Source organism: Achromobacter sp. RW408 (genome assembly GCF_003184165.1).
GTDB classification, from domain to species: domain Bacteria; phylum Pseudomonadota; class Gammaproteobacteria; order Burkholderiales; family Burkholderiaceae_B; genus Achromobacter; species Achromobacter xylosoxidans.
In genome coordinates this window covers 102,010-158,899 of record NZ_QHHO01000047.1, presented here as the reverse complement: position 1 = coordinate 158,899, position 56,890 = coordinate 102,010, and the positions used below count along the sequence as shown (strand labels likewise).

Below are 56,890 nucleotides of genomic sequence, written 5' to 3'. Positions count from 1 at the left end.
CGCCCCTCGGGTTCCACGAAACCGGTGGCCGGTTCAGCCTTTACGCCCGCGCCGATGCCGGGCAGATCGTGGACGCGCTCAAGCGCTGGCTGACGACGGAAGCGCAGTCCGACGCATCCTGACCGCCGGCGCGGGCGCCGCGTCGGATCGATCCGGGATTTGTCTTCGCCGCGAGACGTCCGGCGGACGATCGGCTTAGCATTTTCAAAATGATCTATTCCAGATTGGATAAGCCAACCCGCGTCTTGGCGGCCCGTGGCGGGTCACCGCAAGCTGGCCGCGTGCCATCATCAACCCCGTCTCGGCCATCGCGTTGATCCGTCGCACATGTCGCCGTCCACGGCGACACGACAACGGCGCGAATCGCCCCCCGCCATTCCGTCCGCAACAACATGCACGCCGTGCCCGCTGCAGCCGCGGCATGGCCCTGTCGCAACCTTGCATTGGAGAACCTCATGCCCTCGATCCGAAACCAGGCCCTGTCACTACGGGCGCGTACCAACCTGGGCAAATCGGAATCCGCGCAGGGTGTCGCCATGGAACGCCTGTCGTCCGGCCTGCGCATCAACCACGCCGCGGATGACGCCGCCGGCGAATCGATCGCCGGCCATTTCACCGCCCAACTCCGTGGGCAGCACCAGGCGGCGCGCAACGCCAACGACGGCATTTCGCTGGCGCAGACCATCGAAGGCGCGTTGGGTGAAATGGGCCGCAGCCTGCAACGCATCCGCGAATTGGCGGTCCAGTCGCAGAACGGCACCCTCTCGCTCGACGACCTTCAGGCCATCCAGGCCGAGATCGACCAGCACCTGGCTGAAATCGAGCGCATTTCCCACCAGACACGCTTCAACAACCTCGATGTGCTGGCGCAGGATGTCGACATCCCGCTCCAGATCGGCGTCAACGACGGCGACACCATCGACATCAATACCAGGCGGGTCGATACGAAGACCCTGGAACTGGACCGGATCGACGTGGTGCACGATCCGCGCCTGGGCGGCGCGGTGGACAGGACGGTGATCGACACCGAACCCGATCCCGCGCCCACCGCCCCGCCGCCGGCCGTCGCGCCGCCACCCGCGATCGTGCCACCGACCACCACCACCGCCACCTTGAACATGCGGTCAGGCTCCACGACACTCACGATGTTCCAGGCCTTCATGGTTCGGTATGACTTCAATGGGGCGACCTACTACAACGCGCAGGTTCATGATTTCCCCACCCCCGGCGTCATCGTCAATTACCAGGTAACGCCCCTGCCCACCGCCACAGGGGGGGTTCTCGATATCGACGTCACGACCTTGCCCGTGCTGGACGTGACGACACTGAGCGCGGCAGAGGTTGCGGCCATCGCGGTGGGCACTGTCTCCCTGCCAGGCGGCACGATCACTGTCCCCGCCGATGGTGTCAAGAAAGACACGCCCATCAGGCTGTTCGACTTTCTCCAGAGCCTCGCGCCGGTGCCCACGGCCCGCGATGGCCGGCCCCTGTTCGACCAGGACAGCAAGGTGCATTACCTGACCGACGCCAGCGGCAACGCCAACGGCGAATACGTCGTCAGCGGCAGCGACGGCAATTTCTACGACATCAGCATTTCGTCCACCGGCGAGGTGTCATTCAAGCCGAAAGACGCGCCGCCCACCGTCAACCTCAAGGTCGCGCCCATGAAGCGGGTGAACAACGCCCTGGGCCAGGTGGACAGCCTGCGCGGCGAACTGGGCGCGATGCAGAACCGCCTGGGTTCGGTCATCACCAACCTCAACCACACTGCCGGCATCCTCAGCCAGGCCCGCAGCCGCATCGAGGACGCGGACTACGCGGTGGAGACCTCCAACCTGACCCGCCAGCAGATCCTGCAGCAGGCCAGCAAGGTGGCGCTGACGCAGGCCAACCAGCTGGCGCAGAACGTGTTGGCGTTGTTGAAGGAAGATTGACGCGTCGTCGGCAACGACCAGCGCGCGTGCAGCACTAGGGTGAGGGACTTCGGCGCCTCACAACCAGTTCTTGCGCTTTGAAAGCTGTCCGACCCCCGGATTGAATTGATTGCACGGATCCAGGGCCCGATAGAAATTTCGGAGCTCCGGGCCGGCGCGATACAGATGTCCAACGTTGTGTTCGGCGGGATATTGCGCGCCACGGGCGTCCAGCAGCTTCCACATACGGTGTTCCAGTTCCAGGCAGTCCACGCCCTTTTTCACGATGTAGTCCTGGTGGAAGACATGGCAGAGAAAGTGCCCGTAATAGAGCTTGGCCACCATGGCGGTCTCCATTTCCGCGGGCAGCACTTCCAGCCAGTCCCGGTCATTGCGCTTCAAGGCAATATCGAGCGCGACGATGTCCTGCACCGCGTCCGGATGCATGGCGCGGTAGCGGACGGCGGCCCCCGCCGCCGCGAATCGCAGCAGGAAAGCCGACGCGCCCTCTTGCGGGGTACACAGGAAATACGCGCCGCTGGCCTTCTTGAAATAGGAATCCAGGAAAACCTGAAGCGGCTCCTTCAACTTTCTCGACACCTTGATCATCAGATAGTGCTCATACCGGGCGCGAAAGTCGCGCAGGCGGGCGGGCAGGTGATCGCCACAGCGTCCGCTGAAGAACTGCAATAGCCGGTCGCTCATGTTCCTGGGAAGGAACGAGAATCTCGCGCAGAAATTGTCCACGCGTGCCTTCAATGCGAAAAAGGTCGGAAGCCTTGCGGTGCCCAGCCTGCGGATGGCCAGGAAGGTGTCCTTGCCGTAGACGTCGGCGATATCGAACGCGTCCCTGTGCATGTATTCCCCTGCAATGGGCAATGCCGGCAGGGCCGTCAAAAGGTATCGTCGAATATCCGTCAGTTCCGAGGGATCGTTCGTCCCGATATAGAAAACGTCGGTCTGTGTCTCCGCCGGAAACGTGTCCAGGCGCACGGCAAAGAGAATCAGTTTTCCGGCGCTCCCTGAAGCCTCGTACAACCGTTTCGGGTCCGCGTTGAATCGCGCCGGCGAGTCCGCGTCGACGTCGCGCACGTGCCGTGCATAATCCTGGTCGGACCCTCGCCCACCGTCGCGGATGTCATCGGGACGATAGGTCCCGTCGTCCAGACGCCGCAGGATCTCCTCCGGGGTTTCGCCCAACGAGATGCCCAAGTGGTTGACCAGGGATAGCTTGCCGTCCTGCCCCAATTGCGCGAACACGGCCATTTCGGTAAAGGCGGGACCTCGCTGAACCAACGATCCACCGGAATTATTGCAAATCCCGCCGAACACCGAAGCGCCAATGCATGAGGACCCGATGACCGAGTGTGGTTCGCGTCCCAGCGGCTTGAGCGCCTTCTCCAGCTGATCCAAGGTTGCGCCGGGAAAGCAGATCACCTGGCGCCCATCGCGGATCAGCTGTATTTTCTTCATGCGCAACGTGCTGATGATCACGATCTCCCGATCGTAGTCATTGCCGTCCGGGGTGGAACCCCCGGTCAACCCGGTATTGGCCGCCTGCATGATCACGATCTTGTCATGCGCCACGCAAGCCTGGACCAGGCGCCATTGCTCCAGCAGGCTGCCCGGGCGCGCGACCGCGATCGCCGATCCGAAGCCGAAGCGGAACCCTGTCCGAAACCGTTGCGTATGCTGCGGGTCGGTCAAGACATGGGCGGTGCCTACAATGCCACGCAATTCGTCAAGCAGGCGCTGGTTATCGGGATTCATTCAGGTCCTTGGTAAGAAACTGTGGGAACGGGAAATCATGCCCATCACGCCATCGGTGACGACGCAAGGGGCAAGCGCGGTCATTCACTGATCATCCCGGCCTTGTCGCGCACCGTTTGGTAGCGAGAGCGCTCTTGCGCCAGGAACTGAACAAATGCGTCCTGCTCCAGCACGACGGCACGCCAGCCGGCTTCCTGCAATCGTTGACGGACCGCTTCGTCCTGGACCGCGCTTTCGAATGCGGCGCTCATTTTTCTTCCGATCCCGGGAGGCAATTGAGCGGGGCCGAAGAGCCCGAGCCAGTTGGTGAATTGGTAGCCAGCCATCGACGGCAGCTCCGAGATGGCGGGCACGTCAGCGAACAGCGGCGAACGATTCGCGGATGTAACCGCCAGCAGGGTCAGTTTGCCGGTCTTGATGTGCGCTACCAGCGGGGGTAAGCCCGTGATGACGAAGTCGATCTGGCCTCCGAGAACGTCGTTGACCGCTGGCGCGGCGCCCTTGTACGGCACGTGTTGCCAATTCACGCCGGCAATCGATTGCATCGCGGCGCCGGCGAAATGCATCGTACTGCCACTGCCCGGCGTGCCATAGTTGAATTTGACACCTTGCTTTTGTGAACTGGCAACCAATTCACCTAGCGACTTCGGACCGCGCTCGGGATGCGCCACGATTCCCAAAGGCGTGTCGCCCACGAACGCGATTGGCGTCAGGTCCTTTTCCGGATCATAGGGCAAGGGCTTTCCGGCGATGGGGGTAACCAGGACTTCCGCCGGCGACGACAGCAGAAACGTGTAGCCGTCTGGCTCGGCACGCACAACGGCCTGGGCGCCGATCGCGCCCGAAGCGCCCGCGCGGTTTTCCACGACGACCTGCCGTCCCAGGATCCTGGAAATGGCGGCACCATAGATGCGGGCGGCGGTATCGACCCCTCCGCCGGCGGGATACGGCACGATCAAAGCGACGGGACGTTGCGGCCAGGGATTGGCCTGGGCGCCCGCGCCGAAAAGCGCAAAACAGGAAACGAGAATGGCAGTTCGAAGCATGATGTCTCCAAGTCAGGCCGTCACCGGCCTGCGTCACAGGAAGGCGCGGGCTGACGAGACCAGCAAGGCCGCGCCGGATAGCGTCAACAACATCAGGACGACGCGGCGGAACGTTTCGTCGCACAGGCGGGCGTACAGGCGCGCGCCCAGCCAGGTCGACACCATGACGACGGGCAGCAACGCCCCGAACCAGGGCAGCATGGCCGCCGACACGGTCGACGACACGACATAGCACGTCATCGTGAACGACAGGATCAGCAGGTTGAATCCCTGGATCAGATTGCGCTGCACATCGCGGGGATAGTGGCGCAGGGTGCACCACAAAGCGGGCGCGAGTCCCGTGAGGCCCGCCAGGCTGCCCAATATCCCGCCGCACAGGCCGGCGATGCCCTCTCCCAGGCGGCCACGGCTGTCCAGTTCGATCTTGCGGCGCGACAGCAGCATGAACGAACACCAGGCGACCAGCACGATTCCCAGCAGCAGCTTGAAAACGGCGGGATCCAGCAGGGGCAGCAAGGCAAGGCCGATCGGCACGCCCAGCGCCCCGCCCGCCAGGAACGGCAACAATAGTTTCCAAGGGAACGCCTCGCGCACCGATAAGGCGCCGGTCACCTGGCCGACGAGCGCGCCGAACACCGTCAACACCGCGGCCAGGCTGGGCTCCAGCACCCAGGCCCAGATCGCCATCGACACCATGCTGAAAGCGAAACCCGACAAGCCCTGTACGAAGCCCGCGACGGCCGCGCCGCCCAGGGTGAACCACAACATCGGCCCGAAGAGCATATGCTGTCCCAAATGGAATCGAAGGAAGATAAGGCCAGGACCTGTTCAGGCTGAAAGAAGCCTCGCACAAGCCCTGATGCCCGCCGTGGTGCCCGCGCGAGGCGCGGCCGCCGTGCCGCCTCAGTCGAACGCCAAGGCCGAACCGGGCACCGGCGTGAAGCCGAGATCGCCACGGGCGATCACCGCTTCGCGGCCGCCGTTCTCGCGCAGCAGCGCCTGCTGGCGCGCCTTGGCCTGACGGTCGACGGCCTGCGGATCGCAGATCAGGTACAACTGCTGGCGGCAGGCTTGCAGGGCATCGGCGTGGCGCGGGTCGGCGGCCAGGTCCTGGAGCTCTTCGGGGTCGGCTTCCAGGTCGAACAACTGCGCGGGATAGCCGGCGTATTCGATGTACTTGTACTTGCCGTGGCGGATCATGAAGGCGCCGGTGGTCGAGCCCATGCCGTGGTATTCCACCAGCACGTTGCGCTGCGGCGTCTCGCCACGGGCGATGTCGAACAGCGAATGGCCGGGATAGCCTTCGCGCAAGGCCGGTTCGGTGTTGCCGACGGCGTCCAGCACCGTGGGATAGGCGTCGATATGCGTGACGGGCACGTCGACCACCCGCCCGCGCGGAATGTCGTCGCCGACCATGATCAGCGGCACGCCCGCGGTTTCCTCGAACATGGTCGACTTGCCCCACAGGCCGCGCGCGCCCAGGTTGTCGCCATGGTCGGAGGTGTACATCACGCGGGTGTCATCGGCCAGGCCGGCGTCTTCCAGCGCGTTGAGGATCTTGCCGATGTTCTCGTCCAGGAACGAGCACAGGCCGTAGTAGCCGGCGACGGCGCGCTTGACCGCGTCGCCCTCGAAATAGTCGTCGTAGTTGAAGCTGTTGCGGTAGTCCACCAGATAGGGGTGGTCCGGCCGCTCGCGCCTGTCGTACAGCTTGGGCAGCGGCAGGTTCTGGTTGAAGTAGCGGTAGTAGTGTTCCGGCGGCGCGGTCAGGGGGAAATGCGGCGCCACCAGCGAGACGAACAGCACCCAGGGCTTGTCCGATTCGCGCCGGGCCGCCTCGCGCAGCCAGACCTGGGCGCGGGCCGTGATCTCACGGTCGTAGAAGGTGTATGAGCTTTCGCCGGGCCCCGCGAAATGGGCCATCTTGTAGGCGCCCTTGCGCACCGGCAGTTCGCTGCGGACCAGCCCCATCAGGTCGCCCTTGCCCTCGATGATGTGCATGGGAATGATCTCTTCCGAGAACCCGTGGTCCTCGCCGGGCTGGCGGAAATGGAGCTTGCCAATGGAAACCACGTCGTGATCGCGTTCGCGCAAGCGATGATGCCAGCTGGGCACCGCGCCATCGTAGGCGTCGGCGTTGTCCCAGTAGCCGATCTGATGAATGTACTTGCCCACCGCGAACGAGGCCCGGGCGGGAATGCACACCGGGCTGGCGCAATAGGCCGAGCGGAACAGCGTGCCGCGCGCGGCCAGGGCATCGAGGTTCGGGGTCTGGACGATCTCGCTGCCATAGCAGCCCAGGGCCTTGGGCGAGTGTTCGTCGGACATGATGATCAACAGGTTCTTCGGTTTCACGGTCATGGCTCTACTAGGTTGAATGGCTGATGTCAGCCGCTTGATAAATTCGAATGCGGGAACGCCAGATCCCGCGTGGTCGGGCCCAGGAAGAATTCCTGGTAGTACACGCATTGCCCGCGCCCGGAACGCGCCACGGCCTGCATGTAGATGCCGCGGTAGGGATGCGTCACGCCGATGCGCTCGCACGATTCGGCATCGAAATCGGCCAGCCTCGTCAGATGGGTGATGTTGGTGATCGGCAGCTTGAATTGCTGCATGATCACCTTCTTGAAGTTGGCGCCGTTGAGCTTGTCCATGGGCATGTCCCACAGGCGCTTGAGCAATTGCCGGTCGGCATAGAACCGGCTGGAGACGCGGAACTCGTCGTTGATGATGATGATGCGGTCCAGCCGCATGACATTGGCGTCGCCTCCCAGATACTGGTTCCAGGGGCCCGCGCCGGTCACGGGGGTGCGCAGGATGGCCTGCGAGAAGATCGGCAGCACCGATCCGTCGTCGTCCAGGAAGCGGCAATGCCAGGGATCTTCGAGCCGGCGCGGCGCCTCGGCGATGAAGCTGCCCAGGCCGTGCATGCGCACCACCAGGCCCTGCTCGACCAGGTCGCGCAGCGCGCGTTGCACCGTGCCCAGGCTGAACGGCGTGAGCTGCGCCAGTTCCTCCTCGGCCGGCAACTGGTCGCCCGGCTGCCAGATGCCGCGCCGGATCGCGTCGATCAGCACCTCGACCAGCCGCTGGTACTTGGGCCGGCGGGTCGGATCGGGTGCGTGCAACGTCTCGAAAACTTCCAGACGACGTTCCAAGGTACTCATGAGATTTTCTCCCTGTCTTCCATAATCATGTCGGCGCCTTTCTCGCCGATCACGATGCTACCAGCGTTGGTATTGCCGGAAAGCAGCAGGGGCATGATCGAGGCATCGACCACGCGCAGGCGGTCGACGCCGCGGACCCGCAGCCGGTTGTCGACCACCGAAGCGGTGTCGGGGCCCATGCGGCAGGTGCCCACCGGGTGGAAGATGGTGGTGGCGTAGCCCCGGATGAAACGCAGCACTTCATCGTCGGACTCGACGTTGAACCCCGGCCGGTATTCATCGGCGACGTACGGCGCCAGCGACCGGGTGCGAACCAGCTGGCGCGCCATTCTCACTCCCTCGATCATGGTGCGGCGGTCGAACTCGGTGTCCAGGTAGTTGAACCGCGCGCGTGGCGCGGCCAGCGGGTCCGGCGAGGCCAGGTCGAGCCGGCCCCGGCTGGTCGGACGCAACTGGCAGACCGACAAGGTGAAACCGGGGAAATCATGCGGCTTGCCTGCAGTCATGTCGGCGCTGATGGTGCCGAAATGAAATTGCACGTTGGGCGTCTGCTCGCTGTCGTTGGTGCGCGCGAACATGCCGCCCAGCTGGATGCCGGCCGCCACCGGCCCGGCGCGGCGCAGGATCCACTGCAGGCCGATGCGGGCCGTCCCCCACCAGGTGCGCAGGGCGTCGTTGGTGGTGATCGGCCGGGTGCAGCGGTACATGAGCCGCGATTGCAGGTGATCCTGCAGGTTGTGGCCAACCTCGGGCAGATGGTGCGCCGGCGCGATGCCCAGCGCCCGCAGCGCATCGGCATCGCCGATGCCCGACAGCATCAGCAGCTGCGGTGACTGGATCGCGCCGGCGCTCAGCACCACCTCGCAACGCGCCCGGGCCTGGCAGGCGCGGCCGCCGCGCAGGTAGGACACGCCCACGGCGCGGCGCCCCTCCAGGATCACGCCGGTGGCGTGCGCGTCGGACTCGACGCACAGATTGGCGCCGGCGATGCCCGACCTCAGGTAGGCCTTGGCGGCCGAACAGCGCAGGCCATTGCGCGTCGTCAGCTGGAAGTAGCCGGCGCCCTCCTGGCGCGCGCCGTTGAAATCATCGGTGCGCGGCACGCCCAGCTCGTTGGCGCCACCGATAATGGCCTCTATCAGCGGATGACGGCCACGGATATCCGAGACCGCCAGCGGGCCGTCGCCGCCGTGGCATGCGTCCGCGCCGCGTTCGTTGGCCTCGGAGCGCTTGAAATAGGGCAGGACATCGTCCCAGCCCCAGCCGACATTGCCAGCCGCCCGCCAGCGCTCGAAGTCCTCCTTCTGGCCTCGGATATAGACCAGGCCATTGATCGAACTGGAGCCGCCCAAGGTACGGCCTCGCGGAATATAGATCTTGCGATTGTCCAGATTGGGCTCGGGCTCGGATTCGAACTGCCAGTTCAGCTGCGGGTTGAACATCGTCTTGCCATAACCGATGGGGATGTGGATCCACATGTTCCGGTCCCGCGGGCCGGCCTCCAGCAGCAGCACGGTCGTCCTGCGATCCTGCGCCAACCTGGCGGCCACGGCGCATCCGGCCGATCCGGCGCCCACGACGATGTAGTCAAACTCCCTGGTCTCCACGTTCCCTTCCCCTCAGATGTCCAGCACCACGGCGCCCTCGCGGACGCGCGCGCAACAGATCAGTACGCTGTCGGCGCGTTCTTCGTCGCTCAACAGGTAGTCGTTGTGTTCGATCAGGCCCGACAGGTAGTTCAGCCGGCATTCGCCGCACAGCCCCGCCTCGCAGGATGAATTGCAGGCCACGCCGGCGCCGCGCAGGGCCTGCAGGATGGTCTGCCCCGGCGCCACCGGCACCGACCGGTCGCTGCGGCGCAGCGTCAGGCTGGCCGGCAGGCCGTCCGCCGGCGGCGTTGGCGGCGGCGCCAGGTCGGCGCCGAAATGCTCCGAATGCACCGCCTCGGCCGGCCAATGGGCGCAGGCGGCCTGCACCGCCCGCATGAAGCCGGGCGGGCCGCAGAAATACAGTTGGCCATCTTCTGGCCGCTGCGCCAGCAACTGGCCGAGATCCAGCCCGTTGGCGGGGTTGCCGCCATCGTGGTGCAGGAAGACGCGGCTGCGCCACTTGTCACCGGCCAGATAGCGGGCGAAGGCGGTGCGCTCGGGCGACTGCGTGCAGTAGTGCAGCGTGTACGGCCGGCCCAGCGCGTGCAGCCGTTCGGCCATCGCCAGCAGCGGCGTGATGCCGATGCCGCCGGCCAGCAGCAGGCAATGGCCGGCGTCCTCCCGCAGCGGGAAGTAGTTGTGCACGCCCGCCACCTCCAACAGGTCGCCGGGCCGCACCTGTTCGTGCATGGCGCGCGAACCGCCGCGGCTGTCCGGCACGCGCAGCACGGCGATGCAATAGCGATCAGTGCTGCCCGGCACATTGCACAGGGAATAGCGGCGGCTGGCGCCGCCTGGAGTACGGATATCCAGGTGCGCGCCGGCCTCGAAGGCGGGCAGCGGCGCGCCGTCCGGATCGACCAGGTCGAAGGCGTAGATGCCTTGCGCCTCGTACCGGATCGCACTGACTCGCAACTTCAGCATGGCTCTCTCCGCATCCCTCAGCCGGCGGTGGCCGCCTGGTTCGCGCGGTCGAGGCCGTCGAGCCGGGCGCGCACGTGCGCATCGCGCTGGTCCGCCGGCAGCGCGTCGGCCGACCGCATGATCTCCAGCACCTGCTTGCCGGCGGCGGCCAGCTGCTTGCGATCGGCCTGCTTGTCGGCCAGTTCGGGAATGTCCAGCACCGAATCCTGGGCATAGATCGGCAGCGTCCGGCCCTGCTCCTGCAATTGCTGGTAGAGCGCGTAGGGCGCGGTCTTGTCCTGCACGGCATTGCGCAACAGCTTGCGGCACATGTACACGCCCACGTCGGAGATGCCGGGATGCTCGGCGCCATGCGCGGCGATGCGGCCCTGGCTGACAATGGCCTCCCAGTCGCCCGGCGCGCGCTGCCCCTCGTCGTAGCTGCGGTTGCCGGTCTGCCCTTCCAGGAAGTCGATCTTGTCGACGCCGCAGTCGGCTTCGTTGCCCAGGCCGTCCGGGTCGACGGTGCTGTTGAAGTGGCGGTAGCCGAAGATGATCATGTTCTCGTCGTCGACGGGCACGCTCCAGCGGGTGCAGCCGGCGGTGCCATGGCGTTCGCGCGCGGCGGTCGGCAGCAGCGAGCCGATCTGCAGGTAGTTGGGGAACACCATTTCGGTGATGCGCACCCAGATCTTGTCGCCGGGCAGGCGGCGCGAGGCGATGAACACGCAGCCATTGCCGTCGCGCGTGGCTTCCCATTGCATGACCGGCATGTCGCCGAAGCCTTCCAGCGACACGCCGGCCGAGGTCGCCGCATCCACGCCCTCGACCACCATGTGGTTGTGCAGCACGGCGGTATGCATGTGGTCCATGATGTTCTCGTAGACCTGCAGCCAGTTGCACGGGTAGATATTCGAGAACGGCACCAGCCGGGTGTCGGCGGGCAGGCTGTAGGTATCGAACTCCGGGAACCGCGGCGCCTGGCCCGGGCCCATGTAGGCAAAGACCAGTCCATCGCGCTCGAACGCGGGATAGGCGCCCTGACACACCGTTTCCTTCAGGCGCGTGGCGTCGGGTTCGCAGGGCGCGTCCAGCAAGGTGCCATCCACGCCGTAATGCCACCCGTGATAACAGCAGCGGATGCCATGCTCGGCGATGATGCCGAATTCCAGCGAGGCGCCACGGTGCGCGCACTGGCGGTGCATGACGCCAACGTCGCCGCTCTTGTCGCGAAACGCCACCAGGTCCTCGCCCATGATGCGGATGGCCTTGGGCACGTCCGTCAGTTCCTGCGACAGGCACACCGGCTGCCAATGGCGGCGCATGTATTCGCCCATCGGCGTGCCGGGATTGCTGCTGGTCAGTTCCAGGTCCGGGCCGGGCCGGTTGCGTTGCTGGTAGCCGGAGAACCGCAACGGATGCTCGTTGCGGGTCGGGGGCACGGAACTCGTGGCTTGTGTCATGTCTTGTCTCCTGATGATGGGAATGGATCAAACACGCAGATTCGATTGGCTGACGAAGCGGATCTGCTGGTATGCGTCCAGGCCTTCCGGCCCGCCTTCGTAGCCCAGTCCGCTGTCCTTGACGCCGCCGACCGGCGCGTCCGCCAGCGAGGGCGTGAAGTTGTTGATGCCGATCCAGGCGGCATCGATGCCCTCGGCAAAGGTGGCGGCGCGCTGCAGGTCGTTGGTGAACGCATAGGCCGCCAGGCCATACTCGACGGCATTGGCCCGGGCGATGGCGTCGTCGAGGGTGCCGAACGGCAGGATCGGCGCCACCGGGCAGAACGGTTCGTCGTGCAGGATGCGGGCCGTGGCCGGTACGTCGGTCAACACGGTCGGCGGGAAGAAGTAGCCCTCGCCCGCCAGGCGAGTCCCGCCCAGCCTGACGTTGGCGCCACGCCGCTGCGCGTCCTCGACCAGGCCGGCCGCGGCGGCCAGGCGCCGCTCGTTGTTCAGCGGCCCCATCCGCACGCCGGCGGCCAATCCGTCGCCCACTTCGAGCTGGCCGGCGTATTCCACGAAGTGCGCGACGAAAGCCTCGTAGAGACTGTCCTGCACGAAGAAGCGGCTGGGCGACAGGCACACCTGGCCGCTGTTGCGGAACTTGAATGCGACGCATGCCTGCGCGACGCGGGCTACGTCGACGTCGTCACAGACGATCACCGGCGCATGGCCGCCCAGTTCCATCGTGCACGGCTTGAGATGGCGCGCGGCCAGCATGGCCAGCAGCCGCCCCACCGGCACCGAGCCCGTGAAGGAGACCTTGCGGATGATCGGCGAGGCGATCAGGCGCTCGGAAATCTGCGCCGGCTTGCCATACAGCAGGCTGATCGCGCCGGACGGCACGCCCGCATCCAGGAACGCCCGCAGCAGCAGCATGCCGATGGCGGGGGTTTCCTCGGGCGCCTTGAGCACCACCGTGCAACCGGCCGCCAGCGCCGCCGCCACCTTGCGGGCGGCCAGGAACGCCGGGAAATTCCACGGCACGAAAGCCGCCACCGGCCCGATCGGACGCTTGACCGTGGTCTGCGTCAACAGCGGCGAGCGCGGCGGCAATTGCCGGCCGTAAGCGCGCTTGCATTCCTCCGCGCAGTAGATGATGCCCTCGATCACCCGGCTCAGCTCGCCGTCCGAATCGGCCAGCGGCTTGCCGTTCTCCAGCGTCAGAACGACAGCCATCTCGCCGCGCCGCTGGTCGATCAGCTGCGCGGCGCGCATCAGGATCGCCGCCCGCTCCCAGGCGCTGGTGCGCGACCAGGTGGCGAACGCGCTGTCGGCGTGGCGCAGCGCGTCGTCGATGTCCTCGTCCGTGGCCACCGGCAGCCTGCCCAACTCGGCGCCGTTGGCGGGATTGCGCACCGCCAGCGTGTCGCGCCCCTGCGCGCCGCGCCACTGTCCGCCCACGTACAGGGCGAGCGCCTGGGGATAGGCCGCCGCATCCAGGCTCGCGGCCGCCGCGGCCCGCTCTTGTTTCGTTTCCTTCATGGCTTATGACTCATCGTGGTTCTGGAAAAGGGAAGAAGATCCGTCAGGACAGCCGCTGCGCGCCGCCCGGCATGGTTCCTGCGACCGCGCCCGACGCGGCGATCATGCGGGCCTGCATGCGTCGGCGGCTGGCCTGCGGATTGATGAACAGCACGCCGACGAGACTCACGCCGATCGCCAGCACCGCGGACACCAGGAAGCCCTGCTCATAGCCAGCCGCGATGGTGTTGCCGCTGCCGATGAAACGGCCCATCAAGGCCGGCGCCACCAGGCCGCCCGTGGTCGCCAGCGCGCTGCTGATCGACATCGCGGCCGAGCGCTGCGAATCGAAGGAGATCTCGGCGACGATTGCCGAGCTCAGCACGAATGTCAGTTGCGGCAGATTGCAGCCCAGCGCCAGCAACAGCACGCGCAGCGTGGGGTGTTCGGCCACGTACAGCGACAGCAGGATGCAGGCCCCGCCCAGCAACACGAATGCACAGCTGAGCCAGCCGCGGGCGTAGATCGAAGCGACGCCGCGCTTGAGCATGCGCTGCGACAGCCACGACCCGACCAGCACCAGCGGAATGTTGATGCCGGTGAAAATCATGAACATCCAGCCGGTTTCCTGCGTGGAGTAACCCAGCGCCTTGCTCATGTAGGCCGGGATCCAGGTGAACATCACCGAGAAGATCCAATACGTGGTCCAGTACAACAGCATGTTGGCCAGGAAGGTGCGATCCGTCAGCAGCACCCAGTAAGGCACGCGCGCCTGCGATGCGTCGGCGCTGGCGCCGGCGTTGCGGACCTGCCCGTCGCCGCCGAACAGCAGCCACAGCACCATCCAGACAATGCTCAGGACGCCCAGCAGCAGGAACGCCGCGTGCCAGCTGTGGTTGAGCATGATGTAGGTGAGCACCGGCCCGGAGATCAGCAGGCCGACCGTCACGCCCTGGAAAATCACCGACGACGGCACGTTGCGCTGGTCGTCCGTGAACCAGGTGTAACAGGAGTGCAGCGCCAGCGGATACGCCGGCCCCTCGCCGATGCCCAGCAGAATCCGCGAGAAATACAGCAGCGGCACCGAGGCGAAGAAGGCCAGCGGCATTTGCGACACGCCCCAGATGCCGGCCAGCACCACCAGCACGACCTTGGACGACACCCGGTTGGCGAGGAAACCGAAGCCGATCGCCGAGACCGAGAAGAACAGGAAAAAGCTGCTGGCGATCATGCCGAACTGCGCCGGCTCGATGCTCAGTTCCTGCATCAGCGGCACGGCCACGATGCCAAGAATCGCCTTGTCCATGAAATTGATGACCATGAACAAGGCCAGAAGCACTGTCACGACCCACCCTCGTACATTCACCTTCCCTGGTGCTGCAGTTGCCATGTCTCGCCCCTTGTTTTGCGTTTCGGCGCGTTGACTCCGTGCCGTGTCAAAACTATAGTCCTATATAGTTCTTAAGTTCAATGCCCGGCCGTGTCGGGACTTACCCTAAGACCCTTGCGCTTCACCTGAAAAAATGAAATCCCCTCTGTGGCGTCACCGCGGCAGCGAACCCGACTACCGCTATTCCCTGGCCAACGAACGCACCTTCCTGGCGTGGATCCGCTCGGCGCTGGCCTTGCTGGCGGCCGGCCTGCTGCTCGATCAACCCGGCATGGCCGGCAGTCCGGCCGTGCGCACCGGACTCGCGCTCGGTCTGTGCGTGCTGGCGGTGCTGGCCAGCGCCAGCGCCTACCGGCGCTGGCGCGGCAACGAAATCGCCATGCGCCATGCGGCGGCGCTGCCGCACAGCCCGGCCCTGGCGCTGCTGTGCCTGGCCATGCTTGCCATCGGCGCGGGCGTGTGCTGGCTGCTGCTCAGCCACGCTTGATCCCCCCCTGTGAACCCGGCCAGCTGTGCGCCAACCATGACCTATCCCCGCGATCCGGGCCTGCAACCCGAGCGAACCCTGCTGGCCTGGCGGCGCACCTGCCTGGGCCTGCTGCTGAACAGTTTCCTGCTGATGCGCGGCGGAGCCTTGCACGGGGAACCCGCCGCGATCGGCGTCGGGCTGCTCGTCATGGCGCTGGCCGGCTGGCTGTATGCCCGCGTTCGCGCGCGCCTGTCCACCTCGCTTGGCGCGCGCGCCAGCGCGCCGGACCCGCGCGTCGTCATGGCGGCCACCTGCGCGGCCCTGTTGCTGTGCCTGGCGGGCGCCTGGCACGGCGTGCGCCTTTTCCACGCGGCGATGTCCTGAACCCTCGTGGCGACGCTGCCCCCTCTCCTCCCGCGCTACACCTTTGGGGCGCTTTTCATCCAGGGCGGTCACACGCCAGTGACGCAAGCGGGCCTAATGCACATCCGCCACGGAAGCCAGGGGCCTGACTGGCGGTTGCTCGTGCTGCAATGCCTGCCACAGATCGTAGTTCGCCTGCATCGCGACCCACGCCTGCGCGGTGCCCGCTCCCGCCTGCTCCAATCGGACGGCGAGGTCCGGGCTGATACCCGCCTTGCCGTTGAGTACCCGCGACAGCGCCACCCGCGACATCGCCAGGCGATCAGCAGCGTCTGTCACCGACAGGCCCAAGGGGGCAATAACGTCTTCCCGCAACACTTCGCCCGGATGCGGAGGGTTATGCATCATGATGATTCCTAATGGTAGTCGCGATAATCGACCAGCTCGACACCCGCCTCGGTAAAGCGGAATGTCACGCGCCAATTGCCATTGACCCAGACTGACCATTGGTTCGCGAGTTCGCCTTTCAACGAGTGCAGCTTATAGCCGGGCATACTCATATCCTGAGGCCTGGCAGCCACATCCAGAACGGCCAGGATCCGCCTAAGCTTGCCGGCATGTGAAGCTTGGATGCCTCGCGTCGAACCGGTGCGATAGAAGACCTCAAGGCCTTTGTGGCGAAATCCAATGATCATTCGTGAACGTATCCCGTAACGATACACGATGCGGGAATTGAAGGGTGAAATTGTGCTCACCCCACGGCATCCCAATCGGCATCGCGTCTGCAAGGACTCATCCTGTGCGCCGAACATTGGACCGTCAAGAATGACACGTCGTTTATCAGTTTGAGTCCAAGTCAGTCACCAGATACGCCTGTCCGCCCGGCTTCAGGTAGGGTTGCAGTGCCTTGAACGGCACGCTGCCGTGCGTGCCCAGGCAGGCGCCCGAGGCGTGTCCCACGCCGGACACCGACAGGCTCAATGCCCCTGGCGAAGAGGCGCCCAGGGCCAGGTATTGCGGCCAGAGGTCGGCGCAATCTTCCAGGTTGGGATGCTGCTCGGCGCGGTCTTCGGGCGGGCCGGCCTTGACCACCTGTTCCACCAGCCCCAGCAGGGCCGCGCTGGGCTCGCGGCCGAAGCTGCGCTTGCCCGGCGCGTAGGCGTCGAAGACGCGGTTCCAATCGAGGTATTCGCCGCGCAGCAAGTCGAAGGTGTATGGCTCGAAATGGTTCGCGGGATGCGCCCCGCCGCAATCCAGGCTGCCCGCTTCGGTCACGGTCAGCAGCGCGCGCGACAGCCAGGTGACGTTGATGTTCTCTTCGTCGAACCCGCCCAGCGTGCCCGCGCCGGGATTCGTGCTGGTGTAGGCAGAGGCCATGCATTCCAGCGCGCCCAGGCTCTTGCGCCAGTGGCGTTGTTCCAGCAGGTCATTGACGCGCCGCATGACCTGCGGATCGGGATGACGGCTGAGCCGTGGATAGGCAAACCCGGTGCGCGGATCCTGCCACATGCGGTAGGCCATCGCGCCCGTGCCGACGTCCTTGCCCACCGGCTTGGCGTGGCCGGCCAGCTTCAGTGTTTCATAGGGCGCGCGGGCAGCGTCGATGCCCGCCTTGAGGTCGATGTCGCCCACGTCGGCCTGCGTAGCGCGCGCCTTGGCGCGGTCGCGTTCGAGTTGCGCGGTGTCGTAGCCGGCCACGCGCTGCAGGTCGAAGCGGCGTTGCTTGCCGGTGCGGGTGTCGGTCCACTGCCCGCGATAGCCCTTCTCGTCACGCGTGCCTTGCCAGCTGGCGGCGCGGTCGGGCGCGTCGATCGCGGCCGTGTCCGAAGCCGGAGGCCGCGCCGGGTGCGGCTTGGGCTCGTACAGGACGTCGCCCGTGCCGCGCAGGGGAATGTCGACGCCGCTCTTCGAGTAGAAATAGCGCCCGCTCACGACCCCGTTGGCGCCGGCCGCGTCATCCAGTTCCAGCACCACCTCGCCGGCCCCTTGCAGCGTGCCCTTGTAGACGGTGCGCTGGGCGGCGTCGGCCTGCGCCCCCGGCAGCGCCAGGAGGGCCAGCGCCAGGGCGCCAAGGGAAGGGAGACGAGGACGGAAGATGGACGATGGCATGGGGCGGACACGGCCGGAAATTGAGGTGGGCCCACTATACCCGAGCCATCTCTGTGCCTTCCCGCTGTGTCCGACGGACAACACGCGACCGCGCGCCGCCGCGCCAGCAATCGGACCGAGGCGGCCGGCCGGCGCTTACGCGCGCTTGAGCGCCGCCAGCACCCCGGTCAGATCCAGCGCGCCGGCGCTGGCGGAGCGTTTCATGGATTCGAGCCCGCGAACCACCCAACTGGCCACCGCCGCATTCGCGTCCGCGTCGGCCACTACCATCGCGTCGTGGCGCGGGACCTGGATGGCAACCGTAAGGGCCGCTTTCTTGCCCGAGTACTTCGCCACGGCGCTGAACCCCGACTCGGCGTAGTCGCTGATGCTGCCGCCCACGAATAGCTCGATATCCAGCGTGGCGGCGCCAGGCACCACGACCGGCGCCAATGCGGCTTTCAGCCTGGGCCGGTACGCGACGACGGCGGGCAGGAACCGCGAGCCGGCCTCCGGCCCTCCCATTCTTGCGCCGAGTGCGACGTCCATGAAAACTCCTTTTTCGGGCAGGCCGGTATTGTACTGACGGGCCTCATTCGCGCGGCGCTGGCCACGCCGCGCGTCACTTGTTTCGCCTGACCATATCCAGGATGGTCTTGCGGAGTTCGTCGCACGCCTGCGCCTCGGAAATTTCACCGGCGACGGCCGCGGTCGACAGCGCGTCGGCCGCGCCCAGCATGGCCCACAGGCTGGCCGTGGCAATGCCTTGCGGCCCGGCGAAGGGCGCAAACAGCCGCCGGCATTTTTCGATGAAGGCATACTGGTACTGCCGTTTCACGGCCGCCAGTTCCGGCGAGCCGTCCAGCGCCGCCAGCACTCCGGGAATCTCGCGCCCCTGCGTCGACACGCATGCGACGTACCGCTCGGCGATGACGCCGGCCTTGTCCTTCAGGCTCGGCTTGCTGGCGGCAATGGCGTCATCGATGATCGCCGTCTGGCGCGCGTCGAAGTCCTGGTACAAGGCGGCCAGCAGGCCATTGCGTGTGCCGAAGTGGTCATAGACCACCGGCTTGGAGACGCCGGCCGCTTCGGCCAGGCGTCCCAGGGTCAAGGCGTCGGTGCCTTCCTCGCTGACCAGTTTCCAGGAAACCTCCATCAGCTGGCGCGAGCGCTCGTCTTTCGACAGGCGGCGGCGTGGCGGGGAAGCGGGAGCGGGAACGGCGGACATCTGTATTCTCGGGTATCGATCAGGATTGCACGGCAAAAATCCGCTGACCGATGGCGTGCGCCGCGTCGAGATGGGAAGCCGGAAAACCGGCATCCGAAGGCAGCAGCAGTTCCGATGTCGCGACGCGCGCGCCGCAGTAGCCGAAGATGCCGTGGTCGATCTGCGTTTTCATGGCGCCGAAGTAGCCATGCCTGCCGTAGGTTCGCATATCGGCGCCGCCACTGGCAACCAGATGCACCGGCAGGCGCTGCAGTTTCTTGACCAGCTTGCCGTCCGCGCCGGCGTCATAGGCCCACCCGTTGGCAAACACGCGGTCGATCCAGCCTTTCAACAGGCCGGGGAACGACCACCAGTAAACCGGATAGACCAGCACCAACGCATCCGCGCGGTCGATCCGCGCCTGCTCGGCGACGACGTCCGGCGACGGCGCGGCCTGCTTCAGATGCAGGGCCACATCGGCCTGGGTGAACCTCGGATCGAACCCTTCCGCGGCCAGATCCGCGATCTCGAAGGAATGCTCCGGGCCGCGGGCGACAACGCCCTGCGCGAGCTGGGCGGCGATGGCATGGGTCAGGGATGCGGGGTCGGGATGTGCGACAACGATAAGCGCGTGCATGGGGATCTTCCGTACAGAGTTTCTATATACAAATAGTAGCCTACTTTTGGTAGGTAATGGAAGATCAACCACCCGCGCGCTTCCGGCATGTTCGTCCGGCGGTGTCCGCCGCGATCTTGAGCATCCCCGCCCGAAGCGATAAATTTGCTCCAGCGAAATCGTTGCCATGGCCTGCCACGCAGGCTTGTCGTTGGAGTCGCACGCATGGATATCATCGAGACGATCGCTTCGCACACCGCGGCCCTGCGCATGCCGCTGTATGCCGTGACGGCCAGCGCCATCCGCAAGGCCGACACGCCGCTCATTCTCACGCTGCACTGGCATGGCTTTCACCGTGATGGCACGGCGGACGGCGGACTGCGCTCCGTCGCCGGGTCGGCGGTCCAGCTCAATCTGCGCTGGCACGATTTTGCCGTGCTGGACCGCGCGATCATCGACGCCGGATGGGCGCTCGGCGCCTGGGATGTCGAGCGCGTGGCGCGCCCGCCGTGGTGGCGCCTGAACGCGCCAGCCTCGGAAGCCGTGGCCGGCCACCGCGCCTTCGCCGATTATTCCGACCTGCCGCCATCGGACGACACCGTCGTGGTGGAAGCGCCGGATCAGCAAGACCTGCTTGAACTGGCGGCGCGCAAGGGCTACGTGCGCTGGCTGTTCAGGCCGCGCAAGGGCGGCCTGTGGCGCCAGCTGGACGGCGACGACGATACGTTGGACGCCGACGGCGGACGCACCCTGCCCTGCCCGGTGCCGCTGCAACCGGACGGCCGCGAACTGCGCCGCAAGGTGCTTTACCGGCTGGGACGAGGCAAGAATTTTCTGATTCTTTAAGTTTCATTTTGATGCATTTTTGACTCTTGAAGCGTCTTTGGCCCGCCCATAGATTTTTTGCGCATCCCGATCGTGGATGCCCGATGCGTGGCGCCGCCGTGCGGCGCGTAACGCGCCGGTATTCACTTTTTGATGATCAAGACATCAGGAGATAGAGTCATGAAGATCCGTCCCCTCTATGACCGGATTATCGTCAAGCGAATCGAACAACAGCGCAAGACCGCATCCGGCATCGTCATCCCGGACTCCGCCGCCGAAAAGCCCGAGCAAGGCGAAGTACTCGCCGTCGGCCAGGGCAAGCGCAACGCCGATGGCTCGCTGCGCGAGCCGGAACTCAAGGTGGGCGACCACGTGCTTTTCGGCAAGTATGCCGGCCAGACCGTGAAGGTCGACGGCGAGGAGCTGCTGGTCATGCGCGAAGACGACATCTTCGCCGTGCTCACGCCGCAGGACAAGCAATTGAAGAAGGCCGCCTGAGGCCCGGCCATCGCGAATCGAGGAGCAAGAAATGAGTGCCAAAGACGTCAAATTCCACGATAACGCCCGCGCCCGCGTGGTCAAGGGCGTCAACATCCTGGCCGATGCCGTCAAGGTGACGCTCGGCCCCAAGGGCCGCAACGTGCTGCTGGAACGCAGCTTCGGCGCGCCCACCATCACCAAGGACGGGGTCTCGGTCGCCAAGGAGATCGAACTGAAGGACAAGTTCGAGAACATGGGCGCGCAGATCGTCAAGCAGGTCGCCTCCAAGACGGCCGACGTGGCCGGCGACGGCACCACCACCGCCACCGTGCTGGCGCAGGCCATCGTGCAGGAAGGCATGAAGTACGTGGCCTCCGGCATGAACCCGATGGACCTGAAGCGCGGCATCGACCAGGCCGTGTCGGGCGTGGTCGAGGCGCTGCGCAAGCTTTCCAAGCCGATCTCCACCAGCAAGGAAACGGCGCAGGTGGCGGCGCTGTCGGCCAACGCGGACGAGGCCATCGGCAAGATCATCGCCGACGCGATGGACAAGGTCGGGCGCGAAGGCGTGATCACCGTCGAGGACGGCAAGTCGCTGGACAACGAACTCGATATCGTCGAGGGCATGCAGTTCGATCGCGGCTACCTGAGCCCCTACTTCATCACCGATCCCGAGAAGCAGGTGGCCCAGCTCGACGACCCGCTGGTGCTGCTGTACGACAAGAAGATCTCCAACGTGCGTGAACTGCTGCCGGTGCTGGAAGGCGCCGCCAAGGCCGGCAAGCCGCTGCTGATCGTGGCCGAGGATGTCGAAGGCGAAGCGCTCGCCACGCTGGTGGTCAACGCCATGCGCGGTGTGCTCAAGGTCACCGCGGTCAAGGCGCCGGGCTTTGGAGACCGCCGCAAGGCCATGCTGGAGGACATCGCCATCCTCACGGGCGCCACGGTCATTTCGGAAGAGACCGGCAAGCAGCTCGAGAAGGCCACGCTGCAGGACCTGGGCAGCGCCAAGCGCATCGAGGTGCGCAAGGAAGACACCATCATCATCGACGGCGCCGGCAAGCAGGAAGCCATCGACGCCCGCGTCAAGACGCTGCGCAAGCAGATCGAGGACGCCACCAGCGACTACGACCGCGAGAAGCTGCAGGAACGCGTGGCCAAGCTGGCTGGCGGCGTGGCCGTCATCAAGGTCGGCGCCGCCACGGAAGTCGAGATGAAGGAGAAGAAGGACCGCGTCGACGATGCCCTGCATGCGACCCGCGCGGCCGTCGAGGAAGGCATCGTGCCCGGCGGCGGCGTGGCATTGCTGCGCGCCCGCGCGGCCATCCAGGACCTCAAGGGCGCCAATGCCGACCAGGACGCCGGCATCCGCATCGTGCGCCGCGCCCTGGAGGCGCCGCTGCGCGCCATCGTGGCCAACGCCGGCGAGGAGCCGTCGGTGGTGGTGGCCAAGGTGGCGGACGCCAAGGGCAATCATGGCTACAACGCGGCCACCGGCGAGTACGGCGATCTGGTGGAAATCGGCGTGGTCGACCCGACCAAGGTCACGCGCACCGCGCTGCAGAACGCCGCGTCGATCGCCGGCCTGATCCTGACGACGGACGCGACCGTCGCGCAGGCCGCCGAAGAGACCAAGCCGCAGGCGGCGCCGGCCGAAGCCATGGACTTCTGATCCGGCTCGGACCGGAGCAGCGTGAAGGCATCGCGCCACTGGCGCGGTGCCTTTTTTTTGCGTGCGCGGCGCGAAAAAAACGTCGTCCCCGCGTCCTCGCGAGCCGCCGTTCGATGCTGTCTATGCGCTTGCGCCACACGATTTCACGAATCAAAAATGGCGGGTCTTGAATCCGCGCGGACCGCACTCATATCTCTGTTGAAGCGGTCGAGCGGCTGGCGATTGCGACGCATGAAGCGGCCCCGATCCTGTCCAAACCATCTTGGGAGGTAATCATGGCGAACTACCCATTCACCGATACCGGTGTCGAGTCCTTCTTCGACGCGGTCCAGGAACAGATGGACCGCATCCTGCGCGGCGCGGGCCTGCCCGCCACCCTGCGCGCCCTGCCGCGCGGGCATTTTCCGCCGGTCAATATCGGCGTGTCGGATGAGGCCGCGGTCGTGGTGGCATTCATCCCCGGCATCGATCCGGACACCCTGAAAGTGTCCATCGAGAAAGGCCTGCTGACGATCAGCGGCACGCGCGAAGCGCAGGCGCTGCCCGAGAACGCGCGCTACTACGCGCGTGAACGCGCCGACGGTTCATTCACCCGCGCCATCGAACTGCCGGCCGACGTCGACGCGGACAACGTGCAGGCGCGCTATGTCGACGGCTGCCTGTTGGTCTCCATCAAGAAGAAGGAGTCGTCCAAGCCGCGTCTCATCACGGTGCAGTAACGCCCGCCCATCGCACTATTCAGGAGATAGCATCATGAATACGCGTAACGAACTCGTTGTCGAACAAGAAAGCCGCGCCGCGCAGCGGCGCCCCGCCACCCTGCCCGCCGTGGACATTTTCGAGGACACCGCCGGCGTCACGGTGCTGGCCGACCTGCCCGGCGTCACCAAGGAACGCCTGAACATCAAGGTCGAATCCGACGTGCTCGTCATCGAAGGCGAAGCCGCCGTGCCGGTGCCGCAGGAACTGCGCCTGATCCACAGCGAACTGCGCGAGCCGCTGTTTCGCCGCTCGTTCCGGCTGGGACCGGAATTCGACAAGGACGCGATCAGCGCCAACCTCAAGCAAGGGGTCCTGACGCTGCGCGTGCCGCGTGTGCGCGAAGCGCAGCCGCGCCAGATTCCGGTGACGGTGGCGTAAACGATGCGCCGCGCCGCGGCACTGCCGTGGCGCGGCGTTTTCACAATCCGGGCTCGCGCCGCGCGGGACGCTGCCGGAGTCAGTAGCGGTATTTCACTTCCAGCGTGCCGCTGTTCTGCCGGTTGCCATCGCCGAACTGCCCGCCATACAGTGCGCTTACCGTGGTGCGCTTGCTGACGTCGATGCCCACGCCGAGTTCGACCACGACGGCGTCTTGCGCCACCGGCGCCCCCGTTACCGAAAACGCGTCCCCGCCCTGGACGAAGGACATCGTGCTGAGCGGGTTGCGATCACCGAAAGCATGCCGCCATCCCAGCGTGCCCTGCACCGCGCCGCGCGCGCCGGCGCTTTCGAAATCGCTGCGCGCGTGCAGGCCCAGTGTGGTGGTCGTGATGCGACTGCGGCCGCTCTCGCCACGCAGCGCCGCGTCGCCGCCGGATTCGGAAAAGCCGCGGGTACGCAGGTCGCTGAAGTTGGCGCCGACGAAAGGCTCGAGCGTGACCCGGTCATTCAACGGCACGGCATAACCGAGTTCACCGAATACTTGTCCCGTGCTGGCGCCATAGCCGGCCTTGAGCGTCTGGTCCAGGCCGGCGGCGGCGGTACTGCGGCGGGTGTCAACGTCGTGCCAGGTATAGGCGGCGCCCAGGCTGAGGTTGATGCGGCCCGCGCCGGCCTCGAAGGCCCGGCCGCCATATAGCGTGACGCTGTAGCTGTCGACGTCGGCGCTGGAGGCCCGGTCGCTGGTGCGGCTGCGGCTGTTGGTGTAGCCCAGCGCGCCGCCCAGGCGCCATTGCGCGCCGACCGCCACGTCGCCGCCGAGGATCATGCCCGAGTCAGTCTGCGTGGTACGGGCGGCGTTGCCGTCGCCGCCCAGGGTGGTCCAATTGCCGAACACCTGGGTCCAGAGCGGTTGCGCATTCGATTGCGGCAGCGACGCGGCATCGCCCCTGCCCAGCTGCGCCGTCGGCGCGCCAGGGGCCCAGCCCGCGCCCAGATTGGCGCGCAGCCGCGACAGCGGCATCTGCGTCATTGCGCTGGTGGCGCCCTGCAGGATCGACATCGCGCTGGCATGGGCCTCGCCCGAGAGCGCATTGAAGGCCTGGGCGGGCATGCCGTCCGGCAGGTTCAACACGTGCCGGTACAACGCGCTCTCCGGCGCCAGGCTCTGCAGGGCCCGCGCCACCGCGCGCTGGTTACCGCTGGCCGCCGCGTCGACAAACTGGATCGGGCGGGAGCCGCCGTCATCGGACGGAACCTGCTTGAGGCTCACCATCAGATCGACGCGCTGACTGTCGTAGGCCAGCGACGGCGTCAGGAACGCCAGGTTGCTCGAGACACTGTCGAAGCGTCCCAGCACGCCATTGTCCGCGGTCAGGATGGTATAGGTGGTGGAAGGCGCATAGTTGCCGTTCTGGCCGATGTGCACGACCGAGCCGGCCAGGCTGGCGCTGCCGGCCACCCGCACACTGCTGGCCATGCCATCGGGGGTGGTGGCGACGCGAAAGACGGAGCCCGGTTGGAAGGTCAGGTCCCCCTGCACGTTCATGCGGCCCGTGGGAAGGTTGGCGCTGCCCGGGGCCAGGGTGGCGCCGGATGCGATGGTCACCGCGCCCAGCGTTCCGGAGCCGGACAGCGTCGATCCGCTCGCGGCAAGCACCTGGCCGCCAAGCTTGCCGTCCACCTGCAACGTGCCGGCCGCCACCTGCGTGGCGCCCGTGTAGGCGCTGCTGTCGCCGGTGAGCGCGAGCGTCCCGGCTCCCAGCTTCGTCGTTGCGCCCGCGCCGGAAATCGCGCCACTGTAGGCGGAGTCGTCCGCGCGATCGAACCGCAGGTTGGCGTTGTTGACGATATTGCCGCGCAACGAGCCGCGATTGCCGCCATCGCCCACTTGCAGCGTGCCCGCGTCGACCACCGTGGTGCCCGCGAAGGCGTTCTCGCCAGCCAGCACCAGGGTGCCGGCGCCGGCCTGGCGCACCTGTCCGGCGCCGCGCAGTATCCCGTCGAAGCGGACCGTATCGCTACGATTGAAGACCAGCGCCGCGCCCGCCGCGATGTCCGCGTCGCCGGCCAGGCTGCCCGAGTTGGCGCCGTTGCCTATCTGCAGGGTGCCGGCTTGCACGAAAGTACCGCCGGCATGGTTGCCGGCGCCGGTGAGGATGACGGTGCCGGTGCCAGTCAGGCTCAGCGCCCCCGCGCCGGACAGCGTGCCGGACAGCGTCATGCCATTGGCGCCTGTTACCGTGAGCCCGCCAGGACCCAGCACGAAGTCGTTGGCCATTCTCAACGTCCCCGGCGCGCCGCCGGCGGCAATCGCGCCCCCATTCGCGTTGATCGGGCCGAGTCCTAGCATGGCGCCGTGCTGCAACGTCGCCAGGCCGCCGTTGAGTGTCACGCTGCCGCCGGAGACCAGGGGCGAATCCTGCAATATCCAGGAACCGCTGTTGATACGCAGGTTCTGGAAGTTGATGTAGGTCAGCCCCGAGATGGCGGTGACCGCCCCTCCCGTGCCGCTGCCCGTGCCCGCGGACGGCAGCGCGTTCTGCAGCACCAGCGTGTTGCCCCCGCCCATGCCGCCATCGACCGTGCCGGCAGGCGCGAACGCGAGGCCGTCATGGCCGGTCACCGGCAGATCAGCTGACGACGATCCCCCGCCGCGAAACACGACGGAGCCGGAGACGGCGGTGAAGGTGTTGTTGCCGCCCTGGCCCAGCGACACGCCGCCGACGATGGTCCCGGCATTGGTGAAACTGTGCCCCTCGCCGGGAATGCTGGCGGCTTCGAACGCGACGCGGCCGACGATGGTGCCGGTACGGTCGTTGAGGAATTCCACCTTGGCGCCGCCGTAAGCGGCAATGACGGCCTTGTCCGCCGCCGCGGTGACGGTGCCGTCCACATCTCTGCTGCTTATCATGCCAGCGTTGGTGAGATAGCTCGTCCCGCCGCTGCCGTTCTGCACGGCCACGGCCATGCCCAGTAGCGACGGCAGGCTGGAGCCGCCGCCGACGCCGGGGGTGACGCCGACAATCGCCCCCGTCATCTCATTGGTCACCCGTGTGACGCCGGCCGAACTGTTGCCGACGAACATGCCGGTCGACCCGGCCGAATTCACGCCAAGCGGGTTAGGGTCGATCTTGCCATGGTTCGACACGGTCACGTTGCTGCCGGTCAGGCTGAGCGCGGTGCCGCCGCCGGGCGGTATGACGCCCAACGACCCCGTGCCAGTCACGGTGACCTCCAGGTTATTGGACGCATCCGCGTAGGACGGCGTGACAGGATTGGCTGGCGAGGCGCATTGGACGAGAAGGCCGACGCGGATACAGTCCGCCTGGGCCGCCCCGCCGGTCCCGGCCAGTGCGAGCGCCAGCGCGGCGCCCAGCGCATGACGGCGCGGCGGGAAAGGCAGGACGGGGCCGCGCGAGATCCCGCCCGCGCGCGCTTGCGATGCCAGTTCCGACGCCGCTTGCCAGACGCGCAGGCGGCGGTTCCATACCAGACGGTAGATGTGGTTCAAAGCGGGGGCCCTTGTATTTGCGATGGCCGGCGTCATCCCGGTGCACTGTGAACGTGGTGCGGACGCATGCGACAGCGCGGCGCATCCACGACCGGACGAGCGGCCTTTTTGGCCAACGGGTGGAATATTTGCGCACAATATAGCCGGCGCCACGGCGGCTGAAGCGAAAAGAAAAGGCGCAATCACTGGTCAATTCCTGCCCACCGCGAAGATAATCACACTTTTGCCGCCAATGCCGATTTACAAGGAGCGACCTTCTTGGGCCCGACCGCCGACCGCGGCGCCCCGCCGTTGACCGTCCGCGAGGCCATCGCCCTGGCCCACACGCACTGGAACGCCGGTCAGGCCGCGCAAGCCGAAGACCTTTGCCTGCGCGTGCTGGACGCGGTTCCGGACCAGCCCGACGCGCGGCATTTGCTCGGCCTGATCGCGCATGCGTACGGCCACCCAGCGCTGGCGCTGGCGCACCTGCGCGCGGCCTGCCAGCCGCCCGCGGCGCCGGCCGCCTATTGCAGCAATCTGGCGGAAGTGTGCCGCCAGCAGGGACGGCTCGACGAAGCCGAGGCGGCCGCCCGCCGCGCGGTAGCCGCCGACCCGGGGCTGGCCGAGGGCTGGAACAACCTGGGCATCATCCTGCAGGAGGCAGGCCAGCTTGCCGCCAGCCTCGATTGCCTGCAGCGCGTGGCCGCGTTGCTGCCCGACAGCCCGCAGGCCCACAACAACCTGGGCAACACCTGCAAGCGCCTGGGCGACAACCCGCAGGCGCTGGCGCATTACCGCCGCGCCCTGGAATTGGACCCGGACTACGCGCAGGCCTTGAGCAACATGGCGGTGGCGTTGGGCGACGACGGCCGGCACGAGGCCGCCCTGGCCGCCATCCGGCGCGCCATCGAGATCGATCCGCTGCTGCCGCAGGCGCACCTGAATCTGGCCGCGCTGGAGCGCGCGCGGCCACGGCAGTCCCCGCTACAGGGGGGGCCGGGCACACATTCGAAGCAGCCCCCACCGCACGACGAACACACGCTGCGCGAGGCCGAGGCGTTGCTCCGCGAGGGCCAACACGCCCAGGCCGAAAGGTTGTTGCGCGACGCGCTGACGCAGGCGGGGCATCATGTCGCGCTGCTGCGCCTGCTGGTCCAGGCCCTGCGGCCGCAGGGAAAACTGCGGGAAGCGCGCGACGCCCTGGAGCGCGTGCTGCGCGCGGAGCCGGGCGACGCGGGGTCGCGTTTCGAGCTGGCGGAGGTGCTGCTGACGGAAGGAGATTTCGATGCCGGCTGGCGCGAATACCGCTACCGCTATCACCTGGCGCACACGGCGGCGCTGGCCCGCCACGTGCAAAAGCCGCGCTGGGACGGCCGCCCCATTCCCGGCCAGACGCTGCTGCTGCATGACGAGCAAGGCTACGGCGATACCTTCCAGTTCCTGCAATTGGTGGCGCTGGCCCGCGCGCGCAGCGGCGCCCGCATCGTCCTGGAGGTCAAGGAGCCGTGCCACGCATTGGCGCGGCGCGGCGACGGGATTGACGAAGTCATCGTCACTGGCTCGCCGCCGCCGCCGTTCGATTCGCACTGCGAACTGATGAGCCTGCCGCTGGCGCTGGGCTTGCGGCTTGACGACCTGCCCGTGCGCACTGGCTACCTGCGCGCCGACCCGGCCTGTGTGGCTCTCTGGCGCGCGCGGCTGGCTGACTTGCCGCGCCCCCTGGTCGGCCTGGTCTGGGCCGGCCGGCCGACCCATCCGCGCGACGCCCAGCGTTCCCTGGCCCTGGCCGATCTGGCCCCGCTGGCGCAGGCCGGCGTCACCTTCGTCGGCCTGCAACTGGGCGAGGCGTCGGCCCAGGCGGCCTCGCCCCCGCCGGGCCTGAGCATGGTGCCGTTGAGCCAGGATATCCGCGACTTCGACGACACCGCGGCCATTCTGACCCAGCTGGATGTGCTGGTGTCGGTGGACTCATCGCCGCTCCACCTGGCTGGCGCGCTGGGCTGCCCGGCCTGGGCGCTATTGCCCTTCGCGTCCGACTGGCGCTGGCTGCGGGAGCGCCGCGACAGTCCCTGGTATCCGTCAATACGCCTGTTCCGCCAACCGGCTCCGCATGCATGGCAGCCGGTGCTGGAGGAGGTGGCTGACGCGCTGCGCGTTTTGCGTACGGCACGTTCCGCCGACGAATAACGTCCCGGCCCTCGCGCCCGGCCAACTTCAAAAACTGACCGCCAGCCCCACGGAAAAGCCGCGCACATTGGTGCCGAACACATAGCGGCCCACCAACCGGGTGCGGGTGATGAAGACGTCGTAGGCGCTGGAGTCCAACTCCAGCCCGGCGCCCAGCGAGGTCAGTCGGTCGAACCCCAGAATGCCGCGCTGGTCGCCCAGGAATTCCGAATGGGTCAGTTCCAGCACATAGCGCACCGGCCGCTGCAGCGCGGTGAGCCCGGTGGGCGCGCGGTAGCGGGCCCACAGATTGGCCGACTGCGCGGTGGCGCGGCCCTTGACGGCGGCCGAGCTGTCGAAGCTTTGCAGGCGGATATCGGAATAGCGCAGTTCCACGTCGACTTCATAGCCCGGGCGATAGTGCTCGTAGTCGAGCATCAGGGACCCGCCCAGGCCATAGGCGTTGAGCGATCCCTTGTCCAGGAAATCGATATCGCGACCGGTCTGGCGGCCCACGTACCAGCTGGCCGCGCGCAGGTCGCTCGATACATTGCCCAGCGCGAAGTTGAAGATGGGGCGCAGCTTGAGTTCGTCGGCGAGCTTGAAATCCCAGCCGATCCCGCCGGTTGCCGAAATGCTGTTCCAGCGCGTCGGGATCCGGCGGGTTTCGGCGCCCTGCGTGGCGACGAAGGTCGGATCGTAGCGGCTCGCGGCCAGCACGCCTTCCAGGTAGATCGGCACCGATTGGGAAATCGTGTCGCCCCCGCCCAGCTGGGTCATGAAGAAGTCGTTGGAACCCGCGGTCGAACCGCCGCCGCTGCCGATTTTCAGCGAACTGGTGGTGATGTCGGGCACGATCGAAAACGACATCAGCGCCAGCACGCCGTTGGCGCGCTTTTGCAGATCATCGTGCGTCAGCCGCAGGCCCTGCGCGCCGGCCAACGGCGGCGCGGCACAGGCCAGCAGCCCCGCCAGCCACCATTGCGACCGCCACCACCGCAACCTCGATGCCGCCATGATCCGGATCCTCGCCATGAGAAGGAAAATGCGTGGGAGACAGCGCGCGTCGGCGCGCGCTATGGGTCCACCATGGCCTGCCGCTGCGACAGCAGCAGCGCGTCGCTCTGGTCGATGCGGATGGTGCCTATCCGCGGGAATTCGAAATCGATGATGATGTAGAGGGCGGCGGTCATGACCAGCGCATAGACCACCTGGTGCATCCAGCCCGAGCGATTGGCGACGGCCAGGTTCATGCCGACGAGTGCGGCGCTGACCAGCGCCAGCAGCCCCAGGAACAGGTAGGCCATGATGGGCGGATGCACCTTCTGCGCGACCGATTGCGTGGTGGCGACGTCGAACATCTCGTTGACCGCGTTGATGTACGACGCGGCAAACGGCGGCACGCTGTCGTTGGCGGCCTGGATCGAGCCCTGCCAGATCTGCTTCTGCAAGCCCGCTACCTTGGCGGCGATCGCCTCGCGCGCCTCGAGGTCGGCCACATGTCGGTAGTAGTTGATGCGCTCGTCGACATAGCGGCGGAACGCGTCGCGCAGCGCGGGTTGCGCGGGCGCGGCAAGCAGGTCGATCCGCAGCCAGGCCGTGCCGATGGCGTTGACCTCCAGCACCAGAAGGTTGCGGCGCTCCGCCATGCGCTGCGCCGCGCCGGAAAAGGTGAAGGCGATCAACAGCCCGAGCAGCGCGAACACCGAGGCCTCGACGGCCGCCGATCCCGCGCGGCTCTTCTCGTCGCCGCCCCGGCCGAGCCGCCTGCCGATATTCATGGCCAGCAACAGCAGCAGGAAGAACGCCAGCGCCAGGAAAAACAGAATCAGGGAATAATCCATGCCGTCACCTGTGCGTAGTCATGCGCCTTGAATCCAACCGGATGTGTTTCGTGCCTGCCGCGGCCGGCGGATGGCGCGGTCGCGGAGCGTGGCGGCAATGGCAATGCTCGTCGATGCGGCGGCGGGCCGATGCGCGCGCCTTGCCGCGCCATGAATGACACGTGACTTCGGGAAGGCGGTGCAGCGTGTTTCATCGATCACCCTGGAAAGCGGCCAATGACAACCTGCAAACTGCGGCCAGGGCGAACGCGCACGGAGAATAATCCGCATTATTTCCGCGCCGCGCCCTGGTTTCTCGTGGCGGGGTTTTCAGTTATTAACCGATCCGCACGGCGATATCAACACTTTTGCGAATATCCCGCGCATGCGGCATGCGCCCGGATTACGCCTTGCTGGCGACCGCGTTTTAATGTTCGCGATATTCCGCGCCGCAACAGCCGCCCTGATTACATGTTGTTTCGATAATGCGCTATGCCGGCGCTGATCAGTCGTATTAGCTTTGTATCCTCATTTATGTAATATTCGCATTAATTCGATAATCGGTTCAGTCAGTACGATCAGGCAGGTTTGTGGTGTCCCGCCAGGCTGCAAGGGCTTGGCAGTCCGTCTTGGCAGCAATTCGGAGAGGTCACGTGAAACAGCAATTGAAGATCGGTTTGACAGTCGCGTCCATCATCGCCGCGGCCACCGCGCTGGGCGGCTACGTCGCCAGCACGTCCACCCCCGCCCCGTCACAGCAGGGTGTCGCCAGAATGGGCGACGGCAAGAACGGCCCGCAAGGCATGGCCTGGATTCCCGCCGGGGAATTCCTGATGGGCAACGACCACCGCATGTCGCAACCGAACGAGCGGCCCGCGCATCGGGTGCGCCTGACGGGTTTCTGGATGGACGCCCACGACGTCACCAACGCCGAATTCCGCCGCTTCGTCGACGCCACCGGCTACCTCACCACCGCCGAACGCAAACCCCGCTGGGAAGACCTGGCGGTGCAATTGCCGCCCGGCACGCCTCGCCCCATCGATGCCGCCCTGGTGCCCGGCGCCATGGTCTTCACCGGCACCGAACAGGAAGTCTCGCTGCGCGACTACAGCCGCTGGTGGCGCTTCGTGGCGGGCGCGAATTGGCGGCACCCGCAGGGGCCCGCCAGCAGCATCGAAGGCAAGGACGACCATCCGGTCGTGCAGGTCTCCTACGAAGACGCCCAGGCCTACGCCGCCTGGGCAGGCAAACGGCTCCCCACCGAAGCCGAATGGGAATTCGCGGCGCGCGGCGGACTGGAGCAGGCCACCTATATCTGGGGCGACGAACTCGCCCCGCGCGGCCAGGCCATGGCCAACATCTGGGATACGCAGCAACGCCAGCCCTTCCCGGTGGTGACCGATGAAAAGGTGCAGGTCGGCACCACGCCGGTGGCGAGCTTTCCGCCCAATGGCTACGGCCTCTACGACATGGCGGGCAACGTCTGGCAGTGGACCGCGGACTGGTATCGCGCGGATGCCTTCCTGACCCAATCGCAATACCGCCGGCCGCCGCTGGACCCTGCCGGGCCGAAAGACAGCTTCGATCCGGACGACGGCAACGTGCCGCGCAATGCGCCCAAACGGGTGGTGCGCGGCGGATCGTTCCTGTGCAGCGACACCTATTGCATCAGCTATCGCGCCAGCGCCAGGCGCGGCAACGATCCCATGAACGGCATGTCGCACCTGGGCTTTCGCACGGTGATGACGCCGGAACAATGGAAGGTCGCGCGCGCCCGCCAGGACGCCCTGGCGCAACGTTGAAATAACACGCAGTCGAACTGCCGCGCCGCCGCGCCGTCCGCGGCGTGCGCCCGCATGAATGAAGCCACCACTTGGGGAGGGGCTTGTCTTCATGAGTCAACGCGATGCCATTCTCGCGCTCGAAAGCGCCATCAACCAACAGGTGCTGGGCCAGGACGCGGTCGTCCGGATGATCGTGGTCGGCCTACTGGCCGACGGCCATATCCTGCTGGAAAGCCTGCCGGGCCTGGCCAAGACCCGCACGGTGCGGGCACTGGCCTCCAACCTGGACGCGCGCATGAGCCGCATCCAGTTCACGCCGGACCTGCTGCCTTCGGACATCACCGGCGCCGACGTGCTGCAAGCCGATGGCGCGGGCGGCCATCGCATCCAGTTCCAGCAGGGACCGCTGTTCGGCAACATCATCCTGGCCGACGAAATCAACCGCGCCCCGGCCAAGGTGCAGTCGGCGCTGCTGGAGGCCATGGAGGAAAGGCAGGTCACGGTGGGCGGCACCACGCGCCCGATGCCGGCGCTGTTCATGGTGGTGGCCACCCAGAACCCGATCGAGCAGGAAGGCACCTATCCCTTGCCGGAAGCGCAGATGGACCGCTTCCTGATGAAGATCCGGCTGGACTACCCGGCCGCCGCCGACGAGGCCGCCATGCTGGCGCTGTTGCGCCATCCGGCCGCGGCCGGCGGCACGCGCGCGGCGGCGCCCTTGTCTCAGGAAGCCCTGTTCTCCTGTCGCGATGAGGTGGCGGCGGTGCAGGTCGCGCCCGCGGTCGACGAGTACATCGTGGACCTCGTCAATGCCACCCGCCGGCCGGCCGACCACGACGCGGACCTGGGGCGCTGGCTGCAGATCGGCGCCAGTCCGCGCGGCGCCATCGCCCTGGATCGCGCCGCGCGCGCGCATGCCTGGCTGAGCGGCGCCGCCTTCAGCACGCCCGACGATGTGCGCGCCGTGGCCTTGCCGGTGCTGCGCCACCGCCTGCACCTTTCGTACGACGCCGTGGCGGATGGGCTGACGCCCGAGGCCGTGATCGGTCGCCTGCTCGATACCGTCGCCGTGCCGGCCTAGATCCATGAGCGTGCCCCCGCATCCCGTGCATCCGCCCCTGTCCGAACTCGTCGGGCTGGAGGCGGCCGTCCAGGGGCTTTCGCTGGGCGCGCGCCAGAAACCGCACAGTGTGCTGGCCGGCCTGCACGCCTCCCGCCTGCGCGGGCGCGGCCTGGATTTCTCCGAACTGCGCCGCTATGTCGCGGGCGACGACCTGCGGCAACTGGACGCGCGCGCCTCGCTACGCTACGGCAAGCCCTACGTGCGCACCTACACCGAGGAACGGGACCGGCCCGCGCTGATCGTGGTGGACCAGCGCATGAGCATGTATTTCGGCTCCGTGCGCGCCTTCAAGTGCGCCGTCGCCGCGCGGATGGCCGCCCTGGCGGCCTGGACCGTCTACCGCGCTGGCGACCGCGTCGGCGGCATTGTCTTCGGCGATGACGGCAGCCACGCCATCGCTCCGCTGCGCAGCCGCGACCGGGTGCGTGAGATGCTCGCCGCGGTGGCGCGCGTCAACGGCGCGCTCTCGGCCGACAGCGCCGCGCGGGACGCCGACGGCGCGCTCAACCAGGCGCTGCGGGCCGCCCAGGCCCTGATGCCGCACGATGGGCTGGTCTGCGTCATCAGCGACTTCGTCGGCGCCGATGCGCAGACGCTGCGCCTGCTGCGGCTGCTGGCCGCGCACAACGACGTGCTGGCGATGCTGGTGTACGACCCCATGGCGCAGGACCTGCCGCGGCGCGGCCGGCTGGTGGTCTCGCAGGGAGAATTGCAGATCGAAGTGGCCATCGGCCGCGAGCGCGAGCGCCGGCCGCTGGCCGACTTCTTCAGCGGCCGCCTGCGCGAGGTGGCGGACCTGTTGCGCCGCAGCCAGGTGCCGCTGCTCTCGATCGACACGGCCGACGATGCGCTGATGCAACTGCGCCGCGAACTCGGGCGCATGCCGGCGCCGGGAGGCCGCGCATGAGCGCCGAGCCGCCCGGACTCGATCAACTGCGCGAGCTGCCGCTGCCGGCGGCGGTGCCCTACTGGCCGCAGACCTGGGGCTGGCTGGTATTGGGCGTGATTCTGCTGGCGCTGCTGGGCGGCGGCTTGTTTGCCGCGCTGCGCCACCGCCGCCGCAACCGCTACCGGCGCGAGGCGCTGGCCGAACTCGGCCGGCTCGATCGGGCCGTGCAGGCCGATCCGCTCGCCCTGCGCGCCCTGCCCGGCCTGATCAAGCGCACCGCCCTGGCGGCGCAACGGGGCCGCGGGAAGACCGGCGGCGTCGGCGCGCTCAGCGGCGACGCCTGGGTGCGCGCGCTGGCGGCCGGCAGCGTCGCGCTGGCGCCGGACAGCGCGCGGCTGCTGGCGGTCATCGCCTATGCGCCCGACGATCGCCTGCGCGGCCTCGCGCCGGCGCAGACGCGGCAGTTGCTGCGCGAAACGCGCGTCTGGATGGAGCGGCACCATGTGGCGGCTTGAATATCCGTGGCTGCTGGCGCTGGCGCCCCTGGCCTGGGTCGCCTGGCGCCTGCTGCCGCCCTATCGACCCGCCCGCTCGGCGCTGCGCATGCCGTTCTTCGAGCAGATCGCCACGCTCACCGGCCGCTCGCCGCACCGGCCCGAAGCGTCGCGCGGCGGCGCCCAGGCGTGGCTCGGGGTGGCGGTCTGGCTGCTGCTGGTGCTGGCGCTGGCACGGCCGCAATGGGTGGAGCCGCCGCTCACGCACAGCCGGCCGGTGCGCGACGTGCTGCTGGCGCTCGATATTTCGCAGTCCATGGACAGCACGGATTTCCGCGACGCGCAGGGGCGCCCGGTCAGCCGCTGGAGCGCGGTGCAGGCCGTGGTGGCGGACTTCATCACCCGGCGCGGCGACGACCGGCTGGGGCTGATCGTATTCGGCACGGCCGCCTATCCGCAGGCGCCGCTGACGCTGGACCACGCGGCGCTGCAACTGCTGCTGCGGCACACGGCGGTTGGCATGGCCGGGCCCAATACCGCCATCGGCGACGCCATCGGCCTGGCCATCCGCATGCTGGATGCCGTGGACGAACCCGACAAGGTGCTGATCCTGCTGACCGACGGCAACGACACCGGCAGCGCGGTGCCGCCGCAACGCGCCGCCACCCTGGCCGCGCAGCATCACATCCGCATCCACACCATCGGCATGGGCGACCCGCAAGCGCGCGGCGATGACAAGGTCGATTTCGGCCTGCTCGAACACATTGCGCAGGCCACCGGCGGGCGCTTCTTCCAGGCCAACGACCGCGAGAGCCTGCAACAGGTGTATGCGACCCTGGACCAGATCACGCCGCGCCGGGTCGACACGCTGAGCCACCAGCCCAAGCGCGATTTCTTCTGGGTGCCAGTGGGCCTGGCGGTGCTGCTGCTGGCGCTGTGGCATGCGATCGCGGCGCTGCTGGCATGGCGGCGGGATGGGCAGTCGGTGGCGCGGGAAAAAGAGGACGGCGCATGGACCTCGACCTGAGCGCCTTCCACTTCCTGCGGCCCCTGTGGCTGCTGGGCCTGGTGCCCGCCGCGCTGCTGTGGGCCGGGTGGCGCGCCCTGCGCGCGCGGCCACGGCACAGCGGCATCGCGCCGCAGCTGTTGCCCTATCTGCTGCTGCAATCGGCGGGCAGCCGTGGACCGCGCCCCATCGACGTGCTGGCGGCGCTACTGGCCCTGGGCGCGGTCGCCGCGGCCGGGCCCACCTGGCAGCGCGACGAGCCCGGTTATCTGGACAATGTGGCGCCGCTGGTGCTGGCGGTGGACCTGTCCGCCTCGATGGACACGGCGGACGTGCCGCCCAGCCGGCTCGAAGCCGTCAAGCGCAGCGTGCGCGACATCGCCGCCCAGCGCAAGGGCGCCAAGACCGGCCTGGTGGTGTATGCCGGCACCAGCCATCTGGTGCTGCCGCCGACCGACGATGCCGCCCTGCTCGACCTGTTCGCGCAGGCGCTGGCCACCGATCTGCTGCCGGCGCGCGGCCGCGACGTCGCGGGCGCCATCGCCTTGTCCAACCAGGTGCTGCGCGCCGAGCGCGCCGGGGGTTCGGTATTGCTGCTGACCGATGGCGCCGATCCCGCCACCCTGGACGCGGTGGGCAAGGCCGCCCGCGCCGCGCCCGACCTGCAGGTACTGGTCATGGCCGTGGGTATCAACGGCCTGGACACCGGCGCGCTGCGCGACCTGGCGCAGGCCGCGCACGCCTCCCTGGGCAGCCTGACGCGCAGCGCCGACGATCTGGACTGGGTCCGGCTGCATGCGCAACAGCATTTCCGCGCGGTCCAGGACGCCGCCACGGCGCAACCACACTGGCGCGACGCCGGCTACTGGCTGTGCTGGCCGCTGGCCTTGCTGGCGCTGATGGCGCTGCGGCGGGGCTGGCGCGTGTCGTGGTCGGCCTGCCTGCTGGTGGCCGGCATCTGGACCGCGCCGCAGCCGGTCCAGGCGGGAGCCTGGGCGGACGCCTTCCTCACGCCGGACCAGCAAGGCCGGTGGGCATTCGACCACGGCGACTATGCGGCTGCCGCGGCCCATTTCGCCGATCCGTACTGGAAGGGCCGCGCCGCCTATGAGGCTGGCGACTATGCCGCGGCACTGACGGCGTTCTCCGCCTTGGACACACCGCAGGCCCACTTCTACGTGGGCAACTGCCAGACTCGCCTGCGCCAATACGACGCCGCGCTGGCGGCCTACGACAAGGCGCTGGCCCTGCGCCCGGAGTGGCCCGACGCCGTCTTCAATCGCGACATCCTGCGCCGGCTGCTGGCCGCCATGACGCAGGAAGACCAGGGCGACCAGGCCGAACCGCCCGACCAGAGCCGCCAGGACCGCGCCGCCAAGGACGCCAGGATGAAGACGGCCGCGGCGCCCAAGGCCGTTTCCGAAGACGTATGGCTGCGCAACCTGACGCTGTCGCCGGCCCAGTTCCTGCGCGGCAAGTTCGCGGTGGAAGACAGCATGCGCGAGGCCACGCCATGAAAACCGCCATGCTCGCCGGCCTGCTGTGGGCGCTGGCCCTGGCGTGCGTCCCCGCCCGGGCGCAGGACGCCGCGCCGGCGTTGCGCGTGCGCGCCGCTATCCAGGACGCGGCGCGGATCGCGCAGGGCGCCACGGTGCCGCTGCAACTGGACGTGCTTACATCGACCTGGTTCACCCAGCCGCCGCAACTGCCCGCGCTGAGCCTGCCGGGCGTCATGGTGACGCCCGCCACCGGTGAAGGCGCGATCCTGCATGAAACCATCGACGGCGTGGCCTACAGCGGCTTGCGCTACACCTACCTGCTCAGCCCCGCCGCGGCCGGCACGGTGACGGTGCCGCCGTTGCGGGTCAGCGCCAAGGTCGGTCCGGGCCAGCGTGACGCCGCGGGCGCCAGCCAGCCGCTCACGTTCGAGGTGACGGCCACGCCCGCCACGGCGGGCGGCGCAGCCGCACCGGCACCCGCGCCGGAGGTATCCCAGGCATTCAGCCTGGCGCCCGATCCGGCCGTCGTGGGCGGGCGCATCACGCGGTCGGTCACGCAGCGCGCCATGGGGGTGCAGCCGATGATGCTGCCCCCGGCCCCGCTGCGCGACGTGCCCGGCTTCAAGCGCTATCCGCATGAGCCGGAAGTGACGACGCTGACCGACGGCCGCGGCGGCTTCCTGGGCGGCCAGCGCGTCGACCGCAGCGACTACGAGCCGCTGGCGGCCGGCGAAGCCGCCCTGCCCGCCCTGTCCTGGGACTCGCGGGACGCGAGCGGCGCCGGCGGCGCGCAGGCCCGCCTGCCGGGACGCAGCTTCCAGGTCGGCGCCGCGCCCGCCGCCGCGCCGCCGTTTTCGCTGGCCGATGACCTGGCGCATCTGCGCCAGGGCCTGCGCTGGGTGATTCCGGCCGCCTGGCTACATGCCACGGCCGCCGTGATCGCACTGGCGCTGCTTGCCTGGTCGGCCCGCTATCCGCTGCGGCGGCTGGCGACGGCGGCGCGCGCCCGGTTGCGAGCGGCGCGGGCGCGCTACCGCGCGGGCGAGCGCTATGCCTGGCGGCAGTGGCGGCGCGCGCCCGGCGACGCGGCCGCCGGCCTGACCGCGTTCTACCGCTGGCTCGGCCTTGCCGCCCACAGCCCGGACCTGCGCGGCGCGCTGCGCGCCGCGCAGGCATCGCAGCGGGACGCCGGCAACGCGCTGCTCGAAGCCACCTATGGTCCGCAGCGCCAGGGCGCGGCGCCGTGCGCGCAGTGGCTGGCGCTGTCGCGCGGCTGGCGTCGGGCGTGGCGCGCCGCGGCGGCGCACCCGGCGCCGCATGCCTTGCCGCGCCACCTGAATCCGCGCCCGGACGGCGCATCGGCAACGGGCCGCGGGCCCGCAAGGAGCAACCCATGAGCGACTGGGGAATGCAGGTGTGGCGCCGCTGGCGCCTGCTGTGTGGCGTGATGGCGATCGGGCTGTTGTCGGCTTGCGCGGGCCACCGCGCCGACCCGGCAGCCACCTTGCCTTCATGGAACGACGGGCCGTCGCGCCGCGCCATCGTGGACTTCGTGCGGACCGTGACCACGCCGGGCGGCGCGGGCTACGTGCCCGAGGCGGACCGCATCGCGGTGTTCGACAATGACGGCACGCTGTGGAGCGAGCAACCGGCGTATTTCGAACTGCTGTTCTCGCTCGACCGGGTCAAGGAAATGGCGCCCAGCCACCCGCAGTGGCGGCGCGAGCAACCCTATCAGGCGGCGCTGGCGGGCGACCATGCGGCGCTCGCGGCCAGCGGCACGGAGGGCCTGATCAAGATTGTCGGCGTCACGCATGCCGACATGACGACCGAGGCCTTCACCGACAGTGTCAGGCATTGGGTCGGCACGGCGCGCCATCCGCGCTTCCAGCAGCCCTACACCGCCATGATCTACAAGCCGATGCGCGAACTGCTCGATTACCTGAGGGCGAACGGCTTCAAGACCTACATCGTGTCGGGCGGCGAGGTCGAATTCATGCGCGCCTGGGCGCAGCAGGCCTATGGCATTCCGCCCGAACAGGTCATCGGCACGACCTTCGTGACGACCTTCGACGTGCGTGACGGCAAGCCCACCCTGTGGCGCACGGCCAAGCTGGAATTCAACGATGACGGCCCGGGCAAGCCCGTGTCGATCCAGCGCCAGATCGGCAAGCGGCCGATCCTGGCTTTCGGCAATTCGGACGGCGACCTGCAGATGCTGCAGTGGACCGCCGCCGGCCCCGGACCGCGGCTGGCGGCGCTGGTGCATCACACGGATGCCCGGCGTGAGTGGGCCTACGACCGGGATTCCAAGATCGGCCGCCTGGACAAGGCGCTGGACGAGGCTCGCCGCCAGGGGTGGACCGTGGTGGACATGCAGCAGGAGTGGAAGCAGGTGTATTCGTTCGACCAGTAGTGATTGTGGTGAATCAACGCGCCCCGAGCGGGCAAGGAGAACAGTCATGAAGGCAAGACGATGGTGGGGAGCCGCGCTGTTGGCCGCCAGCAGCCTGGTGGCCATGGGCGGCGCGCAGGCGCAGGCGACAACGGGGCAGGCCAAACCCCAGGGCGATACCTCCGGGAAGAAACCAAACATCCTGGTGATCTTCGGCGATGACATCGGACAGGCGAACATCAGCGCCTACACGCGCGGCGTGGTCGGCTACACGACGCCGAACATCGACCGCATCGCCAAGGAAGGCGCGATTTTCACGGACTACTACGCGGAGAACAGCTGCACGGCCGGACGGTCGAGCTTCATCACGGGTCAGTCGCCACGGCGCACCGGCCTGTCCAAGGTCGGCGTGCCGGGCGCCACGGTGGGCCTGCAGGATCGCGACATCACCATGGCCCAGGCGCTCAAGTCGCATGGCTACAACACCGCGCAATTCGGCAAGAACCACCTTGGCGACCGCGACGAGTACCTGCCGACCAAGCACGGCTTCGACCAATTCTTCGGCAACCTCTACCACCTGAACGCCGAGGAGGAACCGGAGCGCCCCTACTGGCCGCAGAATCCCAAGGATCCCATCATCGCGGCCTACAAGCCGCGCGGCGTGATCAAGGCTTCGGCCGACGGCAAGATCGAAGACACCGGCGCCCTCACGACCAAGCGCATGGAAACGATCGACGACGAGACCGTGGGCGCGGCGCTGGACTACATCGACAAGCACGCCAAGGACGACAAGCCGTTCTTCGTGTGGATGAACACCACGCGCATGCACATCTACACCCACATCCGGCCCGAGTACAAGGGCAAGAGCGGCATGCCCGGCAACGACTACGCCGATGGCATGTGGGAGCATGACCAGGACGTGGGCAAGCTGCTCAAGAAGCTCGACGACCTGGGCATCGCCGACAACACCATCGTGGTCTACACCACCGACAACGGGCCGAACCAGTTCAGCTGGCCCGATGCCGCCACCACGCCGTTCCGCAACGAGAAAGACTCGAACTGGGAAGGCGCCTTCCGCGTGCCGGCCATGGTGCGATGGCCCGGCAAGATCGAGCCGGGCACGGTCAAGAACGGCATCGTGTCGGGCCTGGACTGGTTCCCGACCCTGCTCGCGGCGGTGGGCGACACCGACGTGAAGGACCGCCTGCTCAAGGGCTGGACGCCCGGTGGCGGGCAGAAGAACTACAAGGTCCACCTGGACGGCTACAACCAGCTCGACTACCTGACCGGCAAGTCGGACAAGAGCGCGCGCGACGACTTCTACTACTTCAACGACGATGGCCTGCTGGTGGCCATGCGGTTCGAGAACTGGAAGATCGTGTTCTGCGAACAGCGCGCGCCGGGCGGCTTCGCGGTCTGGAGCGACCCGTTCGTGTGCCTGCGCGTGCCGAAGGTGTTCAACCTGCGCATGGACCCGTACGAACGCGCCGACATCGTCTCCGACCAGTACAACGACTGGCTGTCCAAGAACGCCTATCTGGCGTTCATCGGCTCGGCCAAGGCGTCGGAGTTCCTGCAGACCTTCGTCGAGTATCCGCCCAGCCAGCGGCCGGCGAGCTTCAGCGTCGACCAGGTGCAGGAAGCAGTGGACAAGGCCATCGAGAAGCACTTCGAGGAACAGGCCAGGAAACAAGGCAAGTCCGGCTCGTAGCGCGCCGGGCGGCGCCCGCCGCGGCGGGCGCCGCCTGCGCGTGATGGCAGTCCCTCAATCCATGGAGCGTCCCGTATGGCACAAGCAGGCGTGGCAAGCGCGTCACCGAACGAAGCCGGAACCTTGACGGGCGCGGGCGCGAGCCTGGCGCCCGCCTGCGCGCTGCTGGGACTGTCGGGCGCGGCCTCATTGATATTCCAGATTCTGTGGATCAAGCAGCTTTCCCTGATCGTCGGGGTCGAAGTCCACGCCATCGCCACGGCCGTCAGCGCCTTTTTCCTGGGGCTGGCGGCGGGCAGCTGGTGGCTGGGCAGGCTGGCGGAACGGCACGCCAACCCCTGGCGCCTGTATGCCGCCGTCGAACTGGCGATCGGCCTGGCCGCGCTGGCGGTCACCTTCCTGCTGGCGCACGGCGCCGGCCTGTTCGCCCGCTGGCAGCCGCAGCAGCCGCTGCTGGCCTGGGCCATCCTGTTCGCGGTGGTCGCGCTGGCGCCTTTTTTCATGGGCGGCACCTTGCCCATCCTGATGCGCGCGGTCAGCGCCGGCCGCAGCGGCCATGATGGCGGCGCCTTGTACGCCGCCAACACCACCGGCGCCATCGCCGGCGCGTTGCTGCCGGCCTTCCTGCTGATTCCCGCCCTCGGCGTGCAAGGCAGCGCTCTGGCCGCCGCCGCGCTGAACCTGGCGGCCGCCTGCGGCGCGTGGTCGCTGCGCGGCCGGCCGCCGGCCCCGGCGGTCGACGGCCCCGCCGCCCGCGAGGCGTCGCGCCTGTCGCCGCAGGCCCGGCTGGCCGTGGCGCTGTATGCGGTGGCTGGCGCCGTGGCGCTGGGTTACGAGGTGCTGTGGTCGCAGATGATCATCCCCTTCATGAGCACGCGGGCCTTCGCCTTTTCGGTGGTGCTGGCGGTCTACCTGGCCGGGCTGGCGCTGGGCGCGGCATGCTATGCCCGCTGGGGCCACCGGTTCGGCGATCCGTGGCGCGTGTTCGCGACATTGATCGCGGGCGCGGGCCTGATCGCCCTGGCCGAGGCCGCGCTGCTGGGCCTCTGGCTGGTGCCGGCCCAGGATCTGGCCGAAGCCGGCATGCGCAGGATTTTCGACAATGGCCTGGCCGGAATGAGCGCGCGCTTCGCCGTCGCCGCCGGCGCGGTGGTGCTGCTGCCCACCCTGCTGCTGGGAGCGGCCTTTCCGGCGGTGCTGCAGATCGTCGCCCCGGGCGAGCGCCGCAGCCGTGGCGCGGGCCTGGCCCTGGCGGCCAACACCCTGGGCGGCATCGCCGGCACCGCGCTGGTCGCCTTCGTGCTGCTGCCCTGGCTGGGCACGATCCGCAGCCTGACGCTGCTTGCCGCGACCGCGTGCGCCGTGGGCGTGGCGGCCGCCTGGCGCGGCCGCGCGGTCGCCCCCATGGCCCCGGCGCTGGCCGGCGCGCTCGGCGTCGCCGCGCTCATCGTCGGCTGGGCCCTGCCGCAGGATCATCTGGCGCGGCTCATGCCGGGCGCGCGCGGCAAGCCCCTGGTGTTCCACCACGAAAGCCATGGCGGCACCGTTGCCGTGGTCGAGAACGGCCGCGGCGGGCAGCGCTTCAACCGCCTCTACATCCAGGGCGTGTCGAACTCGGGCGATGCCATGCCATCGCTGCGCTACATGCGGCTGCAAGCCCTGCTGCCGCTGATCGTGCATGCCGGCGAACCGGAATCCGCCCTCGTCATCGGCTATGGCACCGGCATCACGGCGGGCGCGCTATCGCGCTATCCCGGCCTGAAACGCCGGGTGGTGGCCGAACTGCTGCCCGGCGTGCTGCAGGCCGCGCCGTTTTTCCAGGGCACCTACGACGCCTATCGCGACAGCGGCTTGCAAGTGCGGCTGCGCGACGGCCGGCGCGAGCTGCTGGCCAGCGCCGACACGTACGACCTGATCACGCTGGAGCCGCCGCCGCCGTCGGCCGCGGGCGTGGTCAACCTGTATTCCCGCGACTTCTACGAGCTGGCGGCGCGCCGGCTCAATCCGCAAGGCATCGTGGCCCAGTGGCTGCCCCTGCCGACGCAGAACCTGGACGACACCCGCGCCCTGGTGGCCAGCTTCATCGCGGTATTCCCGCACGCCTCGCTGTGGACCACCGAGCTACATGAAATGTTGCTGGTCGGGTCGCCGGATCCGCTGCCGTTGGTGCCCGAACGCATGGCGCGGCGCTTTGCCGCGCCGGCCCTGCATGCCGCCCTGGCGCAAGTCGGCGTGTCCTCGGTGGCGGCGTTGATGGCGACCTGGGTGACCGACCGCGAGGGACTGGCGCGCTTTGCGGAGGACGCCGCGCCGGTGACGGACGACAGGCCCTCGATCGAATACGCCCCCTGGGTCCGCCCGCGCGAGATCGTCCGCACGCTGCCTGCGCTGATGGCATTGCGCGGCGCGCCGCCCCTGCAAGGCCCGCCAGCCGATTGGGCCACCGACATCGACGGCGAACGCGCCGTGCTGGACCTGTTCTATCGCAGCGCGCTGGCGGCGTATCGCGGCGACCGCGAAGGCTGGTCGCGCGACGCCCCCGTGCTGGCCCGCGCCAGCCGCGAGAACGCCTACCTGCGATGGTTCATGAGCGGCACGGAGACGGCGGACTGACGCCGGCCCCCGGCCATCGCTACCGCGCGGTCATTTCCTGTTGTTGCCGGCGAATGCGGCCGTGATGCCCAGACCGATCAACATGGCGCCCCCCACATAGCGCTCGAAGTGCAGGTAGCCGCGGCTGCGCCGCAGCCATTGGCCGGCGGCGCTCGCGGCAAAGGCGTAGCACGCGTCGCTGGCCAGGCCCAGCAAGGTGAAGACCAGCCCCAGGAATACCACCTGCGCGGCCACATGGCCGCGGCTGACGTCCACGAACTGCGGCAAGAACGCCATGAAGAACAGGGCCGTCTTGGGGTTGAGCAGATTGACGATGAAGCCGTCGCGGAACATCCTGCCGTAACCACGCGGCTTGGACGGCGCGTCGACGGAGGCGGCGGCCGGGCGCGTACAGATTTTCTTGAGGCCCAGCCAGATCAGGTAGGCGGCGCCAGCATACTTGACGATGCTGAACGCCAGCGCCGAGGAAGCCAACAAGGCCGACAATCCGAGCGCGGCCGCCAGCACGTGCACCAGCGTGGCCGCGTGGATGCCCAGGTCCGACACCAGCCCCGCCTTGCGGCCCTGTTCGACCGACTGGGCAATGATATAGAGCACGGCCGGTCCGGGAATCGCCAACAGGATCAGCGCGGCACTGACGAACAGCGCCAGGTTTGCGGTACTGGGAATCACGAATTCCATGGTTCAGGCTCCAGCGGTGGGCAGGTGGAATGGGAATCCCACTGTACCGCAGCGCGCCCCGTTCCGGCGCATTCGCCCGCCCGGCATGCGCGCCGCCATGCCAGCGCGAGGGACTCGCCTTCCCGCAACTTGACCATAATATTGAACGACGTCTAATATTTAACGACGTTTAATAATTGGATCGATCATCATGTTCAGACCGCTGTTGCAGATGCTGAGGAACAAACAGCTCTTGCCGGCTTTGGCCGCCAATGCGCTGTACCGGCCGTTCTACCGGCTCAGTTTCCTGGCGGCATTGAGCGCGTCCGGACTGATGGCGCGGCTGGCCGACGGGCCGATCCCGTTGGCGCAACTGGCGGCCGGCAACACCGCGGGCGACGCGGCCGGCGCGCGCGAAGCCCTGCGCGCCTGGCTACAGATGGGCTGCCGGCTCGGACTGCTGCAAGTGGGGCCCGAGGGATATGCATTGCGCGGCCTGGCCAGGAAACTGGCGCGGCCCGAAAACGACGCCACGCTGGCGCTGGTCCAGGAAGCGGCCAGCATGCATCACCGCCTGATCCTGCAGACGCCGGCCAAGCTGCGCCAGGGGGAACTCTGGGACCTGGAAAACCAGGACGGCGAACTGACCGCGCGCTCATCGCGCGCGCTCGAGCCTTTCCTGGTCGAGGCCATCCGGCGTTTCGTGCCGCGCACCGGGCCCTGCCGGCTGCTTGAAGTGGGCTGCGGCTCGGCGATCTACATCCGCCACGCCGCCCTGCACAATCCCGACCTGACCGCGACCGGGCTGGAACTGCAACCCCGGGTCGCGCGCGTCGCCCAAGAGAATATCCAGGCCTGGGGGCTGCGGGACCGCGTCACCATCGAAACCGGCGACATACGACACGGGGAGCTGAGTCCGGCCTACGACCTGGTCACGCTGTACAACAATATCTACTATTTCCCGGTCCACGAGCGGGTCGCGTTGCTGGCCCGGGTAAGACAACTGCTCAAGCCTGCGGGGCAGCTCCTGCTGGCCACCTGCTGCCAGGGCGGCAACGCCGGCATGGAAGCCCTCAATCTATGGGGCGCGTCGAACCGGCACGGCGGCCGCTTGCCCGACAGCGACGAAATGCGGCAGCAGTTGCGCGACGCCGGTTATGCAAACGTGGAGGTATCGCGGCTGATCCCCGGTGACAGCTTTTTTGCCTTCCGCGCCAGTGCCGCCGGCGCTCGATAAGCTGGCCTCAAAGGCGCAACCACAGCAAGACCCCCGCCGATAGCGCGCCCGCCACTGCCAACCCGCCCCACGCCCGCCGGGCGCTGCGGGCGTGGAACACGCCGATCACGATCGCGGCGTACAGGACGAAACTCGACAGCGTTCCGGTCAATACGCCGACCGCCCGCGATGCGCCGATGACGGCCGGCAAGGCCAGCGCCAGCGCCGACATCGCCAGCGCCGACACCCCATAGCCACCCGCGGCGGCGGCCAATACGCGACTGGCGACCTGCCATCGCCAGGCCGTCCGGTCCTGGCCGGCGCGCGGCGGCGCGCGATCCGGCTCGATCGGCGCATCCCTTGCCTTTCGCCATAAGGCACTGGCCGCGTACGCCAGCGCCAGGCCGAACGCCAGCGCCGTGAGTTCCACCGCCAGCGGTTGCCAGTCTGCCAGCCTGGCATAGGCCCAGAGATGCTGCCCGGTCGTCGCCCAGTTCAGCAATGGCAGCGCCAGGCACAGCAGCGCCGCCAGCCCCAGTTGCTCGATCCAGGCGCGCCGGGGCGCGCGCCATCGCGCGTGAATCAAGGACCCGGCCCACGCGGCGAAGAACAGCCGGATCTCCCACGTGTCGCGCTCCGCCCAGGACGCGGGAATCAACCGGTTCGCATAGAGATAGGCAATGCTCGCCAGCGCGATCCCGCCCAGCGCCGCCACATTCAGCGCCTCCACCCAGCGGTAGATCTGCGCGGTGGCCGCGCCGAACTCGTGCTCGCTTTTCTTGCGCCGCTTGAGGGCGAAAAGCAACGTGCCGGTGGCGACCATCGCGGTGCCCGCCAGGCCGCTGAAAAAGTACAGCCACTTCATCGTCCAGCCGCCAAAGTCGACCTTGTGCAGGCTTTCGATCACTTCATGGACATGCCGCGCGGCCACTTCGTCCGCCACGGCGGGCGCCACCTGCAGCACCGCGCCGCTGCGCGCATCGAACGCGACGCGACTGGCGCGCACGGGCAGGCGCCGGCCGGAGCTGGTGTCGGCCTTGTCGCCCAGCACGCGGACGATGCTGCGCGCATTGCCTGGATGATCGACCGTCACTAGTGCCGCGTCCTGGCCGGTCAGCGCGCGAGCCCGCAGGACAAAGGGATACAGGTCCGGCACCCCGCCCCGGTCCGGCCCGGCGATCCGCGGCTCGGGCGGCGTGGGCGCCAGTTCCGCCTGGTAGCGGCGATAGGCGCCATCATCCCCGCCGAACGCGGCGTGCAAGGGCCATGGCATATAGCTGGTGTAGAAAAACGCCAGTCCCGTGTAGCAGATCATGAACAGGAACGGCAGCGTCAGCACGGCCGTGGCATTGTGGGCGTCAAGCCAGCTACGTTGACCCTTGCCGCGCCGGAAGGTGAAGAAGTCCTTGAAGATGCGCTTGTGCACCACCACCCCGGACACCAGCGCCACCAGCATGCACAGCGAAATCGCGCCCACCAGCCAATAGCCCGGCAGGCCGCCGTGCAAGGTGTAGTGGAAGGACATGAAATGGCGGCCGCCCTCCGTCCGCCGCCATTGCGGCGGCGCCTGCTCGTCGCCGGTCAACGGGTCCATCCAGGCCTGCTGTGGCCGGCCCTCGGCGGCGCGCCAGGCCAGGCGCATCGGCTGGCCTGGCCTCACTGGCCAGGCAATGTCCCAGGCGGCCGCGTCGCCCGCGCGGGACGCCAGGAACCGGGTCGCGCGCGCCAGCCATTGCGCCTGGCCGTCGACCGCCGCCGTGGCCGTCATCCGCGGCAAGGGTTCGGCCTGCATCCACCGCGTGATCGGTTCGCGAAACACGCTGAGCGTGCCGGTGAGCATGATGGCGCACAGCAGCCAGCCGCAGACCAGGCCGCACCAGGTATGCAGCCAGGCCATGCTCTGGCGCAGTCCCGGTTTCATGCCGGCCTGGCGCGCGTGCCGCGCCGGCGCGACGGCGGCGCGTGGCGTCATAACGTGCCGCGCAGGGTCAGCATCACGTTGCGCGGCTCCCCGAAATGGTTGCCGCGGCGGATCTGGCTGACCATCCCGTAGTAGTGCTTGTCGAACACGTTCGCCACGTTCAAGGCCAGGCTCCAGTGTTTGTCGATGCGGTATCCGGCGCGCAGGTCCCACACCGCGCGACCGGGCACGCCCATCCGCACGGATGTGTCGTCATAGGCGGGATACGAATAGCCGCTCTGTGCCGACACGCCGCCGCCAACGCTGAAGGCGTTCCAGCGGCCCGGCAAACGGTACGTGGTCGACAGGCGGAACAGGTGGCGCGGCGTCTCGGCGCTGATGGTCTCGCCCTCGTCATCGCGGCTGGTGACGAAGGTGTAGCCCGCCATCACCTGCCAGCCCGGCGACAATTCCCCGCTGGCTTCCAGCTCGAAACCCTTGCTGCGCAGCGTGCTGCCATTGCGATAGCAGTCGCTCGAAGCCAGCGAGCCGGTGCAACCGCCCGGGTTGGACTCGTCCACCACCGCGATGCCCGATTTCTTCACCGCGAACACCGCCGCCGACAGGTTCAGCCGCCCATCGTAGAGCTCTCCCTTGATGCCTGCTTCGTAGTTGGCGCCGATGGCCGGGTCCAGCGGCGAACCCGATGACGTCACATAGGAACTCTGCGGCTGGAAGGTGTCCGCATAGCTGGTGTAGACCGACCATTGGCGGTCCAGGTCGTAGACCAGCCCGGCATAGGGCGTGAACTCATGCCTCTGCTGGTAATCGCGGGTCCTGGCCCCGGTCAGGCCATTGGTGGACTGGTACTTCAGCCAGCTCAACCGGCCGCCCAGCAGCAGATGCAGCGGATCCGCCAATTGCAGTCGCAAATTGCCGTACAGCGCCGCCTGCTCGCCCCGCGCCGTTTCCTTCGAGTCCCAGGCCGGGCGCGCCGGCTTGGGAATGGCGGAATGATCGGGGTCGTACACGTCGATCGGCATGTCGGCGTCCAGGCTGGCCGACTTCTGGTTGATGCGCTGGCGCGCCCAACTGGCGCCCAGCAGGATCTGGTGCGAGCCGCCCAGCGCCTGGAAATTGCCCGTGGTGTTCAGATCGACGCCATCGCTGCGCACGCGCGCGCGGTTGAAGTAGACGGTGTAGAAGCTGGAGCCGCGGCCGCTCGCCCGATCCACGCCGCCGATCGGAATGGCCACGCGCTGGTCCAGGTCCACCTCCGTGCTGTTGAGCGACAGCCGCGCCTTCCAGTCCTTGGAGAAGCGGTGCTCGGCTTCGGCGAAGATCTCGTCAACCTGTCCCGTCTGCCGGTTCCAGTCCTGGATCAGCGATGTCGAACGCTTGATATCGAGCGCGCCGCCGTCGGTATAGCGCGGCAGCCCGAACAGCCAGTAGCCGTCGGTGTCCGTGGCCTGGTGACGGGCGCCGAACGTCAGCGTGGTGTGCTGCCCGACATCGGCATCGATCACGCCATAGAACAGCGGCGATCGGGACTTGGTGCCGTCGTAGAAGTAATGGCGATCCTGGTAGGCCGTGACCAGGCGGCCGCGCACCGTGCCGGCGGCGTTGATCGGGCCGCCGCCGTCGAACTCCATGCGGTAGTTGTCCCACGACCCCGCCGTGGTGTTCATTTCGAGATGGCCTTCTCCACGCGGCCGCTTGCGCACCATGTTGATCGCGCCGCTGGGATCCGCCGAGCCCAGCATCAGCCCGCCGGCGCCACGCAGCACCTCGACCCGGTCGAACACCGCCGTGTCGATGGGAAGCCACCCCACCGGGGCATAGACGATGCCGGCGACGCCGTCGACCAGATAGTTGTTGTCGTCGACCGTGAAGCCGCGTATCGAGAACTTGTGGTTGCCGAAGTTGCGCGCCGTCTTGGTCACGCCGGTGGTCTGCGCCAGCGCCTCGTCCAGCGTGGTCAGATTCTTGTCGTCCAGCTGTTGCCGCGTGATCACGCTGACCGACTGCGGCGTTTCGCGGATCGACTGCGTCAGCTTGCCGATGGTCAGCGCGCCGCTGGTGTAGGAACCCGTGAGTTCCGTGGTCGGATCGCGCAGGCTGCCGCCGCTGACCGTCACCGGCTGCAACGTCACGGCGTCACTCGATGGGCGGCCGATGGCGGTCAGGGTGAAGACGTCGGGCCGGCTGCCGTTGACGCGCACGTTGGTGCCGGCCAGCAATCTGTCCAGCGCCTCGCGCGGCGTGTAGCGGCCCTCGATCGCCGGCGCCTGCTGACCCGCCACCGCCGCTTCATCGAACAGCACCTGGTGCCGCGACTGCTCCGAGAACAGTCGCAGTGCGCGGTCCAACGGCTGCGCCGCGATGCTGAACTGCATCGGCGCCGCCTGCGGCTGCGCCTGCGCAATCGGCGCGGCCAGGGCGGTCAGCGCCCATGCCACCAGCGCCGGCACCGCCTTGAGCTGCATGCGCGCCGTCAATGCGCTGCCTGCCAGCGCGCTTCTCAACCTGCCCCGTCCCATTCCCACTCCCTCGTTGTTGACCGCTACCGGCCTTGCAGGGGTGAACGGATTCCGGGACGGGAGTGGGAACCCGCGGGGAAAAATAAATTCTTGCCGGAACGCCGCGGTTCAGCGGGCCAGGATCAGATAGCCGCCGTCGGCCGCGCGCGTGACCCGCACCGGCAGCAGATCCGGCAAGGCCTCCAGGAAAGCGGCGGGCGCATTGGTCGCCGCGAAGCCGGAAACGGGCAGCGTTTTCAGGTCCGGGCTGGCCAACGCCACCGGTTTGCCGAGGTACTGCGCCACTTCCTGCGCCACTTCGCCCAGGGGCGTGCGCCGGAACACCAGGCGGCCGTTGCGCCAGCCACCCACGCTGTCCGCGGCCACCGCCACGGTCTGGTAGGTAGCGGCGCGCGCGTCCACGGACACGCCTTGTTCGGCGCCCAACGACAGCGCCTGCCCGCCGTGGTCGCGGTCGGGCTGCACGCGCACGCGGCCATGCAACACCTTGACGATGACGGCCTGCGGCGTGGTGCGGACATTGAACGCCGTGCCCACCACGGTGACGCGACTCTGGCGCGCGTCGACGGTGAATGGCCTGCCGGTGTCCGGCGCCACGTCAAAGAATCCCTCGCCCTGGTTCAGCACCACCTCGCGGCGGCGCGGGTAGTAGCGCACCTGCAACGTGCTGCCGAAATTCAACGCAATGCGCGAGCCATCGGGCAGATCCAGCTGGCGTATCTCTCCCGCCGCGGTGCTCACGTCCAGCACATAGCCGGGAGTGTTGTCCCAGCGGTACCAGCCGTAGCCGCCACCGATCACCAGCACCGCACAGGCAGCGGCCAACGCCTTGGGGAAGGCCGCCAGCTCCGGCAGCGGCAGCCAGAATCCCGGCCGCCGCCCAGGGGCCCGCCCCCGGTCCGGCGCGGGACGCGCCGCGGGCGCCGGCCGGGGTGTCGCGGCCGCGGGCAGTCGATCGGAGGCCAGCGCGGGCCGCGGCGTCCGTGCCAGGTCCTGCCAGGTGCGGGATACGCGCGCGAACGCCTGCCGGTGCGTCGGGTGCGCGGCAAGCCAGGCGTCCAGCTCGCGCTGGTCCGCCGCCGACCACGTGGCGTCCTGGCGGCGCACCAGCCACTCGGCCGCCGCCTCGTGCAGGGCAAGCGCGTCGGGCGAAGCGGAAGAAGACGGATCGGTCATGAAGAGGCGGAGTCGCTATTGTTGTTATTGTCCGGGCCGCCGTCATCGCTGGCGGGCCGATGCAATTGCTGCATCTGTGCAACCGTAGCATAGTGCACCCGGACCTCGCAGTAGGCGATGGCGCGCGCCAGGTGCTTGACGACCATGCGCCGGGAAATCTGCATGCGCTCGGCGACTTCATCCTGGGTCAGCCCATCGAAGCGGCTCAGCACGAAGGCCTCGCGCTGGCGCTCCGGCAGTTCCCGCAACGCTTCAGCCAATCGCTCCAGCCGCTGCTGGCAAGCCGCCGCGCGCATGGGACATGACGCATCGTCGGCCTCCCAGGCCTGACCGTCCCGCGCCGCTTCATCGAGCGACACCGTCTGCAACCGCCGGCCCGCCCTGCGCTCGCGGAATTCGTCCGCCACGCCGTTCATGACGGTCTTGCGCAGGTACGCGCCCTGCTCTTCGCTGGAATCCAGGGCGGGGTTGGCGGCGACCCATTTGACGACGCCGTCGTGCAGCACGTCCTCGGCGCTGCCAACGCTGCCCTTGAACCGCGCCAGCCCGCGCAGCAAGGGCAGGCGCCAGCGCGCATAGGCTTTCGCGATGGCGCCGCCGTTCTCGGCCTGGGCGTCGGCGGGCGCGGCCGCCTGCTCGGAGGCCAGCAACGGATTGCGGCTCATCCCGCGCTCGACCGGACGGGCCGCGGACAAGCCGGCCTGGAGCGGGCCGCGGCCGGACGAGCGATGGAAAAGGGATACGGAATGACGAACACGGCGCCCACTGATTGGCCATCGGCCCATGGCGCGAACGCCGCGGGCCGGTTGAAACTTGCCGCATTGTACTGAGATTTATTCTCAATCTCCATCCGGCGGTTCCGGCAAGGCCTCGAATCCCGGGCCAGGACACGCTTGACCTTGCCAAGGTGGCCACCTTTACGCTGGTCGCACGGTGAAACGCCGCCCCTTTCAGCGTGCGCGGGCGTTTCACTGCCGTCCCGACGAACAAAGGTACCCCGACATGCCGAAAATCACGGTTCTCCCCCACCCCGACCTCGCGCCCGAGGGCGCCGTTGTGGACGCCAGGCAAGGCGCGTCCATCTGCGACGCCCTGCTCGACCATGGCATCCACATCGAACACGCATGCGAGCAAAGCCGGGCATGCACGACCTGCCACTGCATCGTCCGCAAGGGCTTTCACGCGCTCAACGAAATGGACGAAACCGAGGAAGACCTGCTGGACCGCGCGTGGGGCCTGGAAGCGCAGTCACGCCTGAGTTGCCAGGCCATCGTCGGCGAGCAGGACCTGACCATCGATATTCCCAGATACACGCTCAATCATGCCAAGGAGAACCACTGAGGCGGTCACGCCAGGTCGATCCCCGTGGCCCCGGAAAGCGCGTCGAGCAGGCGCGCCTGGAAGGCCTCGTCATGCACGACCGGATGCGGCTCGCGCCGCTCCTGGTGGTGCCAATAGCCGCCGCTCGCGCGGGCCGCGGCATCGTCGGTCGTGGCCAGCCACGCCTGCGTCACGTGGCCCAGCCGGAGGTCTCCCGGCGCGTCCGGGCCTCCCATCTTGGTGGGCACCCAACCGGGATCGACGGCCTGGCTGATCACGTCCGGCCAGCGCCGCGCCACCGCGGCGGCCAGGGCCGTCACGAATAGTTTGCTGTCGGAATACGAAGCGGTTTCGCGCGCCCCGTCCCAGGCCAGGCCGCCCAGCTCGGGCCGCCCGTCGTAGTGCATTTCGCTGCTCAGGTAGATCAGGCGCCGCGGCCGCGTGATGAGCGCGGTCAACGCATAGGGCGCCGCCACATTGACCGGCAGGATGGCGGCGCCGGTGAACACGCCGGCATTGTGGATGACCGCGTCCATTTGGCCCAGGGCGTTGAGCTGTTCGGCCAGCTCCCGCGTCTGGGTCAGATCGGCCAGGTCGCCCACGACCGCCCGCGCCCCGCGCGCCAGCAGGTCGCGCGCGGCCTCCAGGCGCTCGCGGCTGCGGCCGTGCACGACCAGTTGGTGTCCGTCCGCCTGCAGTGCGCGCGCGGCCGCCAGGCCCAGGCCGTCGACCGAACCGGTGATGAAGATGCGTGCCATGGAAAAACTCCTCGGAAAACAGGGCCGGCGCCCGTCCATTGCGGGGACGCCGGCAATGGATGCTGCGGTTCCCGGGGAAGTATAGTCATCGACGCGGCGCCCGCGCGCCGGTTGCCACGACCTTGCCCCATACACGGAGATTTCCCATGACGAACGACGCTCAAGCCCCCGTTATCCTCATCACCGGAGGCAGTCGCGGTGTCGGGGCCGCGACCGCGCGGCTGGCCGCGGCGCAGGGCTATGACGTGGCGATCAGCTATGTCGCCAACGAGGCGGCCGCGCAGGCGGTGGTGACGGACGTGCGGGCGCTGGGCCGCCGCGCCCTGGCCGTGCGCGCCGACAGCGCCGACCCGGACCAGATCGCCGGCCTGTTCAACGCGATCGACCGCGAATTCGGCCGTCTCGACGTGCTGGTCAACAATGCCGCGATCATCGCGCGCCAGTCGCGCCTGGAGGACCTGGCCTTCGAGCGCATGCAGCGGATCTTCGCGGTCAATTCCCTCGGCCCGATGCTGTGCGCGCAGCAGGCAGCCCGGCGCATGTCGCAGCGCCACAATGGCCGCGGCGGCGCCATCATCAACATATCCTCGGCCGCGGCGCGCCTGGGCAGCCCCAATGAATACGTGGACTACGCCGCCTCGAAAGGCGCGCTGGAGAGCTTCACGATCGGCTTTTCCAAGGAGGTGGCGCGCGAGGGCATCCGCGTGAATTGCGTGCGCCCCGGCCACATCTACACCGAAATGCACGCCAGCGGCGGCGAACCGGGACGGGTGGACCGCATCAAGGACACCGTGCCCATGGGCCGTGGCGGCCAGCCCGAAGAGGTGGCGCGGGCCATCCTGTGGCTGGCCGGCGCCGAGGCCTCGTACGTCACCGGCACCTTCGTCGACGTCACGGGCGGCAAGTAAGCCCGGAACCGCCCGCTAGCGCAGCGCGGCAACGTCCACGACGGTTGCCCCGCAGGCCTGCACCAGCTCGGGATCATGGCTGGCGAACAGCACCAGCCGGTCCCTGCCCCAGGTCTTGAACAACTCGGCCAGCGCGCGCCGCGCCGGCGTGTCCAGCCCGTTGCTGGGGCCGTCCGCGATGACGACGGCCGGGTCGCCCAGGGCGGCCGCGGTCAGGTAGACCTTGCGGCGCGTGCCCGTGGACATCTGCTCGAAGCGCTTGTCCAGGTGCGGCTCCAGTCCCAGCCGGGCGGCCAGGTCGAGCACCGCGTCGTCCACCGCCACGCCCTTTTCCGCCGCCGCCTGTTCGAGCAGCCCGCGCCCGGTCTGCTGCGGCAGCGCCAGGCAGTTGTCGGGCACGTAGGCCAGGCGCGCCCTGGCCTGCCGCGGCGCTTGCGCCAGCGGCTGGCCATCTATCCAGACCTCGCCCTCATCCGGCGCGATCGCGCCCGCGATGATGCCGAGCAGGCTGGACTTGCCGGTGCTTTCCTCTTCGCACAGCGCCACGCAGCCCGGCCCGAAGGCGTGCGTCAGACCCTGGAAGACGAGATGGTCGCCGTAGCGTTTGGTGAGATTGTCGATGCGTAGCATGGCGCCAGTTTACGCAGGAACCGGCGATTCCTCCAGGTACTGCTGCGCCACGCCGTCCTGCTGCATCTGGCGCCACTGCTCCACCGACGGCGTCGCCATCTGGAAGGCGCGCGTCACTTCGCAATACCAGCCCGGATTGTGCAGCCGGCCGATCAGCTGCATCGGCAAGGGATCGATGAACATGCGATCGGGATCGGTCACGGCCGCGTCGATCAGGTGCATGCCCACGATGTCGCCGATGACCAGCGTGCGGCGCGCATCGATATCGACCAGCTGGCGCACGCGACACTCCATCGACGCGGGACTGTCCTGGATCCGGGGCACGTCCACATTGCGGCCCGGCGCCAGCAGCAGCCCCGCCTCCATCGACTCATCGATACTGGCATCGAAGTCGATGGCGGTCACGTTCATGCGGCGCGCCTGCGTCGCCGACACCAGGTTGACGACGAACTCGCCGCGCGCGGCGATGTTGCGCGCGGTGTCCTTCAGCCGCCCATCGCGCGAACCGACACAGAAACACAGGATCGGCGGATCGCCGGACATCACGTTGAAAAAGGAAAACGGCGCGACGTTCAACGCGCCCCGCGCATCGCGCGACCCGACCCAGGCGATGGGCCGGGGCAGGACGGTGGAATGCATGAGTTTGCTGCGCTGCTCACCGCTGAGCGCTTGCATGTCGAAGTACATGGGCTGGCAGATCCTGGTCGTTTATTCGTTGCCTGCGCGCGCCGGATCCTGCTCCGGCTTTTCGACGCCGGCCCGGCGGGCGCTGGACTGGTGCAGTTCCACCAGGTTGCCGGCGGGGTCGCGCAGGAACAGCTGCTTGAGGCTGGGCGAGGCCACTTTGTCGAGCGTGAAGTACTCGATGCCGCGGGCGATCAGTTCCTGCTCGGCGGCCAGCACGTCCTCGACCGCCAGCGCGATGTGGTTGGACACCGGATCCTTGCCCGGTCCCTTGGCGTAGCGCGACGGGCCCTCGCTGCCCAGGATGTGCAGCTGGGTGCCATTGGGCAGGTTGATCCACGAACCATAGATGCCCGGAATCTTCCAGCGCGCGGGATCCTGCGGCAGGTTCAGGACATCGCGGTAGAAATCGAGCATGGCGTCGGCCTGGGCGTG

General features: G+C 68.0%; 51 protein-coding genes (1 of these 51 cut by a window edge). 23 read left to right on the top strand and 28 right to left on the bottom strand.

The genetic code is table 11. The annotated features are described in order from the left end of the window. A protein-coding gene (locus DK459_RS17035; RefSeq protein ID WP_110134932.1) for a LysR substrate-binding domain-containing protein crosses the window boundary here: on the top strand, nt 1-122 show its 3' end. The gene continues 754 nt to the left of window position 1, outside the view; only the last 122 of its 876 coding nucleotides appear in the window; its start codon lies beyond the left edge, outside the window; the stop codon is at nt 120-122. Nucleotides 123-455: 333 nt separating this feature from the next. Further along, nucleotides 456-1,934 (top strand): flagellin, encoded by a 1,479-nt coding sequence (locus tag DK459_RS17030; RefSeq protein ID WP_158288277.1) that lies wholly within the window; start codon nt 456-458, stop codon nt 1,932-1,934. 57 nt (nt 1,935-1,991) lie between these two features. On the opposite strand, the gene dld is transcribed toward DK459_RS17030, so the two are convergent. The 10 genes from dld to DK459_RS16980 all read right to left on the bottom strand — a co-directional run bounded on the left by dld (nt 1,992) and on the right by DK459_RS16980 (nt 14,759). Further along, entirely contained in the window at nt 1,992-3,683 is a 1,692-nt protein-coding gene (gene dld, locus DK459_RS17025; protein ID WP_108914225.1) for a D-lactate dehydrogenase, read from the bottom strand. Nucleotides 3,684-3,763: 80 nt separating this feature from the next. Continuing rightward, nucleotides 3,764-4,729: a tripartite tricarboxylate transporter substrate binding protein gene (locus DK459_RS17020; RefSeq protein ID WP_110134930.1), complete on the bottom strand. Its 966-nt coding sequence runs from the start codon at nt 4,727-4,729 to the stop codon at nt 3,764-3,766. A 33-nt stretch (nt 4,730-4,762) separates the two neighbouring features. Beyond that, nucleotides 4,763-5,512, bottom strand: coding sequence for a sulfite exporter TauE/SafE family protein (locus DK459_RS17015; protein ID WP_006386566.1), 750 nt, complete (start codon nt 5,510-5,512; stop codon nt 4,763-4,765). 120 nt (nt 5,513-5,632) lie between these two features. Beyond that, nucleotides 5,633-7,090 carry a sulfatase-like hydrolase/transferase gene (locus DK459_RS17010; protein WP_110134929.1) on the bottom strand — a complete coding sequence of 486 codons (1,458 nt, stop codon included), beginning with the start codon at nt 7,088-7,090 and terminating at the stop codon, nt 5,633-5,635. Between the two features lie 26 nt (nt 7,091-7,116). Next, a complete protein-coding gene (locus DK459_RS17005; RefSeq protein WP_006386568.1) occupies nt 7,117-7,896 on the bottom strand; it encodes a GntR family transcriptional regulator in 780 nt (259 codons plus the stop codon). Further along, nucleotides 7,893-9,503 carry a GMC family oxidoreductase gene (locus DK459_RS17000; RefSeq protein WP_006386569.1) on the bottom strand — a complete coding sequence of 537 codons (1,611 nt, stop codon included), beginning with the start codon at nt 9,501-9,503 and terminating at the stop codon, nt 7,893-7,895. The genes DK459_RS17005 and DK459_RS17000 overlap by 4 nt, the downstream gene beginning before the upstream one ends. Before the next feature lie 12 nt (nt 9,504-9,515). After that, nucleotides 9,516-10,469: a PDR/VanB family oxidoreductase gene (locus tag DK459_RS16995; protein ID WP_110134928.1), complete on the bottom strand. Its 954-nt coding sequence runs from the start codon at nt 10,467-10,469 to the stop codon at nt 9,516-9,518. Between the two features lie 17 nt (nt 10,470-10,486). Next, the gene (locus DK459_RS16990) at nt 10,487-11,911 is read right to left on the bottom strand and encodes a Rieske 2Fe-2S domain-containing protein (RefSeq protein WP_110134927.1); all 1,425 of its coding nucleotides are present in this window, start codon (nt 11,909-11,911) and stop codon (nt 10,487-10,489) included. Nucleotides 11,912-11,938: 27 nt separating this feature from the next. After that, nucleotides 11,939-13,435: an NAD-dependent succinate-semialdehyde dehydrogenase gene (locus tag DK459_RS16985; RefSeq protein ID WP_024069387.1), complete on the bottom strand. Its 1,497-nt coding sequence runs from the start codon at nt 13,433-13,435 to the stop codon at nt 11,939-11,941. A gap of 43 nt (nt 13,436-13,478) precedes the next feature. Further along, on the bottom strand, nt 13,479-14,759 hold the full coding sequence (locus tag DK459_RS16980; protein WP_223821435.1) for an MFS transporter: 1,281 nt from the start codon (nt 14,757-14,759) through the stop codon (nt 13,479-13,481). A 178-nt stretch (nt 14,760-14,937) separates the two neighbouring features. Here DK459_RS16980 and DK459_RS16975 point away from each other — a divergent pair, with 178 nt between their 5' ends. Further along, entirely contained in the window at nt 14,938-15,291 is a 354-nt protein-coding gene (locus tag DK459_RS16975) for a YidH family protein (protein ID WP_006386575.1), read from the top strand. Nucleotides 15,292-15,327: 36 nt separating this feature from the next. Then, nucleotides 15,328-15,657 (top strand): DUF202 domain-containing protein, encoded by a 330-nt coding sequence (locus tag DK459_RS16970; protein ID WP_049054559.1) that lies wholly within the window; start codon nt 15,328-15,330, stop codon nt 15,655-15,657. 93 nt (nt 15,658-15,750) lie between these two features. Here DK459_RS16970 and DK459_RS16965 read toward each other — a convergent pair whose 3' ends face one another. The 6 genes from DK459_RS16965 to DK459_RS16940 form a co-directional block, all read right to left on the bottom strand. Continuing rightward, nucleotides 15,751-16,041, bottom strand: a complete 291-nt coding sequence (locus DK459_RS16965; RefSeq protein ID WP_006386577.1) for a HigA family addiction module antitoxin — start codon at nt 16,039-16,041, stop codon at nt 15,751-15,753. A gap of 11 nt (nt 16,042-16,052) precedes the next feature. Next, nucleotides 16,053-16,331 carry a type II toxin-antitoxin system RelE/ParE family toxin gene (locus DK459_RS16960; protein ID WP_006386579.1) on the bottom strand — a complete coding sequence of 93 codons (279 nt, stop codon included), beginning with the start codon at nt 16,329-16,331 and terminating at the stop codon, nt 16,053-16,055. A gap of 145 nt (nt 16,332-16,476) precedes the next feature. Further along, nucleotides 16,477-17,745 (bottom strand): hypothetical protein, encoded by a 1,269-nt coding sequence (locus DK459_RS16955; protein ID WP_110134926.1) that lies wholly within the window; start codon nt 17,743-17,745, stop codon nt 16,477-16,479. Between the two features lie 135 nt (nt 17,746-17,880). After that, complete coding sequence (locus tag DK459_RS16950; RefSeq protein WP_054443650.1) at nt 17,881-18,273, bottom strand: hypothetical protein; 393 nt, start codon at nt 18,271-18,273, stop codon at nt 17,881-17,883. Between the two features lie 73 nt (nt 18,274-18,346). Then, the gene (locus DK459_RS16945; protein ID WP_070540682.1) at nt 18,347-18,952 is read right to left on the bottom strand and encodes a TetR/AcrR family transcriptional regulator; all 606 of its coding nucleotides are present in this window, start codon (nt 18,950-18,952) and stop codon (nt 18,347-18,349) included. 19 nt (nt 18,953-18,971) lie between these two features. Continuing rightward, nucleotides 18,972-19,568 (bottom strand): NAD(P)H-dependent oxidoreductase, encoded by a 597-nt coding sequence (locus DK459_RS16940; protein WP_006386584.1) that lies wholly within the window; start codon nt 19,566-19,568, stop codon nt 18,972-18,974. A gap of 204 nt (nt 19,569-19,772) precedes the next feature. Here DK459_RS16940 and DK459_RS16935 point away from each other — a divergent pair, with 204 nt between their 5' ends. From DK459_RS16935 to DK459_RS16915, 5 genes are all read left to right on the top strand, one after another. Next, the gene (locus tag DK459_RS16935; RefSeq protein WP_049054564.1) at nt 19,773-20,393 is read left to right on the top strand and encodes a hypothetical protein; all 621 of its coding nucleotides are present in this window, start codon (nt 19,773-19,775) and stop codon (nt 20,391-20,393) included. A 159-nt stretch (nt 20,394-20,552) separates the two neighbouring features. Then, entirely contained in the window at nt 20,553-20,870 is a 318-nt protein-coding gene (locus tag DK459_RS16930; RefSeq protein ID WP_006386586.1) for a co-chaperone GroES, read from the top strand. A gap of 31 nt (nt 20,871-20,901) precedes the next feature. Next, entirely contained in the window at nt 20,902-22,524 is a 1,623-nt protein-coding gene (groL, locus tag DK459_RS16925; protein WP_006386587.1) for a chaperonin GroEL, read from the top strand. Between the two features lie 275 nt (nt 22,525-22,799). Then, nucleotides 22,800-23,243: an Hsp20/alpha crystallin family protein gene (locus tag DK459_RS16920; protein ID WP_060720417.1), complete on the top strand. Its 444-nt coding sequence runs from the start codon at nt 22,800-22,802 to the stop codon at nt 23,241-23,243. Between the two features lie 34 nt (nt 23,244-23,277). Then, nucleotides 23,278-23,664 (top strand): Hsp20/alpha crystallin family protein, encoded by a 387-nt coding sequence (locus DK459_RS16915; protein ID WP_020928275.1) that lies wholly within the window; start codon nt 23,278-23,280, stop codon nt 23,662-23,664. A 79-nt stretch (nt 23,665-23,743) separates the two neighbouring features. Here the strand turns inward: DK459_RS16915 and DK459_RS16910 are convergent, their stop codons facing one another. Next, nucleotides 23,744-27,178, bottom strand: a complete 3,435-nt coding sequence (locus DK459_RS16910) for an autotransporter domain-containing protein (RefSeq protein WP_158288276.1) — start codon at nt 27,176-27,178, stop codon at nt 23,744-23,746. Nucleotides 27,179-27,436: 258 nt separating this feature from the next. Between DK459_RS16910 and DK459_RS16905 the strand changes: the two genes are divergently transcribed. Continuing rightward, a complete protein-coding gene (locus tag DK459_RS16905) occupies nt 27,437-29,347 on the top strand; it encodes a tetratricopeptide repeat protein (RefSeq protein WP_165596183.1) in 1,911 nt (636 codons plus the stop codon). 27 nt (nt 29,348-29,374) lie between these two features. Here DK459_RS16905 and DK459_RS16900 read toward each other — a convergent pair whose 3' ends face one another. After that, the gene (locus DK459_RS16900) at nt 29,375-30,343 is read right to left on the bottom strand and encodes a hypothetical protein (protein WP_006386592.1); all 969 of its coding nucleotides are present in this window, start codon (nt 30,341-30,343) and stop codon (nt 29,375-29,377) included. A gap of 59 nt (nt 30,344-30,402) precedes the next feature. After that, the gene (locus DK459_RS16895; RefSeq protein ID WP_006386593.1) at nt 30,403-31,170 is read right to left on the bottom strand and encodes a hypothetical protein; all 768 of its coding nucleotides are present in this window, start codon (nt 31,168-31,170) and stop codon (nt 30,403-30,405) included. Nucleotides 31,171-31,802: 632 nt separating this feature from the next. Between DK459_RS16895 and DK459_RS16890 the strand changes: the two genes are divergently transcribed. The 10 genes from DK459_RS16890 to DK459_RS16845 all read left to right on the top strand — a co-directional run bounded on the left by DK459_RS16890 (nt 31,803) and on the right by DK459_RS16845 (nt 44,663). Continuing rightward, a complete protein-coding gene (locus DK459_RS16890; protein WP_006386594.1) occupies nt 31,803-32,951 on the top strand; it encodes a formylglycine-generating enzyme family protein in 1,149 nt (382 codons plus the stop codon). 91 nt (nt 32,952-33,042) lie between these two features. Then, the gene (locus tag DK459_RS16885; protein ID WP_024069400.1) at nt 33,043-34,014 is read left to right on the top strand and encodes a MoxR family ATPase; all 972 of its coding nucleotides are present in this window, start codon (nt 33,043-33,045) and stop codon (nt 34,012-34,014) included. A 4-nt stretch (nt 34,015-34,018) separates the two neighbouring features. Further along, nucleotides 34,019-34,963 (top strand): DUF58 domain-containing protein, encoded by a 945-nt coding sequence (locus tag DK459_RS16880; protein WP_020928278.1) that lies wholly within the window; start codon nt 34,019-34,021, stop codon nt 34,961-34,963. Then, nucleotides 34,960-35,460, top strand: coding sequence for a DUF4381 domain-containing protein (locus DK459_RS16875; protein ID WP_020928279.1), 501 nt, complete (start codon nt 34,960-34,962; stop codon nt 35,458-35,460). The genes DK459_RS16880 and DK459_RS16875 overlap by 4 nt, the downstream gene beginning before the upstream one ends. Continuing rightward, nucleotides 35,447-36,466: a VWA domain-containing protein gene (locus tag DK459_RS16870; protein WP_053500818.1), complete on the top strand. Its 1,020-nt coding sequence runs from the start codon at nt 35,447-35,449 to the stop codon at nt 36,464-36,466. Before DK459_RS16875 ends, DK459_RS16870 begins: the two co-directional genes overlap by 14 nt. Beyond that, entirely contained in the window at nt 36,451-37,962 is a 1,512-nt protein-coding gene (locus DK459_RS16865) for a VWA domain-containing protein (protein ID WP_110134924.1), read from the top strand. The genes DK459_RS16870 and DK459_RS16865 overlap by 16 nt, the downstream gene beginning before the upstream one ends. Then, nucleotides 37,959-39,341, top strand: coding sequence for a BatD family protein (locus tag DK459_RS16860; protein WP_110134923.1), 1,383 nt, complete (start codon nt 37,959-37,961; stop codon nt 39,339-39,341). Before DK459_RS16865 ends, DK459_RS16860 begins: the two co-directional genes overlap by 4 nt. Next, the gene (locus DK459_RS16855) at nt 39,338-40,360 is read left to right on the top strand and encodes an HAD family phosphatase (protein ID WP_110134922.1); all 1,023 of its coding nucleotides are present in this window, start codon (nt 39,338-39,340) and stop codon (nt 40,358-40,360) included. Before DK459_RS16860 ends, DK459_RS16855 begins: the two co-directional genes overlap by 4 nt. A 46-nt stretch (nt 40,361-40,406) precedes the next feature. Then, entirely contained in the window at nt 40,407-42,050 is a 1,644-nt protein-coding gene (locus tag DK459_RS16850) for an arylsulfatase (protein WP_049054710.1), read from the top strand. Between the two features lie 75 nt (nt 42,051-42,125). Beyond that, on the top strand, nt 42,126-44,663 hold the full coding sequence (locus DK459_RS16845) for a fused MFS/spermidine synthase (protein ID WP_233256817.1): 2,538 nt from the start codon (nt 42,126-42,128) through the stop codon (nt 44,661-44,663). Nucleotides 44,664-44,693: 30 nt separating this feature from the next. On the opposite strand, the gene DK459_RS16840 is transcribed toward DK459_RS16845, so the two are convergent. Beyond that, a complete protein-coding gene (locus DK459_RS16840) occupies nt 44,694-45,344 on the bottom strand; it encodes a LysE family translocator (RefSeq protein ID WP_110134920.1) in 651 nt (216 codons plus the stop codon). 190 nt (nt 45,345-45,534) lie between these two features. Here DK459_RS16840 and DK459_RS16835 point away from each other — a divergent pair, with 190 nt between their 5' ends. After that, nucleotides 45,535-46,560, top strand: a complete 1,026-nt coding sequence (locus tag DK459_RS16835) for a cyclopropane-fatty-acyl-phospholipid synthase family protein (protein WP_054471798.1) — start codon at nt 45,535-45,537, stop codon at nt 46,558-46,560. A gap of 7 nt (nt 46,561-46,567) precedes the next feature. On the opposite strand, the gene DK459_RS16830 is transcribed toward DK459_RS16835, so the two are convergent. The 4 genes from DK459_RS16830 to DK459_RS16815 all read right to left on the bottom strand — a co-directional run bounded on the left by DK459_RS16830 (nt 46,568) and on the right by DK459_RS16815 (nt 52,820). Then, the gene (locus tag DK459_RS16830) at nt 46,568-48,511 is read right to left on the bottom strand and encodes a PepSY domain-containing protein (protein WP_110134919.1); all 1,944 of its coding nucleotides are present in this window, start codon (nt 48,509-48,511) and stop codon (nt 46,568-46,570) included. Next, nucleotides 48,508-50,937, bottom strand: coding sequence for a TonB-dependent receptor (locus DK459_RS16825; RefSeq protein ID WP_233256816.1), 2,430 nt, complete (start codon nt 50,935-50,937; stop codon nt 48,508-48,510). Before DK459_RS16825 ends, DK459_RS16830 begins: the two co-directional genes overlap by 4 nt. A 150-nt stretch (nt 50,938-51,087) precedes the next feature. Beyond that, a complete protein-coding gene (locus tag DK459_RS16820) occupies nt 51,088-52,155 on the bottom strand; it encodes a FecR domain-containing protein (RefSeq protein WP_110134917.1) in 1,068 nt (355 codons plus the stop codon). Further along, the gene (locus tag DK459_RS16815; RefSeq protein ID WP_006384977.1) at nt 52,152-52,820 is read right to left on the bottom strand and encodes an RNA polymerase sigma factor; all 669 of its coding nucleotides are present in this window, start codon (nt 52,818-52,820) and stop codon (nt 52,152-52,154) included. The genes DK459_RS16820 and DK459_RS16815 overlap by 4 nt, the downstream gene beginning before the upstream one ends. 337 nt (nt 52,821-53,157) lie before the next feature. On the opposite strand from DK459_RS16815, the gene fdx reads away from it, so the two are divergent. Beyond that, nucleotides 53,158-53,496 carry an ISC system 2Fe-2S type ferredoxin gene (gene fdx, locus DK459_RS16810; RefSeq protein ID WP_006384976.1) on the top strand — a complete coding sequence of 113 codons (339 nt, stop codon included), beginning with the start codon at nt 53,158-53,160 and terminating at the stop codon, nt 53,494-53,496. 5 nt (nt 53,497-53,501) lie between these two features. Here the strand turns inward: fdx and DK459_RS16805 are convergent, their stop codons facing one another. Next, a complete protein-coding gene (locus DK459_RS16805) occupies nt 53,502-54,233 on the bottom strand; it encodes an SDR family NAD(P)-dependent oxidoreductase (RefSeq protein WP_070542093.1) in 732 nt (243 codons plus the stop codon). A 146-nt stretch (nt 54,234-54,379) separates the two neighbouring features. Between DK459_RS16805 and DK459_RS16800 the strand changes: the two genes are divergently transcribed. Continuing rightward, nucleotides 54,380-55,141: an SDR family oxidoreductase gene (locus DK459_RS16800; RefSeq protein ID WP_024069412.1), complete on the top strand. Its 762-nt coding sequence runs from the start codon at nt 54,380-54,382 to the stop codon at nt 55,139-55,141. A 15-nt stretch (nt 55,142-55,156) separates the two neighbouring features. Here DK459_RS16800 and DK459_RS16795 read toward each other — a convergent pair whose 3' ends face one another. The 3 genes from DK459_RS16795 to DK459_RS16785 all read right to left on the bottom strand — a co-directional run. Then, nucleotides 55,157-55,771 carry an ATP-binding cassette domain-containing protein gene (locus tag DK459_RS16795; RefSeq protein ID WP_006384973.1) on the bottom strand — a complete coding sequence of 205 codons (615 nt, stop codon included), beginning with the start codon at nt 55,769-55,771 and terminating at the stop codon, nt 55,157-55,159. A gap of 9 nt (nt 55,772-55,780) precedes the next feature. After that, nucleotides 55,781-56,458: a flavin reductase family protein gene (locus tag DK459_RS16790; protein ID WP_024069414.1), complete on the bottom strand. Its 678-nt coding sequence runs from the start codon at nt 56,456-56,458 to the stop codon at nt 55,781-55,783. A gap of 21 nt (nt 56,459-56,479) precedes the next feature. After that, on the bottom strand, nt 56,480-56,890 hold a 411-nt coding region (locus DK459_RS16785), incomplete at its 5' end, for a VOC family protein (RefSeq protein ID WP_110134989.1).

What these genes read in the sequence shown, in the direction of transcription:
- DK459_RS17030 (WP_158288277.1), top strand. Translation starts at nt 456, where the DNA reads ATGCCCTCGATCCGAAACCAGGCCCTGTCACTACGGGCGCGTACCAAC.
- dld (WP_108914225.1), bottom strand. Translation starts at nt 3,683, where the DNA reads ATGAATCCCGATAACCAGCGCCTGCTTGACGAATTGCGTGGCATTGTA.
- DK459_RS17020 (WP_110134930.1), bottom strand. Translation starts at nt 4,729, where the DNA reads ATGCTTCGAACTGCCATTCTCGTTTCCTGTTTTGCGCTTTTCGGCGCG.
- DK459_RS17015 (WP_006386566.1), bottom strand. Translation starts at nt 5,512, where the DNA reads ATGCTCTTCGGGCCGATGTTGTGGTTCACCCTGGGCGGCGCGGCCGTC.
- DK459_RS17010 (WP_110134929.1), bottom strand. Translation starts at nt 7,090, where the DNA reads ATGACCGTGAAACCGAAGAACCTGTTGATCATCATGTCCGACGAACAC.
- DK459_RS17005 (WP_006386568.1), bottom strand. Translation starts at nt 7,896, where the DNA reads ATGAGTACCTTGGAACGTCGTCTGGAAGTTTTCGAGACGTTGCACGCA.
- DK459_RS16995 (WP_110134928.1), bottom strand. Translation starts at nt 10,469, where the DNA reads ATGCTGAAGTTGCGAGTCAGTGCGATCCGGTACGAGGCGCAAGGCATC.
- DK459_RS16990 (WP_110134927.1), bottom strand. Translation starts at nt 11,911, where the DNA reads ATGACACAAGCCACGAGTTCCGTGCCCCCGACCCGCAACGAGCATCCG.
- DK459_RS16985 (WP_024069387.1), bottom strand. Translation starts at nt 13,435, where the DNA reads ATGAAGGAAACGAAACAAGAGCGGGCCGCGGCGGCCGCGAGCCTGGAT.
- DK459_RS16975 (WP_006386575.1), top strand. Translation starts at nt 14,938, where the DNA reads ATGAAATCCCCTCTGTGGCGTCACCGCGGCAGCGAACCCGACTACCGC.
- DK459_RS16970 (WP_049054559.1), top strand. Translation starts at nt 15,328, where the DNA reads ATGACCTATCCCCGCGATCCGGGCCTGCAACCCGAGCGAACCCTGCTG.
- DK459_RS16965 (WP_006386577.1), bottom strand. Translation starts at nt 16,041, where the DNA reads ATGCATAACCCTCCGCATCCGGGCGAAGTGTTGCGGGAAGACGTTATT.
- DK459_RS16960 (WP_006386579.1), bottom strand. Translation starts at nt 16,331, where the DNA reads ATGATCATTGGATTTCGCCACAAAGGCCTTGAGGTCTTCTATCGCACC.
- DK459_RS16955 (WP_110134926.1), bottom strand. Translation starts at nt 17,745, where the DNA reads ATGCCATCGTCCATCTTCCGTCCTCGTCTCCCTTCCCTTGGCGCCCTG.
- DK459_RS16950 (WP_054443650.1), bottom strand. Translation starts at nt 18,273, where the DNA reads ATGGACGTCGCACTCGGCGCAAGAATGGGAGGGCCGGAGGCCGGCTCG.
- DK459_RS16945 (WP_070540682.1), bottom strand. Translation starts at nt 18,952, where the DNA reads ATGTCCGCCGTTCCCGCTCCCGCTTCCCCGCCACGCCGCCGCCTGTCG.
- DK459_RS16940 (WP_006386584.1), bottom strand. Translation starts at nt 19,568, where the DNA reads ATGCACGCGCTTATCGTTGTCGCACATCCCGACCCCGCATCCCTGACC.
- DK459_RS16935 (WP_049054564.1), top strand. Translation starts at nt 19,773, where the DNA reads ATGGATATCATCGAGACGATCGCTTCGCACACCGCGGCCCTGCGCATG.
- DK459_RS16930 (WP_006386586.1), top strand. Translation starts at nt 20,553, where the DNA reads ATGAAGATCCGTCCCCTCTATGACCGGATTATCGTCAAGCGAATCGAA.
- groL (WP_006386587.1), top strand. Translation starts at nt 20,902, where the DNA reads ATGAGTGCCAAAGACGTCAAATTCCACGATAACGCCCGCGCCCGCGTG.
- DK459_RS16920 (WP_060720417.1), top strand. Translation starts at nt 22,800, where the DNA reads ATGGCGAACTACCCATTCACCGATACCGGTGTCGAGTCCTTCTTCGAC.
- DK459_RS16915 (WP_020928275.1), top strand. Translation starts at nt 23,278, where the DNA reads ATGAATACGCGTAACGAACTCGTTGTCGAACAAGAAAGCCGCGCCGCG.
- DK459_RS16900 (WP_006386592.1), bottom strand. Translation starts at nt 30,343, where the DNA reads ATGGCGGCATCGAGGTTGCGGTGGTGGCGGTCGCAATGGTGGCTGGCG.
- DK459_RS16895 (WP_006386593.1), bottom strand. Translation starts at nt 31,170, where the DNA reads ATGGATTATTCCCTGATTCTGTTTTTCCTGGCGCTGGCGTTCTTCCTG.
- DK459_RS16885 (WP_024069400.1), top strand. Translation starts at nt 33,043, where the DNA reads ATGAGTCAACGCGATGCCATTCTCGCGCTCGAAAGCGCCATCAACCAA.
- DK459_RS16880 (WP_020928278.1), top strand. Translation starts at nt 34,019, where the DNA reads ATGAGCGTGCCCCCGCATCCCGTGCATCCGCCCCTGTCCGAACTCGTC.
- DK459_RS16875 (WP_020928279.1), top strand. Translation starts at nt 34,960, where the DNA reads ATGAGCGCCGAGCCGCCCGGACTCGATCAACTGCGCGAGCTGCCGCTG.
- DK459_RS16870 (WP_053500818.1), top strand. Translation starts at nt 35,447, where the DNA reads ATGTGGCGGCTTGAATATCCGTGGCTGCTGGCGCTGGCGCCCCTGGCC.
- DK459_RS16865 (WP_110134924.1), top strand. Translation starts at nt 36,451, where the DNA reads ATGGACCTCGACCTGAGCGCCTTCCACTTCCTGCGGCCCCTGTGGCTG.
- DK459_RS16860 (WP_110134923.1), top strand. Translation starts at nt 37,959, where the DNA reads ATGAAAACCGCCATGCTCGCCGGCCTGCTGTGGGCGCTGGCCCTGGCG.
- DK459_RS16855 (WP_110134922.1), top strand. Translation starts at nt 39,338, where the DNA reads ATGAGCGACTGGGGAATGCAGGTGTGGCGCCGCTGGCGCCTGCTGTGT.
- DK459_RS16850 (WP_049054710.1), top strand. Translation starts at nt 40,407, where the DNA reads ATGAAGGCAAGACGATGGTGGGGAGCCGCGCTGTTGGCCGCCAGCAGC.
- DK459_RS16845 (WP_233256817.1), top strand. Translation starts at nt 42,126, where the DNA reads ATGGCACAAGCAGGCGTGGCAAGCGCGTCACCGAACGAAGCCGGAACC.
- DK459_RS16840 (WP_110134920.1), bottom strand. Translation starts at nt 45,344, where the DNA reads ATGGAATTCGTGATTCCCAGTACCGCAAACCTGGCGCTGTTCGTCAGT.
- DK459_RS16835 (WP_054471798.1), top strand. Translation starts at nt 45,535, where the DNA reads ATGTTCAGACCGCTGTTGCAGATGCTGAGGAACAAACAGCTCTTGCCG.
- DK459_RS16830 (WP_110134919.1), bottom strand. Translation starts at nt 48,511, where the DNA reads ATGACGCCACGCGCCGCCGTCGCGCCGGCGCGGCACGCGCGCCAGGCC.
- DK459_RS16820 (WP_110134917.1), bottom strand. Translation starts at nt 52,155, where the DNA reads ATGACCGATCCGTCTTCTTCCGCTTCGCCCGACGCGCTTGCCCTGCAC.
- DK459_RS16815 (WP_006384977.1), bottom strand. Translation starts at nt 52,820, where the DNA reads ATGAGCCGCAATCCGTTGCTGGCCTCCGAGCAGGCGGCCGCGCCCGCC.
- fdx (WP_006384976.1), top strand. Translation starts at nt 53,158, where the DNA reads ATGCCGAAAATCACGGTTCTCCCCCACCCCGACCTCGCGCCCGAGGGC.
- DK459_RS16805 (WP_070542093.1), bottom strand. Translation starts at nt 54,233, where the DNA reads ATGGCACGCATCTTCATCACCGGTTCGGTCGACGGCCTGGGCCTGGCG.
- DK459_RS16800 (WP_024069412.1), top strand. Translation starts at nt 54,380, where the DNA reads ATGACGAACGACGCTCAAGCCCCCGTTATCCTCATCACCGGAGGCAGT.
- DK459_RS16795 (WP_006384973.1), bottom strand. Translation starts at nt 55,771, where the DNA reads ATGCTACGCATCGACAATCTCACCAAACGCTACGGCGACCATCTCGTC.
- DK459_RS16790 (WP_024069414.1), bottom strand. Translation starts at nt 56,458, where the DNA reads ATGTACTTCGACATGCAAGCGCTCAGCGGTGAGCAGCGCAGCAAACTC.